The sequence below is a fragment of the Streptomyces sp. NPDC043996 genome, from assembly GCF_056435225.1.
Map to the genome: position 1 here is coordinate 1 of NZ_JBWKEY010000023.1, position 57,419 is coordinate 57,419.

The 57,419-nt window shown below is 67.9% G+C and carries 54 protein-coding genes, 1 tRNA gene and 3 pseudogenes (1 of these 58 running past the window's edge); 44 read left to right on the top strand and 14 right to left on the bottom strand.

The window, feature by feature from the left end; genetic code table 11:
• Positions 1-96: 96 nt before the first annotated feature.
• A pseudogene (locus AC07A4_RS39595) lies at positions 97-550 on the top strand (DUF5655 domain-containing protein); the annotation flags it as partial.
• Positions 551-777: 227 nt separating this feature from the next.
• Positions 778-1,610 (top strand): IS5 family transposase gene (locus tag AC07A4_RS39600; RefSeq protein ID WP_478608982.1). Its coding sequence is split into 2 segments (ribosomal slippage): positions 778-1,095 and positions 1,098-1,610, totalling 831 coding nucleotides; the frame shifts between segments, so codons are not numbered across the junction.
• Here AC07A4_RS39600 and AC07A4_RS39605 read toward each other — a convergent pair.
• From AC07A4_RS39605 to AC07A4_RS39615, 3 genes are all read right to left on the bottom strand, one after another.
• Complete coding sequence (locus AC07A4_RS39605; protein WP_478608985.1) at positions 1,591-1,998, bottom strand: hypothetical protein; 408 nt, start codon at positions 1,996-1,998, stop codon at positions 1,591-1,593. The genes AC07A4_RS39600 and AC07A4_RS39605 overlap by 20 nt on opposite strands.
• Before the next feature lie 167 nt (positions 1,999-2,165).
• Positions 2,166-3,695, bottom strand: coding sequence for an amino acid permease (locus AC07A4_RS39610; RefSeq protein WP_478608987.1), 1,530 nt, complete (start codon positions 3,693-3,695; stop codon positions 2,166-2,168).
• A gap of 41 nt (positions 3,696-3,736) precedes the next feature.
• Positions 3,737-4,657, bottom strand: a complete 921-nt coding sequence (locus AC07A4_RS39615) for a hypothetical protein (RefSeq protein WP_478608989.1) — start codon at positions 4,655-4,657, stop codon at positions 3,737-3,739.
• A gap of 937 nt (positions 4,658-5,594) precedes the next feature.
• On the opposite strand from AC07A4_RS39615, the gene AC07A4_RS39620 reads away from it, so the two are divergent.
• From AC07A4_RS39620 to AC07A4_RS39665, 10 genes are all read left to right on the top strand, one after another.
• On the top strand, positions 5,595-5,969 hold the full coding sequence (locus AC07A4_RS39620) for a hypothetical protein (RefSeq protein WP_478608992.1): 375 nt from the start codon (positions 5,595-5,597) through the stop codon (positions 5,967-5,969).
• A gap of 374 nt (positions 5,970-6,343) precedes the next feature.
• Positions 6,344-7,021 carry a hypothetical protein gene (locus tag AC07A4_RS39625; RefSeq protein WP_478608995.1) on the top strand — a complete coding sequence of 226 codons (678 nt, stop codon included), beginning with the start codon at positions 6,344-6,346 and terminating at the stop codon, positions 7,019-7,021.
• Between the two features lie 154 nt (positions 7,022-7,175).
• A complete protein-coding gene (locus AC07A4_RS39630) occupies positions 7,176-7,763 on the top strand; it encodes a hypothetical protein (protein WP_478608998.1) in 588 nt (195 codons plus the stop codon).
• Entirely contained in the window at positions 7,760-8,599 is an 840-nt protein-coding gene (locus AC07A4_RS39635; protein ID WP_478609000.1) for a MinD/ParA family ATP-binding protein, read from the top strand. Before AC07A4_RS39630 ends, AC07A4_RS39635 begins: the two co-directional genes overlap by 4 nt.
• A 110-nt stretch (positions 8,600-8,709) precedes the next feature.
• Positions 8,710-10,071, top strand: a complete 1,362-nt coding sequence (locus AC07A4_RS39640) for a CpaF family protein (protein ID WP_478609002.1) — start codon at positions 8,710-8,712, stop codon at positions 10,069-10,071.
• A 212-nt stretch (positions 10,072-10,283) separates the two neighbouring features.
• Entirely contained in the window at positions 10,284-10,982 is a 699-nt protein-coding gene (locus AC07A4_RS39645; protein WP_478609003.1) for a type II secretion system F family protein, read from the top strand.
• Complete coding sequence (locus AC07A4_RS39650; RefSeq protein ID WP_478609006.1) at positions 10,979-11,872, top strand: type II secretion system F family protein; 894 nt, start codon at positions 10,979-10,981, stop codon at positions 11,870-11,872. Before AC07A4_RS39645 ends, AC07A4_RS39650 begins: the two co-directional genes overlap by 4 nt.
• Before the next feature lie 30 nt (positions 11,873-11,902).
• Positions 11,903-12,097 (top strand): hypothetical protein, encoded by a 195-nt coding sequence (locus AC07A4_RS39655; RefSeq protein ID WP_478609147.1) that lies wholly within the window; start codon positions 11,903-11,905, stop codon positions 12,095-12,097.
• 44 nt (positions 12,098-12,141) lie between these two features.
• Complete coding sequence (locus AC07A4_RS39660; RefSeq protein WP_478609139.1) at positions 12,142-12,498, top strand: pilus assembly protein; 357 nt, start codon at positions 12,142-12,144, stop codon at positions 12,496-12,498.
• Positions 12,495-12,968, top strand: coding sequence for a TadE/TadG family type IV pilus assembly protein (locus AC07A4_RS39665; protein WP_478609008.1), 474 nt, complete (start codon positions 12,495-12,497; stop codon positions 12,966-12,968). Before AC07A4_RS39660 ends, AC07A4_RS39665 begins: the two co-directional genes overlap by 4 nt.
• Positions 12,969-12,988: 20 nt before the next feature.
• Here AC07A4_RS39665 and AC07A4_RS39670 read toward each other — a convergent pair whose 3' ends face one another.
• Positions 12,989-13,324, bottom strand: a complete 336-nt coding sequence (locus AC07A4_RS39670; protein ID WP_478609010.1) for a hypothetical protein — start codon at positions 13,322-13,324, stop codon at positions 12,989-12,991.
• 194 nt (positions 13,325-13,518) lie between these two features.
• Between AC07A4_RS39670 and AC07A4_RS39675 the strand changes: the two genes are divergently transcribed.
• The 23 genes from AC07A4_RS39675 (at position 13,519) to AC07A4_RS39785 (ending at position 38,544) form a co-directional block, all read left to right on the top strand.
• The gene (locus AC07A4_RS39675) at positions 13,519-13,959 is read left to right on the top strand and encodes a pilus assembly protein TadG-related protein (RefSeq protein WP_478609013.1); all 441 of its coding nucleotides are present in this window, start codon (positions 13,519-13,521) and stop codon (positions 13,957-13,959) included.
• Between the two features lie 72 nt (positions 13,960-14,031).
• Entirely contained in the window at positions 14,032-16,614 is a 2,583-nt protein-coding gene (locus tag AC07A4_RS39680) for a BTAD domain-containing putative transcriptional regulator (protein WP_478609016.1), read from the top strand.
• An 894-nt stretch (positions 16,615-17,508) separates the two neighbouring features.
• Positions 17,509-18,354 carry a helix-turn-helix domain-containing protein gene (locus AC07A4_RS39685; protein WP_478609018.1) on the top strand — a complete coding sequence of 282 codons (846 nt, stop codon included), beginning with the start codon at positions 17,509-17,511 and terminating at the stop codon, positions 18,352-18,354.
• The gene (locus tag AC07A4_RS39690) at positions 18,351-19,148 is read left to right on the top strand and encodes an SAM-dependent methyltransferase (RefSeq protein WP_478609020.1); all 798 of its coding nucleotides are present in this window, start codon (positions 18,351-18,353) and stop codon (positions 19,146-19,148) included. The genes AC07A4_RS39685 and AC07A4_RS39690 overlap by 4 nt, the downstream gene beginning before the upstream one ends.
• A 107-nt stretch (positions 19,149-19,255) precedes the next feature.
• The gene (locus tag AC07A4_RS39695; protein ID WP_478609023.1) at positions 19,256-20,593 is read left to right on the top strand and encodes a helix-turn-helix domain-containing protein; all 1,338 of its coding nucleotides are present in this window, start codon (positions 19,256-19,258) and stop codon (positions 20,591-20,593) included.
• Positions 20,594-20,857: 264 nt separating this feature from the next.
• Positions 20,858-21,985: a helix-turn-helix domain-containing protein gene (locus AC07A4_RS39700; protein WP_478609025.1), complete on the top strand. Its 1,128-nt coding sequence runs from the start codon at positions 20,858-20,860 to the stop codon at positions 21,983-21,985.
• A gap of 85 nt (positions 21,986-22,070) precedes the next feature.
• On the top strand, positions 22,071-23,300 hold the full coding sequence (locus AC07A4_RS39705) for a helix-turn-helix domain-containing protein (protein WP_478609026.1): 1,230 nt from the start codon (positions 22,071-22,073) through the stop codon (positions 23,298-23,300).
• 144 nt (positions 23,301-23,444) lie between these two features.
• Positions 23,445-23,882, top strand: a complete 438-nt coding sequence (locus tag AC07A4_RS39710; RefSeq protein WP_478609029.1) for an ATP-binding protein — start codon at positions 23,445-23,447, stop codon at positions 23,880-23,882.
• Positions 23,883-23,965: 83 nt separating this feature from the next.
• The gene (locus AC07A4_RS39715) at positions 23,966-25,030 is read left to right on the top strand and encodes a radical SAM protein (protein WP_478609031.1); all 1,065 of its coding nucleotides are present in this window, start codon (positions 23,966-23,968) and stop codon (positions 25,028-25,030) included.
• A complete protein-coding gene (locus AC07A4_RS39720; protein ID WP_478609033.1) occupies positions 25,030-26,211 on the top strand; it encodes an enolase C-terminal domain-like protein in 1,182 nt (393 codons plus the stop codon). The genes AC07A4_RS39715 and AC07A4_RS39720 overlap by 1 nt, the downstream gene beginning before the upstream one ends.
• Positions 26,208-26,933, top strand: coding sequence for an HAD family hydrolase (locus tag AC07A4_RS39725; RefSeq protein WP_478609035.1), 726 nt, complete (start codon positions 26,208-26,210; stop codon positions 26,931-26,933). Before AC07A4_RS39720 ends, AC07A4_RS39725 begins: the two co-directional genes overlap by 4 nt.
• An 83-nt stretch (positions 26,934-27,016) precedes the next feature.
• Positions 27,017-28,081, top strand: a complete 1,065-nt coding sequence (locus tag AC07A4_RS39730) for a nucleotidyl cyclase domain-containing protein (protein ID WP_478609037.1) — start codon at positions 27,017-27,019, stop codon at positions 28,079-28,081.
• Between the two features lie 96 nt (positions 28,082-28,177).
• Positions 28,178-30,229 carry a phosphoketolase family protein gene (locus tag AC07A4_RS39735; protein WP_478609039.1) on the top strand — a complete coding sequence of 684 codons (2,052 nt, stop codon included), beginning with the start codon at positions 28,178-28,180 and terminating at the stop codon, positions 30,227-30,229.
• A 623-nt stretch (positions 30,230-30,852) separates the two neighbouring features.
• Entirely contained in the window at positions 30,853-31,653 is an 801-nt protein-coding gene (locus AC07A4_RS39740; RefSeq protein WP_478609041.1) for a class I SAM-dependent methyltransferase, read from the top strand.
• Positions 31,654-32,196: 543 nt separating this feature from the next.
• A complete protein-coding gene (locus AC07A4_RS39745; protein ID WP_478609043.1) occupies positions 32,197-32,949 on the top strand; it encodes a hypothetical protein in 753 nt (250 codons plus the stop codon).
• A gap of 375 nt (positions 32,950-33,324) precedes the next feature.
• On the top strand, positions 33,325-33,729 hold the full coding sequence (locus tag AC07A4_RS39750; RefSeq protein ID WP_478609045.1) for a hypothetical protein: 405 nt from the start codon (positions 33,325-33,327) through the stop codon (positions 33,727-33,729).
• Positions 33,730-33,889: 160 nt separating this feature from the next.
• Positions 33,890-34,225, top strand: a complete 336-nt coding sequence (locus tag AC07A4_RS39755; RefSeq protein WP_478609046.1) for a DUF8033 domain-containing protein — start codon at positions 33,890-33,892, stop codon at positions 34,223-34,225.
• Positions 34,226-34,227: 2 nt separating this feature from the next.
• Positions 34,228-34,605 (top strand): hypothetical protein, encoded by a 378-nt coding sequence (locus AC07A4_RS39760; RefSeq protein WP_478609048.1) that lies wholly within the window; start codon positions 34,228-34,230, stop codon positions 34,603-34,605.
• 126 nt (positions 34,606-34,731) lie between these two features.
• The gene (locus tag AC07A4_RS39765; RefSeq protein ID WP_478609050.1) at positions 34,732-35,007 is read left to right on the top strand and encodes a hypothetical protein; all 276 of its coding nucleotides are present in this window, start codon (positions 34,732-34,734) and stop codon (positions 35,005-35,007) included.
• A 343-nt stretch (positions 35,008-35,350) separates the two neighbouring features.
• A complete protein-coding gene (locus AC07A4_RS39770; protein ID WP_478609052.1) occupies positions 35,351-35,983 on the top strand; it encodes a DUF7178 family protein in 633 nt (210 codons plus the stop codon).
• Between the two features lie 325 nt (positions 35,984-36,308).
• Positions 36,309-36,383: transfer RNA gene (locus AC07A4_RS39775), tRNA-Ile, on the top strand.
• Between the two features lie 110 nt (positions 36,384-36,493).
• On the top strand, positions 36,494-37,678 hold the full coding sequence (locus tag AC07A4_RS39780) for a DUF932 domain-containing protein (protein ID WP_478609054.1): 1,185 nt from the start codon (positions 36,494-36,496) through the stop codon (positions 37,676-37,678).
• 140 nt (positions 37,679-37,818) lie between these two features.
• Entirely contained in the window at positions 37,819-38,544 is a 726-nt protein-coding gene (locus AC07A4_RS39785; protein ID WP_478609055.1) for a hypothetical protein, read from the top strand.
• 387 nt (positions 38,545-38,931) lie between these two features.
• Here AC07A4_RS39785 and AC07A4_RS39790 read toward each other — a convergent pair whose 3' ends face one another.
• Positions 38,932-39,105, bottom strand: a complete 174-nt coding sequence (locus AC07A4_RS39790; RefSeq protein ID WP_478609057.1) for a hypothetical protein — start codon at positions 39,103-39,105, stop codon at positions 38,932-38,934.
• Between the two features lie 159 nt (positions 39,106-39,264).
• Between AC07A4_RS39790 and AC07A4_RS39795 the strand changes: the two genes are divergently transcribed.
• The 3 genes from AC07A4_RS39795 (at position 39,265) to AC07A4_RS39805 (ending at position 41,798) form a co-directional block, all read left to right on the top strand.
• Positions 39,265-40,788, top strand: coding sequence for a helix-turn-helix domain-containing protein (locus tag AC07A4_RS39795; RefSeq protein ID WP_478609058.1), 1,524 nt, complete (start codon positions 39,265-39,267; stop codon positions 40,786-40,788).
• Positions 40,789-41,031: 243 nt separating this feature from the next.
• A complete protein-coding gene (locus tag AC07A4_RS39800) occupies positions 41,032-41,280 on the top strand; it encodes a hypothetical protein (protein WP_478609060.1) in 249 nt (82 codons plus the stop codon).
• The gene (locus tag AC07A4_RS39805; protein WP_478609062.1) at positions 41,277-41,798 is read left to right on the top strand and encodes a hypothetical protein; all 522 of its coding nucleotides are present in this window, start codon (positions 41,277-41,279) and stop codon (positions 41,796-41,798) included. Before AC07A4_RS39800 ends, AC07A4_RS39805 begins: the two co-directional genes overlap by 4 nt.
• Positions 41,799-41,805: 7 nt before the next feature.
• Here the strand turns inward: AC07A4_RS39805 and AC07A4_RS39810 are convergent, their stop codons facing one another.
• From AC07A4_RS39810 to AC07A4_RS39845, 8 genes are read right to left on the bottom strand one after another with little or no spacing between them, the layout of a single operon-like run.
• Positions 41,806-42,723 (bottom strand): C40 family peptidase, encoded by a 918-nt coding sequence (locus tag AC07A4_RS39810; protein WP_478609064.1) that lies wholly within the window; start codon positions 42,721-42,723, stop codon positions 41,806-41,808.
• 7 nt (positions 42,724-42,730) lie between these two features.
• On the bottom strand, positions 42,731-43,777 hold the full coding sequence (locus AC07A4_RS39815) for a replication-relaxation family protein (RefSeq protein ID WP_478609066.1): 1,047 nt from the start codon (positions 43,775-43,777) through the stop codon (positions 42,731-42,733).
• A 40-nt stretch (positions 43,778-43,817) separates the two neighbouring features.
• Positions 43,818-46,289, bottom strand: coding sequence for a DUF8128 domain-containing protein (locus AC07A4_RS39820; protein WP_478609069.1), 2,472 nt, complete (start codon positions 46,287-46,289; stop codon positions 43,818-43,820).
• A 10-nt stretch (positions 46,290-46,299) separates the two neighbouring features.
• The gene (locus AC07A4_RS39825; protein ID WP_478609072.1) at positions 46,300-48,225 is read right to left on the bottom strand and encodes a VirB4 family type IV secretion system protein; all 1,926 of its coding nucleotides are present in this window, start codon (positions 48,223-48,225) and stop codon (positions 46,300-46,302) included.
• Complete coding sequence (locus tag AC07A4_RS39830) at positions 48,212-49,342, bottom strand: PrgI family mobile element protein (protein WP_478609074.1); 1,131 nt, start codon at positions 49,340-49,342, stop codon at positions 48,212-48,214. Before AC07A4_RS39830 ends, AC07A4_RS39825 begins: the two co-directional genes overlap by 14 nt.
• Complete coding sequence (locus tag AC07A4_RS39835; protein WP_478609077.1) at positions 49,339-51,165, bottom strand: TrbL/VirB6 family protein; 1,827 nt, start codon at positions 51,163-51,165, stop codon at positions 49,339-49,341. The genes AC07A4_RS39830 and AC07A4_RS39835 overlap by 4 nt, the downstream gene beginning before the upstream one ends.
• Entirely contained in the window at positions 51,096-51,470 is a 375-nt protein-coding gene (locus AC07A4_RS39840; protein ID WP_478609078.1) for a pilin, read from the bottom strand. Before AC07A4_RS39840 ends, AC07A4_RS39835 begins: the two co-directional genes overlap by 70 nt.
• 38 nt (positions 51,471-51,508) lie before the next feature.
• Positions 51,509-52,438 carry a hypothetical protein gene (locus AC07A4_RS39845; protein ID WP_478609081.1) on the bottom strand — a complete coding sequence of 310 codons (930 nt, stop codon included), beginning with the start codon at positions 52,436-52,438 and terminating at the stop codon, positions 51,509-51,511.
• Positions 52,439-53,199: 761 nt separating this feature from the next.
• Here AC07A4_RS39845 and AC07A4_RS39850 point away from each other — a divergent pair.
• The 3 genes and pseudogenes from AC07A4_RS39850 (at position 53,200) to AC07A4_RS39860 (ending at position 55,944) form a co-directional block, all read left to right on the top strand.
• Positions 53,200-53,463 carry a hypothetical protein gene (locus AC07A4_RS39850; protein ID WP_478609083.1) on the top strand — a complete coding sequence of 88 codons (264 nt, stop codon included), beginning with the start codon at positions 53,200-53,202 and terminating at the stop codon, positions 53,461-53,463.
• Between the two features lie 685 nt (positions 53,464-54,148).
• Complete coding sequence (locus tag AC07A4_RS39855) at positions 54,149-54,826, top strand: DUF2637 domain-containing protein (RefSeq protein ID WP_478609086.1); 678 nt, start codon at positions 54,149-54,151, stop codon at positions 54,824-54,826.
• Positions 54,827-55,137: 311 nt separating this feature from the next.
• Positions 55,138-55,944: pseudogene (locus AC07A4_RS39860) on the top strand (transposase family protein).
• Between the two features lie 20 nt (positions 55,945-55,964).
• On the opposite strand, the pseudogene AC07A4_RS39865 reads toward AC07A4_RS39860, so the two are convergent.
• Positions 55,965-56,300, bottom strand: a pseudogene (locus tag AC07A4_RS39865) (transposase family protein); the annotation flags it as partial.
• On the opposite strand from AC07A4_RS39865, the gene AC07A4_RS39870 reads away from it, so the two are divergent.
• The 3 genes from AC07A4_RS39870 to AC07A4_RS39880 all read left to right on the top strand — a co-directional run.
• On the top strand, positions 56,290-56,571 hold the full coding sequence (locus tag AC07A4_RS39870) for a hypothetical protein (RefSeq protein WP_478609088.1): 282 nt from the start codon (positions 56,290-56,292) through the stop codon (positions 56,569-56,571). The pseudogene AC07A4_RS39865 and the gene AC07A4_RS39870 sit on opposite strands and share 11 nt — an antisense overlap.
• Positions 56,568-56,984 (top strand): transglutaminase-like domain-containing protein, encoded by a 417-nt coding sequence (locus AC07A4_RS39875; RefSeq protein ID WP_478609090.1) that lies wholly within the window; start codon positions 56,568-56,570, stop codon positions 56,982-56,984. The genes AC07A4_RS39870 and AC07A4_RS39875 overlap by 4 nt, the downstream gene beginning before the upstream one ends.
• 263 nt (positions 56,985-57,247) lie before the next feature.
• Positions 57,248-57,419, top strand: the 5' end (the start) of a protein-coding gene (locus AC07A4_RS39880; protein ID WP_478609093.1) for an ATP-binding cassette domain-containing protein. Its footprint extends 1,676 nt past the window's final position; 172 of the gene's 1,848 nt are visible here — the first part of the coding sequence; the start codon lies at positions 57,248-57,250; the stop codon falls past the right edge of the window.

A 57,419-nucleotide genomic window follows, 5' to 3' on the forward strand; every position in this document is an offset into this window, starting at 1 on the left:
CAACAACCGACTCATCCGCACTGCACCATGCACCTACAAGATCCCGCTCACCGAACTCTTGACATCGTCATCGGGGCCTTAACTTCGTGGGATTGCTCGATCGACCTGGTCCGCTACCGGTACTTCGGCAGCGACCACTTCGGCCTTGAGACCGTGGCCTCCGTCACGGGGCACTCGGCCGAGGCCAGGCGGGCGCGGCGCGGCCGGGAGAGTCCCGGTCCCGGCGCAGGCTGGTTCGATGGCTGACCTGGCTGACGCGGTCGACGAGGTACTGGTCGGCCTCGGGGACGGCGTCACCCGGGTGCAGCGCAAGCAGTACCTCGCCTACCGGCGACTGCGGAACTTCGCCACCGTGTGCGTGCCGCAGCAGACCAAGATCCTCGTCTACCTCAAGGCCGACCCGAACGACGTCGACCTTGTTCCCGGGTTCACCCGGGACGTGAAAGGGCTCGGCCACCACGGCACCGGCGACCTGGAGCTGCAGCTGCGCACGGAGCCGGACCTGGAGCGCGCCCAGGACCTCCTCCGCCTGAGCTACGCCGCGGCATAAGGACCTCCCGCCCGAGCGCTGGCCCGAGCGTGGTGTGAAGTTGTGGGTCGTCGTCGTGGTGCTGCCTTTCGACGTGACGGGCTGGGATGTGGTGGTGGACCACTAATGGTGCGGAGGATCCCCGGTTTCGCTAACCGGGGATCTCCTGCTATGAGCTCGTAACAGGATCTTGAGCGGGTGCGCTGGTCGAGCGTGTCCGATGTGACGATCTGGCTGTTGATGGCTGCATGAGTACTCGGCCGTGGATCGTGGATGACGAACCGTGGGAGCTGATCGAGCCGATACTGCCGCCTTGGCCTGAGCGGTCGCCGGGGCCGAAGCCGGTGAACGACCGGGTGTGTCTGCAGGGCATGCTGTATGTCCTGGTCAACGACATAGCCTGGCAACTCCTGCCGCTGGAGCTGGGGTTTGGCTCGGGACAGACCTGCTGGCGCCGACTGGACCGGTGGCAGCAGGCCGGGGCCCTCGACCGGCTGCACCGTATCCTGCTCGCGAAGCTGCACTCGGTCGGCGAACTCGACTGGTCGCGCGCGTGCGTGGACGGCTCCCACATCCGTGCGAAAAAGGGGGACCCGCGACCGGTCCGTCACCGGTCGACCGGCGGAAGACGGGCAGCAAACACCATCTGATCTGCGACGGCAACGGCACCCCGCTCCGTGTCATCACCACCGCCGCGAACGTCAACGACATCACTCAGACCCTCGCCCTGGTGGACGGCATCCCGCCGGTGGCCGGACGCCCTGGTCGTCCCCGCAGGCGCCCCGATGCCATGCTCGGCGACAAGGCGCACGACTCACGGGGCGTGCGCCACGAACTGCGCCGACGTCGGATCCTGCCGGTGATCTCCCGCAAGGGTTGCCCAAACATCAAGGGCCTCGGCAAGCTTCGATACGTCGTCGAGCAGACCTTCGCCCTGCTCCACCAGTTCAAACGCCTCGCCGTCCGGTGGGAGCGACGCGTCGAACTACACGATGCCTTCCTCTCGGTGGCCTGCAGCCTCATCTGCTGGAGGCGCTTCAAGAAGGCCAATTCACGACCCGCTACGAACTCTCCTGCATAGCCATACGGCGATGCGTGACGGCCAGTCGTACGGTGTAGGCCAGGCAGAGGACGGCCAGGATGGGGAGGACGAGCAGCGTGGGGTTCACCCAGGCCGGGACCAGGTCGTAACCCGCGTGGCACTTTTCGCGCAACGGGTACCACTGCCCGAATTCACGGAAGTGCGCACTGCGGTACGCCGAGTCGAAGGCCTGGCCTGCACTGTGGCATTCCTCTTCCGTGTCCAGCCCACCGGCCAAGGCGCCGATGAGGTAGGTGACCCCAGTCCCCAGCAGAAGGAACACGGCGGTCACGGCGAACCAGACGGGACTGCGCCGCCATCTTCCGGCGAAAAACGGGTAACACCAGAGCCCAATCAGGACAGGCGCGAGGATCAATATGATGCTCATGCAGTAACCCTGCCAGCTCTTCCTGCCCTACGTGGCCCCTGCCGCCCGCTTGGCGGCCAGCCCGCGGAGACACCGGGGCCGCCAGTGGGCAGTGGGGGGGCGGGCGGCTTGCTGGTCGCGGTTAGCACTGGTTCAGCCAGGTGGCGCGGCGCATCCAGATACGGACGCTAGGAGCGGGTCGCTTCCTGTCCGACGACATGTATACGGTGCCGGGCAATATTGCGGGGGTGGGTGGGGTTGAGGAACCACTTGCGGGCCGAGGCCAGCCACCAGGTGCCGCAGAAGGCGATGACGGCACCGACGGCGATGGGCGCGTAGTTGAAGGTCTCGGCGGTGATGGGTGAGCTCTGCGGCAGCATGAACAGCACGGTGATCGCAAGCACCCAGATGACGGCGATGGTGCCGACGATGGTGGACCAGGAGCCGAGGTGCCAGGGGCCGCGTTCGAACCGGTAGCCCTGGCGTAGTCGCAGGAAGGTGGGAATAACGTAGGCGATGTACAGGCCGATGGTCGCGATCGAGGTGACGGCCGCGTAGGCGGTGCTGTTCCACAGGTAGGGCAGGCCGAGGATGAAGGCGCTGCTGGTGGCGAGCCAGACGGCGTGGGTGGGGGTGCGGGTGCCGGGGTGGAGCTTGTGCCAGATGCGGGAGTAGGGCAGGGCGCCGTCGCGGGAGAAGGCGTAGATCATGCGGGAGTTGGCGGTCACCGAGGCCATGCCGCAGAAGAGCTGGGCGATGATGATGACCACGAGGAGCCACTTGCCCGTCGCCGCGCCGAGGGCGTCCAGGAGGATCTGCGCCGGGGGCACCCCCGTGCTGGATCCGAGGGCGCCGCCGTAGGACTGGATGGCGTAAGTGAAGCCGAAGAGGAGGACGAATCCGGCCGCGAGGGAGACGAGGATCGAGCGGACGATGCCCTTGGGCCCGGCGGTGGCCGCGTCGATGGTCTCCTCGGTCATGTGGGCGGAGGCGTCGTAGCCGGTGAAGGTGTATTGCGCCATCAGCAGCCCGATCAACACCACATAGGCGGTGGAGGCGAAGCCGGTGTTGTTGACCAGCTCGCCGAAGACGAAGCGGGTGGACTGATGGTGGTCAGGGACGAGCACCAGGGCGGCGCAGATGACGAGGACTCCGAGGATGTGCCACCAGATGGAGATCTCGTTGAGGAAGGCGACGATCCGCACGCCGAAGGTGTTCAGCACCCCGTGCAGCACCAGGATGATCCCGAAGAGCGTGATGGTGTGGCCGGGCGTGGCGGTGTAGCCGAACTGGAGGTCGAGGAGGGCGTTGAGGAAGGTGGCGGCGCCGAAGTCGATGCCTGCGGTGACCGCGACCTGGCCGAGGGTGTTGAACCAGCCGGTGAACCACGCCCAGGCCGCCGCCGACCGTCTGGGGGCCATGCGGTGCGCCCAGAAGTACAGGCCCGCGCTGGTGGGGTACGAGGAGCAGACCTCGGCCATCGACAGGCCGACGAACAGCGTCATCACCCCGACGAACAGCCAGCCCCACATCATCACGGCCGGGCCACCGGTGTTCATGCCGTAGCCGTAGAGCGTCATGCAGCCCGACAGGATGGAGATGATCGTGAAGCTGACGCCGAAGTTGGCCCGTCCCGACATGGAGCGGGACAGGGTCTGCCGGTAGCCGAGCTGCTTGAGGCGTTCCTCGTCCGAGACGCGGGAGACATCGAGAGGCACAGGCCTTTCCGTCCTTTCTGCCAGAGGGAGACGCTGGGCTGTCAGGGGATGCGGCGCCGGGACGGGCTGTAGGCCCAGGCGCGGTGCCGCAGGAACAACCGACGGGCATCACCGCAGTACGCCCACGGGACACGCGTGGCGTAGGGGCCGATCGCGTCGAAGACCTCGGACGCCTCCGCGTGGCGATTGGCGAACGACAGGGCGTGCGCGAGGTAGTTGGCGTCGTCGGCGAAGCAGGCGTGCGGGTGCGGCGCGCGGTAGTGCCACCAGCGCTCCATCGCTTGGTCGATCTGTGGGCAGTCGACCCAGGGATGGATCATCAGCCCGTAGGAGTCCTGGTTCTGCTGCTGTCGGCAGTGGTGGATTTCGGCAAGCACCACCAGAGGAAGGACCGCGATCGGCACGCCCCTGGGGGCCATAGCGACCTGTTCCTCGGCCCACCACATCGCCTCGCCTGGCTTGCCGTGGTGGCGGGGGAAAAGATAGGTGACGACCTCGTGGTGCGCCTCGCGGTTCCACGGATCGCGCTGCTTGATCTCTTCCCACACCTGGCAGAGCGTGCTGCGGTCGGGGCTGTGGGTGCGCAGCAATGCGAGCATGACGACCAGGGGTGCCACGTCCTGCGGCCAGATATCCAGCGCCATCAGACACGCGGCCCAGGCCTCCTCCATCTGGGTCCGACCGTCGTGGCCTGCGATCATCGCGCGTAGGGCCAGCACGTTGGCGAGCAGGGCCAGGGCGTGGGGGGAGTGGGGCTCCGCCTCGGCCCAGGTATCGGCGAACCGCAGCCGTGCTCCCGCCTCGGCGAGCACTTGGAGACGGAAGATCCTCCGGTCCCAGTCAGGCCCGGTGGCGGTGAGCATGTCGCGCGGCCCCTCCCACCGGCCCATCGCAGCGTCCTCAAGGACGTGCCGCAGTGCTGTGTCGTCTCTCGCCGGGTGCGAATCAAGCATGGTGGACATGAGGCGGCTTCTTGCGGGTGAGTGGGGTCCCTGCTCCGGGATGCCTGGCTTCGCCGCAGGGGAGTCGGGCCCAACTTCGGCCAGGCCCCCGGAGCAGGGAGCTTGAGGTGTGGACACAGTGCGCTGCCCCTGGGCGCGGTGGCGGACATTGCTATCGCGATGCCTGCCACCGCAATCGGGGGCGGTTGTGAACCTTGCCCGGCGCACATGCAAGCACCGGCGCAACCATCAGTAGTCCCCCTCTTCCTCATGGTCGCAAGATGCGTGCTCGAACCAACTTCAAAGTGAGTACGAGGTTCTGGGGCGGGAATTCACCCGGGTGGTGAGCGCAAGTGTGCCGATTTCCTCTTAATTCCCAGGTCACACCCATGATCCAGTGGCTTGGTCGGGGTGAGTGGCTGCGTCGGGCCGACGCTGCTTCCTCTACTTCTCTGGGTGTTCGGGCGCGTGGTGACGCCCGCTGCGGCTGTCGCTCAGGCGTCGGCTGCGCCTGTCGCAAGGAGGTGGGTGGAGTCAGCGGCATGACGGGAGTGTGGAGGGCGCATCAGTAAAGGATTCTCCAAATCCCCGTACTCACTCTGAAGATGGTTCGCACGCGCATCTTGCAAAAGGTGCGGGAGTAGGAGGTAGGGATGGATGCGCTGGCGCGCACGAGTGTGCCAGCGCCAGTCTCCGGCGGTCGTGAGGTGATGTGGCCGTGGCGCTCTATGCGAGTCGACGATTGACCAGATGGCAGCCAGCGGCGTGGGCGGGGTCCTGTGCCGCGGGGCTGCTGATCGTGGCGGCGTGCAGCGATTCCGGGACCCGTGATCCAGCGGGGGAGAGCTCCGCCGGCGCGGGGCGTGAGAGCGCGTCACGTTCGGACCGGTCCGAAGCCTCGCGTTCGACGTCGGCGCCGGATGCGCTGCGAGCGCGGGCGACTGCGGCGTACCTCGGCATGTGGAAGGACATGGTGCAGGCTGGGAGAACGTCGGACTGGAAGGCACCGGAGCTAGCGAGGCACGCCACCGGTGACGCCCTGAGCGCGATCTCCCGGAGTCTGTACGCCGACCACTACAACGGTCTGATCACCAAGGGACGCCCGGAGAACCGCCCTGAGGTCACCATGCTGGAACCGCTTGCGGCCCCCACCACGGCGGTGATCAAAGACTGTGGTGACTCGACGCGCTGGCTGAAGTACCGCAAGCGCAGCGGGGAGTTGGTCAACGACAAGCCAGGCGGGCGTCGCTCGATCACTGCTGAGGTGCAGCGGCAGGCCGACGGCGCCTGGAAGGTCATCCGCTTCGCCGTGAAGGGAATCGGATCATGCTGAGGCGGCGTACGACGCTCGTCTCCCTGCTGGCTGCCGCAGTCGTGGGGATCAGCACGGTACCGGCCGTGGCCGATGACGGCTGGTACTTCCTGGACTGCGGGCAGGCCCCGGCCCCTGGGTGCCACCTGGGTGCCGGGAAAGGGGGTGGTGGCGGCGCAGGTGACCGAGAGGCGACTCCGCGACATGGCGGGCCTGCGCTGCCACCCCGGCACGGTGACAGCGGTGGCAGCGAAGAAGGCAGGAGAGATAGCCAGCGGCGGAATCCGAATCTCCCGAAGTGCACTTATAGGCGCAGCGATTACGAGCCGCCCGCCCCGGTGGTTCGTGCGGGGTTTCGTGAGCGGCCGGTGCTAACGGGGCATCCGGACGTTGTGTTGGCCGTATTCGCCGGACGGCCGACCCCCAACGGCCAGTCGCAGGTGGCTGATCCGAAGCCGGGGCAACCGGGTTCCTGGTACGTCTACAAGTGCTCCGGCAACGGCGTACGGGACGCGTTCTACCGGCCGCCGATCTGGATGCCCGATGCACCACAGAGCGAAGGTGGCGAGGAAGCGCCCGCTCCCGCTCCGTCACCGGGGCAGCTCGCGCAGCAAGCGCGCGAGCAACTCCGGCTGACTTCGGCGGAGATCTCGGCCAGCCCGCCGGACGAGCAACTGGTGCATCTACCGACGTGGCTGTGGCTGGACCGGGGGAGCTGGCGGGCGGTGTCGGCCACCGCTGCGGTGCCGGGCGTGTCGGTGACGGCGGTGGCGCGACCGACGAAGGCCGTGTGGAAGCTCGGCGACGGCAGCACGGCGACGTGCAAGGGGCCGGGGACTCCCTACGCGGCAGCGACGGACCCGAAGCGGCCGTCCCCTGACTGCGGGCACACCTATCGCTCCTCCTCGGCCGGGCAACCGGGCGGCGCGTATCCGGTCTCCGCGACCGTCCACTGGTCGGTGTCCTGGTCCGGAGGTGGAGAGAGCGGCACCTTCCCGGGGCTGACGACGACCTCGGAGGCCGATTTCCGGGTGGCGGAGAGCCAGGCACTGAACACCGAGGACCGACGGTAGGCGGGGGAGGCTGCTACTGATGAGCACGCGGGTACGGACCAGGGGCGGGAGCGGCACCGAGGAAAGTGCGGCGGTCCGCTGGAAGAAGGGGGGCGAGAGGCCTCGGGCGCCGTCGCGGGTCGCCGGTGCACCTCGACGGCGTCGAGTGCCGTACTTGCTGGTCGGAGTGTTGTTGGTTCTCGGCTGCACGACAGGGGGAGTGTTTGTCACCTTGGAGTTGGGGGACCGGATGACGGTGCTGGAGCTGGCCCGCCCGGTGGCCGTGGGGCAGGAGTTGCACGCTCGCGATCTGCGCGAGGTCAGCCTGTCGAAGGACAGCGGCGCCGACACCGTATCGGCCGATTCCCGCAAGGCCGTTGAAGGGCGCTCGGCGGCGTACACCTTGCCTGCGGGGACGCTGTTGACCGAGAGCTTGTTGGGCAGCCCGGAGGTTCCTCGACCAGGGCAGGGCGTCGCCGCGGTAGGCCTGAAGTCTGGGCAGTTCCCCTCGGGGCTCCAGCCGGGGCACCGCGTCATCGTCGTAGGGACGCCGGAGCGAGAGGGTCACGCCAGCGAGGCACCCGCCGGAGAGGACGCGAACACCTCGTCCTGGCGGGCTGTGGTCGTCGATGTGCGCCGGGCCAGCGATGAGGAACTGACCGTTATCACCCTTCAGCTAGGGGAAGCGGACGCCGGCGAGCTGGCCGCTGCCCCCGAGGGTGCCCTGCGTGTCGTGGTGGTGCATGGGGGTGGCCGACGATGACGTTGGTCGTGGTGTGCAGCCTGAAGGGCTCACCCGGGGTAACGACCACAGCCCTAGGGCTCGGGGGTGCCTGGCCGTCCGGGCAGCGAACAGTGGTCGTGGAGTGCGACCCGGCAGGCGGAGATCTGATAGCTCGCTACCGGCTCGCGCTCTCTCCGGGCCTCGTGAGCCTGACGGCCGCCGCCCGGCGGGCTTCGCAGCCCAGCCTCGTGTGGCAGCACGCGCAGAAGCTCCCGGGCGGACTGCCCGTAGTGGGCGGGCCGCCGGGCGCGGAGCAGGCGCGCGCGGCGGTGGAGCAGCTCGGCCGCGACGGGGCGACCGTGTTGCGGAAGGCGGCAGACCGGGCCGGGGCCGTGGTCATTGCGGACTGCGGCCGCGTAGGCGCGGACGCGCCGACGGTCCCGGTGCTCCACCAAGCCGACGTCGTACTACTGCTCGCCCGCGCCCGGGACGACGCCCTCGCGCACGTGGCGACGGCGGTGGAGGCCGTGGAGCACTGGCCACGGAGACCGTGCTTCGTACTCGTGGGCGACGGCTACAGGTCGGACGAGGTGGCCCGTGAGCTAGGCATCGAGGTGATGGCTCGGCTCCCCGAAGATCCCCGGGGTGCGGCGGCGTTCCGGGGAGTCGGCGGGCGGCGTTCGGCTCCCGAGCGGTCGGTGCTGGGGAAGGCATTCGCGGTGCTGGCAGTGCAGGTCGCTGATGACGCGACCGAGCTCTCCAAGGGGGCGGTCTCATCCGGTGAACTCGCCGCTCCTGCACTTCACTTCAGCATTTCGGCAAGCGGAGGTGGGCCTGATAGTCCCGGCCCGACTGGGAACGGAGATGTGGGATGACCAGGCCGACGGACCGGGGCTCGTTGCCTGCCGGGGCCGCTCCTTCGCATCAGGACCGCAACGGAGTACTCGGACGTAGTTTGGGGGCGGGCGTCCGTGGCCCATCCGATGTGCCGGGCCTGACGGTGGGGCCGTACGAGAGCGCCGAGGGCGAGCGGTTGCGGCAGCACCTACGCCGTGAGCTGTCGGCGCGGCTGGCCGAGCGCTTCCGTGTCGATGAGGCAGCCGGGCGTCCCCAAGGGGCCGAGGCTGGGCGACGCGCTGAGGCGGAGACGATCCTTGCCGATGCCGCCGAGGAGCACGCACGCAACCAGCTCGCGGGTGGCGAGCGCGTCGTAGCATCCGATGTGGAACAGCAGGCTATCACTGCCGTCCTTAACGAGGTCTTCGGCCTCGCCGGTCTGGAACCGCTGCTCCGCAACCCAGACGTCGAGAACATCAACATCAACGGTGATCGGGTCTTCGTACGCTATTCGGACGGCCGCCGTGAGCAAATGCCGTCCGTCGTGGGCTCGGACGCAGAACTGGTCCAGCTCATCAGAGACCTCGCTGCCCGCTCGGGCGTGGAGGAACGCCGTTTCGACCGCGGAAGCCCAGGCGTCAGCTTCCACCTTCCCGGTGGTGAGAGGGTGTTCGCGGTCATGGCGGTCACTGCCAGGCCATCGGTGTCCATCCGGAGGCACCGGTACAAGACCGTATCCCTCGCCGAACTGCGCCGCGTTGGCACCGTCGACCGCGAGCTGGAAGCCTTCCTTGGCGCGATGGTCCGAGCCCGGAAGAACGTCCTGGTCACCGGCGGCACCACGATCGGCAAGACCACCTTGCTGCGCGCCCTCGCTGCGGAAATTCCGCCCTGGGAACGCCTGATCACCATCGAGGACGTCTTCGAGCTCAGTCTGGATGCCGATGGAGAGGCGCACCCAGACATCATCGCGATGCAGGCCCGCGAGGCCAATATTGAGGGTCAGGGAGCCATCAGCCAGGCTGAGTTGGTGCGGTGGGCGCTGCGTATGTCTCCCGACCGGGTCATCGTCGGCGAAGTCCGGGGTCCCGAAGTGATCCCGATGTGCAACGCCATGAGCCAGGGCAACGACGGGTCCATGGCCACCCTGCACGCCTCCACCAGTCGCGGGGCGTTCACTCGGCTCGCCGCGTACGCCGTCCAAGGGCCCGAACACCTCCCCTTGGAGGCCACCAACCTCCTCGTCGCTTCCGCCCTGGACTTCGTCGTTCACCTGCAGCGGCCGCCGGGCGAGTCCGGCCAGCGCGTGGTGTCCTCCGTACGCGAGGTGATCGACGCCGACGGGCCGCAGATCGTCTCCAACGAGGTGTACCGGCCCGGGGCGGAGCTGCGCGCGGTGCCTGGTGTGCCGCTGCGCGCCGAGACCCTGGATGACCTGGTGGCTGCGGGTTTCGATCCGGGGCGCCAGGGACGTACTGACCCGCGGCAGGCCGATCAGGGGTGGCCGTGATGAACGCCTACGTACAGCTGTCAGCCCTGTGTGGCCTGGGCGTCGGTGCCGGTGTGGTGCTTGTGATACGCGGATGGCGCGGGCGCTCAGAGCCTCTTGTCCCGTCGTCGCCCGACCGGGACCGATGGACAGCTCGGCGGCGAGCGCACGCGAGGCACTGGCTGACGGCTTCGCTTGCTTCGGGCCTGCTCGCCGGGGCGTTTACCGGATGGGTGGTCGGGGGTTTGCTCGCCGCCCTGGCGGTCTGGAGTCTGCCGGGGTTGCTCGGCATCGGGACGGCGGACCGGCAGCGGCTCGCCCGGATAGAGGGGATCGCCGGGTGGAGCGAGATGCTCCGGGACACTCTCGCCGCGGCCGCGGGTCTTGAGCAGGCGGTCATGTCCACCGCGCGCGCCGCGCCCCAGGCCGTACGCCCCCAGGTGATGGAACTGTCCGTCCGCCTTGAACGCGGCGAGCGCCTCGCCCCCGCCCTGCGGCAACTGGCCGACGAACTGGACGACCCGACCGCGGACCTTGTCCTGGTCGCGCTGATCCTGTCGGCTCAGCACCCGGCCCGGCAGCTCGCCCCGCTCCTGGGCGAGCTCGCCGCTATGGCGCGAGCCCAAACCGCCATGCACCAGCGCGTGGACGCCGCCCGGGCTCGTACGCGGACGACGGTGCGTGTCGTCGTCACCACCACACTGTCCTTCGCAGGCGGCCTCGTCCTACTCAACCCTGAGTTCTTAGACCCGTACGACTCCCTCGTCGGCCAGCTCGTTCTGCTGGTCATTGGCGTGCTGTTTGCCCTTGCCTTCCAGTGGCTACGCAGACTCGTCCGCATCGAGGGCCCCGAGCGCTTCCTGCGTTCCGCCGACACCTTGACGAGCACACATAGGGCTTCCAAGGCGACAGGGCAGGAGGTGCCCTCGTGATCGTTCCCGTGTTGTTGGGCGCCGGCACCGGTCTAGGACTGTGGGCCCTCGTGGTCTGGCTCGTTCCGCCGCACCCTCCGCTGGCTGAGCTGCTTGCCCGGCTGCACGCGGAACCGAAACCGCGCCCCCTCCTTGACGCTCACGACGGGGGATGGGCCGTTCGTATGGGAGCTCCGTTCACCGCGCTGCTGTGCATGCTCGGACTTCCACAACGCGGCATCGAGAAGGACCTGGTCATCACCGAACGATCGGCCGACCACCACCTCGCGGAGAAGGCCGCCCTCACCATCACCGGCCTGTTCCTGCCGTTGATGATCGAGCTGGCGCTGGCCATCGGCGGCCAGCCACTGCCATGGCACCTTCCAACGGGAGCCGCTCTTGGCCTCGCCGTAGGCGGCTTCTTGCTCCCCGATCTGTCCGTACGAGCGGAGGCCCACCGCCGTCGCGCCGCCTTCCGGCATGCCCTCAGCTCCTACCTGAACTTGATCCACATCCTGCTCGCCGGAGGCGCGGGCGTCGACGCCGCCCTGCACGACGCCGCCGACGCCGGTCAGGGGTGGGCGTTCCGGCAGCTGAGGCGCGCGCTTAACACCGCACGCCTGACGCGCAGCACCCCCTGGAGCACCTTGCGTCAGCTCGGGGAGGACCTGGCGATCAGCGAGCTGACGGAGCTCGCCGCCACGCTCTCCCTCGCTGGTACAGAGGGTTCGAAGATCCGCGCATCGCTGGCAGCAAAGGCCGTTGCCATGCGCGGCCAGGATGGCGCGGTGGCCGAAGGACGGGCCAACGCGGCCACCGAGCGGATGGCCCTGCCAGGGATGCTCATGGCCTTCGGCTTCGTCCTCTTCGTCTTCTATCCGGCACTCACCCAGATCACCGACTCGCTATGACGCCGCGACGACACCGAAAGGAGACCAGCCGTGCTCCTGCACCCTTCCTCGTGGACCCGGCGGCACCAGCTCGGCAAGGCCTTGCGAGCCTGGGCCCGGGACGACCGCGGGATGACCACCGAACACGTCATCTGGATCGCCTTCGCCGCCACCCTCGCCTTGGCGGTGACGGGGTTGTTCGGCCCGGACATCCTGGCCGCGGCGCGCAGCGTCCGCTTCCGCTGAGAGGGCTTCCGCGACGACTGTACGACGAGGGCGGCACCGTCACCCTGGAGATGGTGTTCGTCATGCCGCTGGTCCTCACAGTCGTCCTCCTCCTCGCCCAGACCGCCCTGTACCTCCACGCCGACCACATCGCCCACGCCACCGCCTCCCACGCCCTGGCGGCCACCCGCGTCCACAACGGCAGCGTGGCCGCCGGACACAGAGAGGCGGACCGCGTCCTGGACCAACTGGGCCGCGGCTCGCTGCAGGGCACCCGAGTCCTGGTGGACCGTGGTGCCGACCGCGCTGAGGTACGAGTCAGGGGGACCGCCAGCAGCGTCCTGCCCTTCCTGCACCTGCCGGTGCGGGCACGCGCTGTCGGCCCGATCGAGGCCTTCACTCCCGGGGTGACTCCGCCGTGAAGCGCGCATGGTCCGATGCCGGTTCGGCAACGGTCGAACTCGTGCTCATCATCCCGTTATTAGTACTGATGCTATGGTTTCTGGTCTTCTGCGGCCGCATGACTGATTCTCGGTTGCGTGTCGAGGACGCCGCCCACCAGGCGGCCCGCGCCGCGAGCCTGCAGCGGACGGCTGGCGCTGCCAACGCGCACGCCCGCATTACCGCGTCCTTGGTGCTGCGCGAGGCAGGTATCACCTGTCGGTCCCTCACCGTCGACACGAGCGGCAGCGTGCAGCCCGGCGGCACCATCACCGTCACGGTCACCTGCCGCGTCGACCTTCACGACCTGGCGCTCCTGCACGTGCCGGGCACTCAGACGCTCGCGGCGGACTTCGCGGCGCCGGTCGACACCTTCCGCAGCAGAACTCTTGGGTTCGCGAATTCTGCAGTGCTGTGGAGTACGAACCGAGGTATGAGGGCCGAGCAGTGAGCGCGCGTGGGCACTTGGGTTCATGCCCCGCGCGTCGAGCGCGCTCGCGCTCTTGCCTGGCAGGTTGCTCGTGCGGTGCGCCAGACGTTCTCGAACTCTCCGGCGGTGAGGTTCTGCGGATCGTGGGCGTCCCATTCGTGGACGGGCACCTCCGCCGTGGCGCTGAACGTTGCCTCGTACGCTGCGAGGGCTCCGGCCTGCTGGGCGACTTGCCATTCGGTCAACGAGGCAGCGGCGACGGGCTGCTGGAGCGGTCCTTGGAGTTCAACCTGGCGGGTGACCCAACCGTCGGCGTCGGCCTCGAAGTAGAACCAGGTGTCTTCCTCGGCCCAGTAGCTGCGAAACCAACGCGTCATGACGTCATTGTCCGTGATGGCGGTGAGTCATGCCGGCGGGGTGGCGTCACTGAATCCGGGGTGGTCGACAACGTCCATGTAGCGAAGGCTGGCGTTGATGGACAGGCCGAACATGTCGTGCAGGCGCTTGGCTTTTCCGCGACCGAACCTGCGGCCTTTCCAGCAGCGGCGACGGATCAAGAAGGGGAGGCCGCGTGACGTACCTGGGTCCCCAACGCGCTCGTATGGGGCGCGACGACGGGCAAGTCACCGTCTTCGTCGTCCTCATCACGGCGGCCGTGGTGATGTTCACCGGCCTCGTCGTTGACGGCGGTCTCGCTCTGGCCGCCAAGGTCCGCGCCATCGGCGAGGCACAGGAAGCGGCCCGCTCGGGCGCCCAGGCCATCGACCTCGCTGCCTACCGGAACGACGGCTCCGTGCGTCTGCTCCCGGGCGAAGCCCACCGCCGTGCCCACGATTACTTGGCTGCCACTGGCGACACCGGGGTGGTAAAGACCACGCCGACCACGGTCACCGTGACGGTCACCGCACGCCAGCGTACGCGGTTCCTCGGTCTGCTTGGCGTGGACACCCTTACGGTCACCGCGACCGGGACCGCCCATCCCGTCCGTGACTTCGAGGGCCCAGACCGGTAGGCCGGTGCTGCCATGTCCGTACGCTGCGTTCCCCACTGGCGGATGCATCCTGCGGCGCCGTTGATACGCGGCATGCTGGCGGGAGTCCTCCTGGTGCTGCTACTCGGCGGCATTCCCTGGGGGCTGTGGCGGTACGTCGGCTGGCCGCTGCCGGACCACCTGCCCACCGGCGAGGAGATCACGACCGTGCTCACCTCTCCGATGAGCACGGCATTCCTGCTGAACACGCTGGCGTGCTTCCTGTGGATGACGTGGTCGTGCTTCGTCGTCGACGTCCTCCGCACGGCGGGCGAAGCCGCGCGAGGGTTCGCGTGGTCGCCACACCGCCCCGCCCAGGGACCCGTACACGGCATGGTCGCGGTCCTGGTTGGAGCCGTCGTCCTGGCCCTGTTGCCCTACCGGGACCCACAGCTGACCGCCACCTCGTACCGGCGCCCAGCGGTCATCAGCATGCCCGTCGGTGACGTGCGCTCGCCCTCACCGGCCGAGGAGACCGTCGTCGGTGGCGCGCGCTCGCTGGACGGCGAGCCGGAGACTGTTGTCGTCCGCCCTCCGCGCGATGGCGTGTACGACAGCCTCTGGCGCATCGCCGAGCGCCGTCTGGGCAACGGTGACCGATGGCCCGAGATCTACGCCCTCAACCGAGGCCGCCCCCAACCAGACGGCCGCTCCCTCATCCACCCTCACCTCATCCAGCCCGGCTGGGTCCTCCGCTTACCAGCCGCGCGACCGGACCCGGGAGATGAGGACCACGGGTCTGGTGAGGTACCGGCACCTTCGATGAAGCCCTCCCCATCCGCTGGCCCCGGTACGACGGATGCCCCGCCTCCACCCGCGTCTTCCACAACGACGCCCTCTGCCGACGGAGGCATTGACTTACCTGACGGCGTCTTCATCGGGGCTGGGGTAACTGCTATGGCGGCTGCCACGCTCTTCGTCGTGCGCCGTCGTCGACGGATTCGCTACGTGCCGGGCAGCGGCACACGAGACGACCTCCACATCGCCCCCGTGGTCCGAGCGCTGCGTCAAGCGCACGGTCAGACCTCACAGACCACCCAGCCGGACCACGATTCGCCCGAGGCCTCGGAGACTTCGAGCCCTACCTCCACGTCAGCACGGACGAACAGCGAGCAGCAGGCGCCCGCTCCATCATCGAACGTCCCGTCTAAGGCTCGCGCCCACGGGATCAGAGACGGGCGAGCCCTCGCCTGGGACCTGGCCCGGAGCCGCGGGCTCGGCCTCATCGGGCCGGGAGCGCTGGAGGCAGCGCGCGCCATGCTGATCAGCCTGCTGTCCGGGCAGCAGAGCGGAGAAGGACCGGGCGTCGAGCTCATCGTGCCGGCGCCCGATGCCCGAGACCTTCTGGGAAGGGACGATCTCGGCGGGCTGTCCCTGCCTGGTCTGTGTGTTGTCGTCGACCCAGACGAGGCCCTGCGGGTGCTGGAAGCCGAGCTCCTCTCTCGAACACGATCACTCACCGACGACACCACGGACGCCGCAGCCGAAAAGACTCCGGAGCTCGTGCTCATCGCTGTCGCCGCACGTCTGGAAGAACGACGCCTCCAGTCGATCCTCGACAGTGGCTCGACTCTCGGCATGGCCGGGGTACTGATCGGCCAGTGGCGTGCGGGCGGAATCCTTCGAGTGAGGCAGGACGGCACCGTCTCGGCCACCAGCCCCTCCCACGCGGAGAGCTTCTCAGGAGCTCGGCTGTTCACGCTACCGCCCGAGCCGGCCGAGGCCCTCCTCGAACTGCTCAGTGAAGCGGCGTCCGACGACCCAAAACCCCAGGAGGAGACCCAAGGAGCCGAGACATCGCGATACCAGCTGTCTGCCCCAGAGAGGGGAGGAGGTGAGGAAGTATCGCACTCGAGACGATCGCGCCAGGATCTCAAAAGGCCCATGAGGATCCGTGTATTGGGCCGCCTGCGGTGTTCTTACTACCTTCCACGGAGTTCCGAAACCGATGTATCCGATGCATTTTCTCCGAAGCAACGTGAGGTTCTGGCCTACCTGGCCCTACATCGGGATGGTGTGCGTCGCGAAACGTTGATCGAGGCCATCTGGCCGGGGGCGCCACGCGCTCGCCCATCCAACAGCTTCCACGCGACCTTGAGTTTGCTCCGCCGCACCGTGCGCACGAGCACGAACAGTGGCCTCAGCGATATTACTTGGCATGACAGCATGCGGTACGGGTTGGATGAGAATCAGGTCAGCGTCGACCTGTGGGAGTTCCGAGAGGCGATGAGTGCTGCACGTAGCAGCGGAGAGCGTGAGGGTGAACGTCTCGCAGCGCTGCACCGTGCGGTGGATCTCTACGGCGGAGACCTCGCAGACGACATCACAGAGGAATGGACTGAAGCGCCGCGTGAAGAAATGCGCCGCGAATATCTGGACTCCGTCGGCGAGCTAGTTCACGCACTTTGTGACGTCGATCCTCGTCGGGCTCTTGGCTTGCTGGAGAGAGCCCGAGAGCGGGACCGGTACAACGAAGCCATCTATCGGGACATTGCACGCATGCAAGTACAGCTTGAGGAGCTCGGCGCAGTTCCGCGGACGCTTGACTTACTCAAGCGAGCGCTAGTCGAGTTGGATCAGATCCCAAGCCCTGAGACGCTGGCGTACTTCGCGAACCTGCTATCTCGAACGAATTAGCATCATTGCTGGCCCGAGGCTGATAGGCGATAGGCGCAAAGACGAAGGCGGCTCTATCGCTCCGGCGTCCTGCATCGTTGCTGAGCACGGACTACGAGCGCCGATTGTGCCTCCGCCCACTCGGCGGCAGGCACCATGGCAGTCAACAGCTCTCGGGCTGGCGGCGCCAGCCAGTACGTCGTGATGAAGGGGAAGCGGCGTTCCCGTTCACGCTCGATGAGCTCCCTCTGGGTGAGGTGATGCAGAGTTCGGCACAGGGTCCCCTCGCGAAGGTAACGGTGGTTACGCCCCGGCCAGTTGTTGGTAGGGGTCCGCGCGCGCATCGTGTTCAACAGGTCTGTGTATTGGAGCGGTCCGCCATTGAGAGCCACTAAGACGTCCCAGTACCACTCACCGTTCAATAGGCGTAGAAAGTCATGGATGCGTTGCAGGTACCGTTCATCGGTCGGTGACAGCCCTGATTGAGTTGGGCGTCGGAACGCTGGCAGGCGAGAGGTGAGACGGCGGGGCCATCCCCAGAGCTCAGAGGGGTCGCTCGCTAAATAATCATCCCATTCAGACATGGAGTTCTCTGATCAGGGATTGCGGTAGATCCCAACCGGAGCCTGCGGGCACCGGCGAGGTCGTGGGCAAGCTTAGGAGCGGGCGCTGGAGTCGGCGTGGCTGGAATGAGGCGAGACAGCGGGGTGCTGCTTCGTGGGCGGCATAGGCAACTTTAGATTTCAACTTACGGGCTTTCGGGGGCAACTGATCTCTCCTCTCCTTGATCCTTTCTCGGATTTGTCTCGCCGCAGAGGGGATAAGGACATACAACGGGTTGTGCGCAGTGATAGCAAGGTGCAAGGTGTGCACTACCCACAGTCTGCGGCAAGTGACGGTAGGAGGTGGGTGTTTGTGGCTCGTGAAAGGTCAGGTCGGACCGTCGCGCATCTCGTCTTGGCTGCGCGGCTCCAAATGCTGCGCAAGGCCGTGGGGCTGTCACCGAAGCAGGCAGCGGACGCGCTTGGCGCCCATCCGTCTACCGTCCGCCGTATCGAGCAGGCCCAGACGTCCCTGGACGCAGGGCAGGTCTCCACGCTGTTGACGGCGTACGGGATCAGCCCTGTGGAAGTCGAGGAGTTCCTCGGGAAGTTGGCGACGGCCAACCGGCCAGGGTGGTGGCACCCCTGGCGCGCCGTCATGGACCCGTGGCAGCTCGACCTGATGAGTGTCGAGTCGGCGGCCCGCATCATCCGTACCTGGCACCCGTCGCTCATTCCCGCCCTGCTGCGCGCTCCGGCTTACGCCCGCGCTGTGGACGATGCCCTTCGGCCAGACCTGTCTCCTGCCGACCGGGATCGGCGGACCGAGTTACTGATGGAACGCCAAGAGCGGTTGCGCGACCAGCGGACACGTATCTGGGCTCTGATGTCGGCTGCGGCTTTGCGCGCCCGCGTCGGTGACTCGGAGGTCATGACCGAGCAGGCCAAGGCGCTGAGAGCCGCAGTGGAACGAGCCGACGTCACCTTGCAAATCCACCCTCAGGACGGGCCTCCGCATGCCTTGACCGAGATACCGCCGCTGACCCTGTACAGAGTCGACGTGCCGGAGATTCCCGATCACGTGGTCCGCGAGGGCGGGCTGCCCGGCACGGCTGACGTCTGGGACGCGAGCGACATCGTGACGGCTTACCTCATGCTGCTGGATCTCTCCTGCGCCGCAGCCTCCCACCCGCACGAATCGAAGGAGGAACTGGAATGAGCGAGCCGACGAAGCTACCCCCGGAGATAGACACTTCCGTCGCTCACAGCGCACGTGTCTACAACTACTGGCTGGGTGGCAAGGACTACTTCCCCGCCGACAAACGCGCCGGTGATGCCTATTGCGAGAAATTCCCACTGATCAGGCCGATGGCCCAGGAGTCACGAGACTTCCTGCGGCGGGCTGTCAGCTATCTGGCACGGGAAGTCGGCATCCGCCAGTTCCTCGACCTCGGCGCCGGACTGCCCGCGGACAACAACACCCACGAGATAGCCCAGCGCGTCGCCCCCAACAGCCGTGTGGTGTACGTCGACCACGACCCGCTCGTGCTGCTGCACGTCCACGCGATGCGCACCACCACTCCGGAAGGCGTTACTGACTACGTACTGGCGGACATGCGCGACACGGACACAGTCCTCCAAGGAGCGGCCAAGACCCTGGACATGAACCAGCCCATCGCCATGGTGAGCAACGACGTCCTCGGCCACATCGTGGACTGGGGCGAAGCCCGGTCGCTGGTGCGCCACCTGGTGGAGCGACTTCCCTCGGGGAGCTACCTGGTGATGAGCCATTCCACCGTCGCGGACGAGAATCACAGGGAAGTACAGGAGGCGTACAACAAATCCGGTGCGATTCCCTACATTCTGCGTGAGCCGTCGGTGACGGTCGCACTCTTCGAAGGCCTTGAGCTGGTCGAGCCCGGCTACACGTCCCTTCCGCGCTGGCGACCCGACGCGAACACTGGCCGTCTCGCCGACCGGGCGGGCTGGGGTGGCGTCGCGCGCGTTCCGTGACCACAAGCGGCGCGGGTCCCGTGGGGCCCGCGCCCGTTCCCTCCGAAGACGACACGCCTTATGAGGTGGTGCGACGGCTCGCACACGCGGCGGCTCGCTCCGGAGCTGTGCTGATCACAGAGGCGGCTACCCTGGCCGATGGCTGGGCCGCCCTGGTGGACCCGGTAGTCGGCCCGGTCTACATCCACCCTCATGCCGCGGGACCCGAGGCGGTGCGTGCCGCTGCGCGCCCTCGGACCCACCCTCACCTGACCAGACGCCACGTAGCGGATGCTGTGCTCGTCCTGGCGTCCGGCAAGGCGACGACCGTGGCCCGCGCCACCCTGATCGCGCAGACCACCGTCGACCTGCTGAGCGCGCAGGCCTGGCGGGCGGACGAGATTCGAGCCGCCGAGCAGCGCCTGCACAACGCCGTGCTGCACCTCCTGTTGCGTGGCCATCATGGCGCGGCCGCCGAGGTGTTGGGCGGTTGCACCGCCACGCATGCCACGGTGTATCGGCTCGCCGGGCCCACCTCGCGTACCGCCTGTCGAACGTTATGGCGAGTGGCGCAGCCCGGTGCGCCACTCGGTGACACTCGCATGCTGGTCTGCCTGATCGGAACGGAATTGGCGGCGGTCGCCTTCCACCCTGCCCACGGCGACCTCGGTCCGACGCGCTCGCTCATCGCCCGCGTTGCCGAACGGCATCAGATGACCGGAGGAGCATCGGACCCCGCGCCCCTGGACATGTTCGCCGCAGCGTGGGCCGAAGCCGGTACAGCGCGTCACGGAGCCGCTCTGGGATGCCTCACATCCGCCACCGGCCTGGGCATGCGCGGCCTGCTCCACGTCGTGCCCGCGGACCGGCTCGTCGCATGGTCCGCGGCCATCCTCCAGCCCTTGGACCGAGCGCAGCGCCGGACACTGGAAGCCTGGCTGCGTACTGGATCAGCGCAAGCCGCCGCAGCGGTCCTCGCCGTGTCCGAAGGCACGGTCCGCACACGGCTGCGCGGCATCAGCACCCGGCTCGCGGCCGAGTTGGACCACCCCACCATCCAGGCGCATCTGCTGCTGGCTTTGAGAGCCCCAGCCGCTCCCGTACCGGTCGTATCCCCGGCTCGTCTCCCCAACTCGCCGCTGCCCGCCGACCTGCTCAGCTCTGAACAGGCCGAGCGTTGGGCGGCTGCTCTGCTAGCGCCGCTGGACACGCGGCTCCGCATCACGATTCGCAGCTGGCTCGAGCACCGCGCCCGTACCGCTCCTGCCGCTGTCGCCCTGGGGCTCCACCGGACCACCCTCACCACCTGGCTGGGGGAGTGCGGCCAAGCGCTGGGCCTGGACCTGGCGTCCGTAGTCGTCAGAGCGGAGCTGCACCTGGCCGTCGAAACGATCGCGACTCCCAACGATGTGCCGAGTGCATTGCCACGTCGCGGAGGCAGAACGTATAGAGGACCACAGCAGTAGATGACCGGTGTCTTCCTTAGCCCGTGCCGCCGGGCGGGCGCCTGTTCTTGCGGTTCGGGACGTCGCGGTCCGTCCCAGCTCTACGGCGTTCTTGGCCCTGACCGGATGCCTCGCCCGTGGCTCGCGCGGCCTTCACCGGTGTGACTAATGTGTCGCGCGAAGGGCATACGTGCTTATCACGAGGATGCCGCAGAGCGAGGTGAGTGAGCCTGTGTCCTGGCAGAGCACACGGTCCGGGCGAGCAGGTAAGCGGGCAACCTGGTGATGCACGAGTTGGACGGTACGGTCGTCGGTGGCCCGATCGGGGCTCGCCTGGAGGCCTGGCGCCGTCGCCGGGAGTTGACCCGGAACGATCTTGCCTCTCGCGCTGGCCTAGAGGTCGATGACGTTGCCGGGCTGGAGACCGGCCGGGAGTGGATGGACCGTCGAGGTCGGCTGGCGGCACTCGCTGCTGCCTTGCGGCTGGATGTCGCGGACCTGACCGGGCAGCCCTACCCGCCGCGCGGCGAGGAGCACGCGGAGATGCGGGCGGTCGCCTTCCACCTGCGGCGCCGCTTGGTCGACCTACAGCCGGGCACGGCTCCGGACCTGCTGCTGGAGCAGATGGCCGAACGGATCCAGTCCGCCACGCAAGCCGAGGCGGCAGGCGATGAGCACAGCCTCGCGCTCGCGCTGCCGGAGCTGGTCGAGGCAGCGGACCGAGCCGTCGCCTTCACCCCGGCCGCCGGGCGAGAGGAGGCGGTAGCCCTGCGGGTCCAGGTGCATGTCCTGGGGGCCGGGTTGCTGCGGCGCCTGGGCTACAAGGACCTGGCCTGGACGCTGCTGCACCGGGCCCGCCCCGGTACCCGTCAGCCGTTGCCGGTGCTGCTCGAGGAGGTGCGACTCCTGATCGACCTCGGTTTGCCGGAGTACGCACTGGCTCGCGCCGAACGTGCCGAGGATGCCGGAGCCGAGCTGGACTTGCCGGTGCTCGCCGCCGTCGCACACGCCATGGAGGGACGCCGGCACCCCGCCGAACAGCTCCTTGTCGTGGCTTCCGAACGGGCTGCCGACGCCCGGCAGTTTGCCATGGTTGTCGCGGCCCGCGCTGCCGTCGCCGTCGAGCACGGCGACGTCGAGGAAGCCGCCGAACATGCCCGTACAGTGGATCTAGCCGCACTCAGCGGCGCACATCGATCCCGCTTGCTGACGGTCGCCGCCGCGGCCGAGGCCCGCCGGGGCCGCGGCGATCAGGCCGCTTCCCACCTGGTTGAGGCCGACGCGGCGGCGCCACTGCGGCTGCGGCTGGATCCCTTCGCCAGGGAACTGCTCGCCGTGCTTGCTCGCCGCACTACTGAGGACGTACAGGCGACGGCGGTGGCGAACCTGGCCGAGCAAGTCGGGCTACGGTGATGCCCGCAGGGCTTGGCGGAAAGGACTCGGAGGCGGGATGCTCGCCCTACGCTTCGGCTGAATCGCCGTAAGTAGAGGTGGAGTTATGGACGAAGAGCGGGCTAGGAAAATCGGCGAGCGTCTGCGTTCGGCCCGCCGCCAGCGCGGAATGAGCCTGCGTACCCTTGCCGGCCTGGCAGGGGTATCGGTCGGCCAGCTCTCGATGCTGGAGAACGGCCGACGGCTGCTGGACCGCTCCAGCCACATCACGGCTTTCGTCGAGGCCCTGCAGATCGCCCCGTCGGAACTGACCGGTCAGCCCTTCGCCCCCGTTGACCCGCACGCCACCGCAGCCCATGAGGCGATCCCGGCCCTGCGGCTGGCGCTCATGGGCATCACCATGGCCACCCCGCCGGACCAGCGCCCACCCGCGGCGACGACGGCGATGCTGAGCGAGCGGGTAGAGAACGCCAACCGGCTCTATCACGCGGCCGAATACGGCACCCTCGCCGCCGGGCTGCCCGCCCTGCTGGCCGACCTGCACGCCGCCGCCGAAGCCGCCGAGGGTGCTGCCCGCCACGAGCGACTCAAGCTGCTGGCGGACGCCTATCACCCGGCGTGCACCTTGCTGCTGAAGAACCTTGGCTACACCGACCTGGCGTTTATCGCCGTCACCCGGGCCTCTGAAGCGATCGTGGAACTGGAAGACCCGGTCTACTCCGCCCTTTCCGGCTTCTTCCACACCCACGTGCTGATGTCGGCCGGGAGCCCCGCCCAGGCCTTGGCCCAGGCCACCGCCGCAGCCAACACCCTGGAGGCGAACCTTTCGAGCCCGGACGCCCACGCCCTGCTCGGGGAACTCCACCTGATCTCCGCCACCTCGCTGACCCAGGAACGGCAGCGCCCCGGAAACACCCGGGCCGACGAGGTCCGCGAGCACCTGTCCGAGGCCGCCGACCTCGCAGGTCGCACTGGCGAGACGCGGGCCTGGCATCTGAACTTCGGCCCCACCAACGTCGGTATTCACCAGGTGAGTCTGAACACCGACCTGGGCTTGCACGGCGAGGCCGTCGACGCAGGAGCCGAGGTGCATCCGGAGGCGCCGGGGCGGCAGGCGGCTTTCCATGCGGATCGGGGCCGGTCCCTGGCTCATCTGCGGGGCCGGGAGGCCGAGGCGGTCGCCGCCCTGCTGACCGCCGAGCAGATCGCCCCTCAGCGCATCCACGCGAACGCGCCGGTTCGGAACACCGTTGAGTTCCTCGCGGACCGGCAGCTGCCTGCCCGCATCGCCCGGGATCTGCGAGGGCTAGCCCACCGTATGGGCCTGCCGCTCTGATCGGCCCATCTCCTCGTCTCTGGAAAGCCATTCCGAGTTGGCTCCGGAGTGTGAGTTCACCGCAGTGAACACCCCTACATGCAGCGACTCTTACCGTCGGTGACGGTCCAGGCGTCTGCCGCCGGGGAAGAGGGTGAGCTGAGCATGTCCAGCGCTGCGATGCGCCACTGCTTCCGGGTGAACTCCATAGCCGAGAACGTCCCGTTGGCTCGCCATGAGACCGCCAAGGTTCTCGCCAGCTGGGGCATGTGCGAGGAGGTCGTGGACACCGCTTGCCTCATCATCAGCGAGCTGGTGACGAACGTGGTGCGGCACGCGGCCGTGCTCTCACCCACCGCCACGGTCACCCTCGCCGTCCGGGACGGAAACGAGGACGAGGCCGTGCTGGTGCTGGCCGTCGCGGATGCCCATCCGCTCAAGCCGCAGCCGTTACCGACTGCCCATGACTGCGGAGGTCGCGGCTTGTTGCTGGTCTCCGTCCTGGTGAGGGAGGTCCACGGCAGTGCCGAGATCGTTCCCGATGCCGCCACGGGCGGCAAACGGATCGTCATCCGTCTCCCTCTGGCCCGCTCGCAGGCCTGACCCTCCGCACGGCATTGCACCCCCGCACGAGAAGCGGCCAAGACGCCGTGCGGCAACTTCCGCCATGAGAAAGGGACACGCCGATGCTCGAATCGGTCCGCCACCTGTCACAGGTGGCCCGAGAGTGGAACATCAACCCCGAGGACGTGCTGCTGATCGCGTTGAACGCGTCCGGTGCCCGTTCTCCCCTGACCAAGCCCCGCATGCGCTTCCGGCTACGGCTGGACTCCCGTCCGGACACTCCGCTGTTCCTGATCCTCTCCCTCGGACGTCAGGACTCGCCGTTCGAGCTGGACGAGCAGGAACTGCGGCTGAACGGTGAGAAGGTCGGAGAGATCGACGGCATCGAGGACGACGACGCGGTGCTTGGCTACTGGCGCAACGGCACCAGGATGCTGACTCTCAACTCCAACTCCCGTAGCCAGTGCACCGGCTGCGTGTTCTGCCCCAACACCCTCGAGGACGCCTCCGACCCGAAGATCAAGGCCTTGGATCTGTCCGGGTACCTCGGTGCGCTCGCGGAGAACTCCGGCCTGTCCGACCTTTCTTCGGTGGAGACCGTGACGGTCTGTACCGGCTGCTTCCTCCATGAGAGCTTCGCGCTCCACCACCTCGGCGAGGTCCGTTCGGCGATGGGCGCGAACGGTTGTACCGGCACTCTGCACTTCCTGTCATCGGTGCTGACCAGCGAGGACGGAATGGGGGTCGCGGCCGGTCTGGGGCCGTTCCACCTGACGCTGACCGCTGAGTGCTTCACGGAACGACGTGAGATCCTCAAGGAATCCAAGGCCAAGCTCACTCCCGCAGAGATGACCGCTGCCCTCCAGCGGGCCAAACAGCGGGGGATCACCACCGACTTCACCTACATCGTCGGCCTGGACCCGATCGAGGACGCCGTCGAGCACTTCAAGACGTTCGTACCGGTCACCACCGCCTTCCCCCGTTTCCAGACCTACCAGGCCCACAACGCGTTCATGGACGTCTACCGCACCCGCGGGTCGGAGACGATCGAGTGGCACCTGGCCATGCGCCGCAGCATGGAGGAACTCTTCGCACCCACCGGGCTGCGACCGCAGTGGTGGCAGAACTACAGGTCGCCCTGGTGTTTCACCTTCGCCGGGGAGGAACTCGCGGGGGCGAAGATCTGATGACGACTCCCATTCCTCCGCAGAAGGCCACTGCGGCGACTGTGATCCGCGCGGTCCGCGCCTGGCAACTGCCCGCGCAGCCCGCTGGGCTCCCGTACGGCCTGCCCGAGCCAGTCGCCGCCGCGGCGGGTGAGCCGCCAGCGGGACCGGCCTGGGCCGAGCACCGTACCCGGTTCGTCGTCGAGCTCGTCGGCGACGGTGTCTCCGGTTGGCAGGCCCCCGTCGGTGAGACGGTCACGCAGATCATCGCCGACGACCTGGCCGCCGGTCTGATCGGACACGACGCTGCCGCGCCGCGCCGTCTGAACTACCGCAAGAGGACCGGGCGGAACCGCAGCGGGGCGCATGCCCGGCAGGCCGCCTCCGCGGTTGAACTGGCCTGCTGGGATCTGGCTTCCCGCGCCGCCGGGGTGAGCGTGACCACACTGCTCGGCGGCACCGTTCGGCAGACGGTTCCCGCCTACGCCTCCGCGCTCGGCCTGGATCCATCCCACCCAGCGGCCCCAGCGGCGGCGTCCTGGATAGCCAAGGCGGGTTTCTGGGGGCAGAAGTGGCCCCTGACCAAGCCGCTGATTCTCGCCGGTCCGAGGGCGGTCGCACAGGCGCTCACCCCGTTACGGGAGGCGGCGGGGGAGGGCCCGTTCATGGTGGACGGGCTGGGGCACTGCCGCCTGGACGACGCGATGCGGCTGCTGCCCGTCCTGGCGGACTTGGAGGTTGCCTTCGCCGAGGAACTACTGCCACCCGGCACGTTCGGCTGGCACCGGCTACGGGCGGCCGGGGCGGGGGTTCCGCTGGCAGCGGGCGAGCACGCCGTCGATGAGGCCGAGCAGGGCCGGCTGCTGACCAGCAACGGGGTCGACGTCTGGCAGGTCGATCCAGGCTGGTCGGGCGGACTGGCCCGCTCGCTCCACACCACGGAGGTCGCCGCCGATCTGGGAATCGCGACGTTCCCGCACGGCGACCGGTTGCCCGCCGCCTTGGCCATGGCAGGTACCTGCTGCCGGGACAAGGTCCCGGCCGTCGAGTGGCACCTGACCCTGGAGCCGTTACGGCAGCAGGTCTTCTCCGACCCCGTTCAGGTCGATGACGGGCTGCTGCCGGTCCGTCATGGCCCGGGGCTCGCCGAGGTCCCCAGGCTGCCCGAGGCGACAGCGGTGCTGGAGGTGACGGCCTCATGAACGCCAAGCCCCGGTTACGCCGAGCTCTGTGGGCAGAAGTACGCGGCGTCTGCTTCGACTTGGGCGGCACGTTAGTGCGCACGGAGCACGAACCGACTACCGGTCAGGTCGCCCAAGTCCTGGGCATCTCATTGACCGAGGCGCGCACGGTGATGGAACGCGGAGCCAAGCGCTGCCCGATCACTCCCGGAATTCTCGCCCACGACCTGGCGGCCACCTTTGGCCGACGCGCTCTGGTCGGGCCGCTCACATCCGTACTGGAGAGGGCTAGAGAGCGAGCTGCTCGGCCCGAGCTGTTCCCCGATGCTACCCATGCGCTGATCGCGCTGCGGCGGCGAGGCTTCGTGCTGTTCGCCCTGACCAACAGCCTCGGTTCCTCCATTCCGGATGAGACGCCGACGGTCTTCCGGGACCTGCTGGACCGGGTGATCTATTCGGCCGAGACCGGGGCGGTCAAACCCGAACGCGAGGCCTTCGCCGCCGTCGAAGACGTCGCCGGTCTCTCCCCGAACCAGTTACTGCACGTCGGGGATTCAATGAGGGCGGACGTCACCGGAGCCACCGAAGCGGGCTGGCACACCGCCTGGCTGGACCGCCGAGTGTCCGGTCGTCCGCAGCTGGGCCCGGGCCGCACCGTACGTCTCCACACGCTCACCACCCTGCCCTTGCTGTTGCCCGCCGGGCCCGCACTGGCCCCGTCGATGAACTCGGAGGCCCACTGATGGAGCCCACCGGAGAGCCCTGTCAGAAGGCGCCCACCGACGATCCGCTTGCCAGCTCAGTACCGTTGTTCGACCCCGCGCAGATGCCACTGCGTGAGTGGTGCATCGGCAGCCGCGAGGATGCGCTGACCGGTCTGATCGCCTTCCCTGACTTCCACAGCCACATTCCCCGCGCCCTGGCCGCCACCCTGACTGGCGGAGGCCTGATCGGGTTGGCGATCGGGGACGTCGACGGACTCAAGCGCCACGTCGAACAGACGAACGCAACTGACCCGCGCTGTTACGGGCACCTGGCCGGGAACAAGGTGATGGCCCGGCTCGGGGCCGTCACTCGCTCCTGGTTCCACCAACAGCCTTGGGACGCGGGGTGCGCGGCCACCTTCGGCGGGGACGAGGTCATCATCGCCGCCGCTGTGGAAGACGCGCACGTTTTCCACCGGGCTGTCGGCGAGCTACGGGACCAGCTCGCCGAGGAGCTGCCGGTCCGCGTCTCCTTCGCGTTGACCTTCGCCACCGCCGAACACCTGCCTCCACAGCTCGGCCCGGGAGGCTGGAAGCACGCCTTCACCGACCGGCTGCTGGCAGTGGTCGACCGCTGCCTGTTCATGTACAAAGCCGCCCGCGACGCCAGCAGCGGGGAGGGCGGCATCATCGCTGTCACCCAGCTCCCGCCCGCCAGCGGCCCCGTCATGGACAGACGCACCCTGCTCCCGCTGCCGACCGGCGCCGAGACGCTGCACGTACTCGTACGCCTGGCCCGCCCTGGCGCCCACAACATGCTGCTGTTGCCCTGTGCCGGACCGGCGGGCTTGCGCGGTGAGCGGCTGCGGGTGACCTTCCCCAACGGCACGGACCACACCGCCGTCGCCGTCTCCATGCACGGCCAGGCCGCCATCCCTCACACAGCCGTAGAGATGGAGGGGCCGGGCATCCCGCTCACCTTGCGTCCAGTGCGAGAGAAGGCCGCCCGCCGCGTTCCCGGCGACCTGGCTGCCGCCCTGGAGCGGGCCGGGCTGGACTGGTCGGTGCTGCCTGCCCACGAGCAGGCCCAGATGCTCCACCTGATCACCGAGTCCGCCACCGACGAGATCCGCACCGCCCGCATCACCGCGGTTCTCGACGCGCTGGCGACCCGCACCTGGAGCTGATCCATGACCCTACGCATCGAGTCCAGGGCCGCGTCGGGACCGCCATCTTCTAGCTATCCCGACTGGACGTACGTGGCCGAGAGGGTCGCCGAGGCAGTGCCGGACCGGGCCATCGACGCCTACTGGCGGGCTCTGAACTACCTGTCCGCCGCCCAGCTCTACCTGACGGACAACCCTCGCCTCGCCCGCCCCCTGCGGACGGCGGACGTCAAGGCGACCCCGCGTGGGCACTGGGGGGTCTGCCCTCCGGTCAACTTCATGCTGGCTCACCTCAGCCCGATGATCGCCCGCCGGCCCGCCGGGGCCGATCTTCTGGTGCTGCACGGCGCCGGACATGCGGGCCCGTCCGCGCTCGCCCATGCTTACCTCAACGGCACCCTGCACCTGACCGGGAAGGCGCCGGGCTGTTCGATGCCTGGGTTGCGGGCCCTGATCACCGGCTTCCCTCACTCGGAGCGGTTCGGCGGGGAGGTCACCCCGCTCATTCCCGGCGTTCGCTACACCGGCGGACAGCTCGGACCCGCGCTCGCGGTCGCGCAGGGCATGGTGCTGGACGCGCCGCACCGCCTGGTTGTCCCGTTGATCGGGGACGGTGAGCTGGAGACCGGGACGACCGCGGCTGCCTGGCTCGCCCGCCGGGCCCTCACGGGTGGACAGCACGGGGTGGTCCTCCCGGTGGTGATGGCCAACGGGTTGAAGATGGGCGGCCCTTCGTTGCTGGCTGGCATGGGCGAGGAGGACGTTCGCGACTACTTCATAGGCCTTGGCTATGAACCGCTGATCCACGACGGCGCCGACCTGCCGGGCTTCCGCCGATTGCTGACCGACGCGTTTAGCGGGCTCCGTCCGCTTGGAGACGCCGGGCGCCAGCCGGTGCTCGTGCTGACCATGCCCAAGGGGCACACCGGACCGCAACAGGTGGAGGGGCGGCAGATCGCGGGAACTCCTGCTGTCCACAAGACCCCGCTCAGGGATCCTCGTCAGGACGACGCGGAGTTCGCGGCGCTGGCGGCCTGGCTCGCCTCCTATCAGCCCCCCGAACTGTTCACCACTCAGGGGCGGCCTACCGACCTGGTCCGCCAGGCCCTGCCTGGCCCGTCGATCAGATCGAAGACGGACCGTCCTTTGGCCCCGTTGGCTTCCCGGGGGCCCCAGCCTTGGCCGGATACGTCCGCGGTCATCCGGGACCGTGCGACGAACGGGGCCTTCCGTCTCTTCAGCCCGGACGAGATCGCTTCCAACCGGCTGGAGCTGTCGACGGACGGCTCGCTGCCGCCCTGGGCAGTCGAGATTCTGAACGAGGAGATCTGCCACGGCTGGTTGCAGGGCTACACCGAGACCGGCCGGGACGCGCTGCTGGCCACCTACGAGGCCTTCGCCGCGGTCAACACGAGCCTGCTCGTCCAGCACCTCAAGCACCGACGCCTGCGCTACGCCTCCGGCGAGAACGACCTCCCCTCGGTCAACTACCTGATCACCTCGCTGGGGTGGCGAAACACCTACACCCACCAGAACCCCGGCCTCGTCTCCTCGATGCTGGAAACAGAGGACGGCTTCGTGCACGTCTACACCCCGGCAGACGCGACGCGGGCCGCCGCTGTCCTCGCGGTGATGCTCACCGGGCACGACCAGGTCAACTTCCTCGTCACCGACAAGCACCCCGGCCCCTCGTTTCCGCCAGGACCGTTCCGTGACGAGCTCACCGACGGCGCGGCCATCTGGCCCCACCTGACCAGCCGCGGTCGCCCGGATCTCGTCATCGCCTCGGCCGGGGACATCCCGGCGCGCGAGTTGTCGGCCGCCACCGCGTTACTGCGCACGTCGCATCCCGAGACGAAGATCCGCTATCTGCACGTCAACGACCTCGCGGTCCTCGGTTCGCCCACGCACCGTCCCTTCGCGCTCTCCGAGAGGGCCTTCATCCGCCTGTTCACCACCGATGCCCCAGTTCTGATGGCGGTCCCTACGCACCCCGGCGCCGTCCGTGCCCTGCTGGCGGCCCGCGGCGAGGCCAGGCGGTTCCACATCGTCGGCTACCGGGAGCCCAGCCGCCCCACCACTCCTGAGGGGTTGCTGGAACAGTGCGGGCTCTCGGCCGCGACCCTCTCCGCGCGGGCTGCGCTCATGATCAGGGAGCACACCGGATGACACCTCTCGATTCGGCCTCCCCGTCCGATGTCCCCACCCGATGCGGAGGCATTGGATGCTTTCGAGCGCAGCGGTTTCGTCGCCCTTCGCGATGTACTGAAGCCGGCTTGGCATGAATGCGCGGCCGGTGCGGCGATGCGGTCGCTGGGGGCGACTGCATCGCCGGACGGGACCGCAGCGCCGACGGCAAGGACGGCTTCCGGAGCATCGCCGCCATGGACGACGTTTTCCTGCCGCTGGTCGCGCATCTGAGCGTGCTGCCCACCCTCGTCACACTTCTGAGCCCGAACGTGCCTCTGATATCAGTGAATGGATACGCTGCCGTTCGAGAACCGCACCTGGCACGCGGGCGGGCTGCACCTTCAGCCATCCCCGGCCCGAGGTGATGATCCAGTACGGCTACTGCTGGCTCACTCCCGCGCCACAACTGCTGGAGGGCTGGGGCCCGACCGACACCGAACGACAACTACTCGACCAACCCGACCGCAACTCGGAAGGCTCCATCGCGTACGAAGGCGTCGGAGTCGAGCCCCTGTGGATCTGGTGGAAGCATCTATAACCGGCATCAGCTCGTTCCTCGTGACGACACCGCACTCGCCCAAGGGACACGAAAAGCTCAAGAGATGACCTCCTACACGCCTAACGAGTTGTTCGCCTCCACGGCCCCCTACTACGCCCGCTTCCGGCCTGGCTACGACCCTGCCCTCTACGACATGCTGGCCGAGCGCTTCGCTCTGAACGGCAGCGAGCACGTCCTGGACCTGGGCACCGGAACAGGCGTACTGGCCCTTCCCCTCGCCAAGCTCGTCGGCCACGTCACCGCTGTCGACCCCGAGCCCGGCATGCTCGCAGAAGGCCGCAAGCTCGCCGCCGAACAGCGCATCGACAACATCGACTGGCGGCGCGGCGACTCCACCACCCTGTCCGCCATGGGCCTGGAGCCGGTACTGCTGACAGTGATGGGCGCCGCCTTCCACTGGATGGACCGCGACCAGACCTTGCACGACCTCGACCAGATCATCGAGCCGAACGGGGCTGTAGTCCTCGCCTCTGGTGGCGCCCCAGGCGACATCGAGTCTGCTCCCTGGCTCCAGATCATCGCCGACATCCGCGTCCGCTACCTCGGAGCTGAGCGCCGGGCCGGGGCGGGCACCTACTCCCACCCGAAGGAACGCCACCACGATGTGCTGGCGCGCTCACCGTTCTCCAGGGTGGATACCGCTCGCTGGGACCGCACGGTCACCCGCACTCTGGACGAGGTCATCGGCCTCCAGTTCTCCTACAGCTACTCCAGTCCCGCCCAACTCGGCGGCAAGAGGGACGCCTTCGAGCGCGACCTCCGGCAGGTCCTCGCCGAATTCAGCCCTGCCGACACCTTTGACGAAGTCGTACGCACGGAAGTCATCATCGCGACCCGACCCTGACGACCTACGTGCCGCTGTCGTTCTTTACACATGCGCACCAGTGGACATTCCTCTCGACTTACCATCACGGTTTCCTTTCGGGCTTCCCATTAGAGAGGAAGCCCCGCTCAACCTCTGAGTCGCTGGCCTGAGGCCTGGGGAACCTTCCCACGCAGCCTGCAACTGGACCACCGGAGGGTGGTGTTGCAGTCGCGGTTGTGGGCATGGCGGCCTTTTGAATGCTGGCGGCAGTTTTCCAGAGTTTTGTACGGACTTCGTACGCCCACCCTTTTCTTGATGAGCTTCTTTTCTTTGTCGGCCCTTTGTGTTGTTGGCGGATTTGCGGGGTCGAGGTGATTTGATTGCGCGCATTTTAATTGACGGCGCCAGGATGGGAAACCTTAAAAAGGGGGAGGAAAGTCCACCGCATCCCCTTGTCTTGATGGTGAATTGCGGGAGAATTGAATTACGAGGCGCAGCGCAAAGGGCGCGTGTCACGGACGATCGGAGACGATCGTGACGAATCCAATTTCTCGTCGGGCGGGTGACGTCACGGCGGAAGACATGAAGCGCGTGATGGCCGAGGACTTCACTGATCTCCAACGGATTGCGCGTGGATACTGTCGAACTGTCGATTCCACACGTTCACGTAAGCGGATGGACGGGAGTGCGAGTGTCCTCCGGAATGGCATCGCACCGTACGGCACGGACGACGTGAGTGACGATGTCACGCAGGACGCGGTTCTGATATTCGCGAAGCGTCTGGGTAAAATCATCGCCACGTGCGAGATCTCGGCGGTCTGGGTGGAAACCCGTGAACCTTCGGCGTGGCAATATGTTCGCCGGGACGGCGAGACGATCGTCGTCACTCGCTCGACGATCCGCTATTGGGCGGTGCGGGATGCCGCCGCGCGGAACGGATATCGGCTCGACGTCAAGCCTGAAGACCTTGACGCCACCCCGGGCAAACAGGTCATGCCGGGGCTGCCCCACGCGGACAAGCTGTCCACGCTCGCCGTGGCGCCGTATCTGGCAGGCAATGGTGAATCGATCTTCCGCGCTGCGTGGGGTGATGGCCGGGACTACCCAACCCTGGGTCGCATCCTTCGTCACGCGAGCAACGCAGACGATCTCGGGCGTGCCGGTGTGATGGGCAAAACGGCGCAGGAACTGTACGGGGGTCCGCTCAACTCATCGTCCAAGGTGCAGCGCACGCGGGATGCGGGAGTCCGGGAATGGCGCGCGTTATCCACTGCCCTCGATGCTGCGCGGGATGAGTTAATCTACCGCAGCACGAAATCACGGACGCGCGATTAGAGAAAAGGGTCGATTGGGGTGCGGCCTTCTCAGTCCGCACCCCGATCTAATGCGTACCATGCTTGTCAGTGTGCTTCCCACGGAAACCCCTTCAAGGTCGGTAATGGGGGAACTCGGGTGGCCGTATCTAAGTGAGAGCGCGGGTGAACGTCGCTCGAGATCGAATGACGCTTACCCGTTCTTTCGGACGCGCGGAGATCTTCACCTGAATTCCTGCTAGATCGGTAAGCGGACGTCTTTGGGTGACGTATTTATGTGAAAGCGCGTTGCGGCTTTCTTGAGCTCACTGCCTGAACCTCGCTTCAGTACGCGTCCAGTACGCGCATTGACTGGGGGTGCTCATGCCGGAGCGCCCATGATCTCTGGGAGGGATTCATGGAAACCGCAAGCGCGATCCAGCTAGTCGCTGAGCTGATCTACAAGCCGGGCTGGGAGCTTACCGCTCGGGATCACTCGCACCGCTTTGAGGGCACCATCGTTGTCCGCGTGGATTACCTGGCTCGCAACAGCAACCGGGATCAGGCGGATGCGGGTTACCTGAGGGAGATCACTACCTATGCGGAGTTCCCGTTGGTGGTCAAGGAATACACAGACGAGGATCTGTACGCGGCCCTCCTCCAGGTGATCATGAAGATCGAGGAGCATGAGGCACGGGAATTCCTACGTGTGCGTCCGACCGGATGGGCGCCGTTCCACCCGCACCGGGTCACCGGGATGCGGCGTTGGGCCGCCCGTACCGGAAAGGGTCTGCTGGCAGATCTTCAGTTCGGCATCGCGTGAAGCACAGCAGGATTGGCGCCCTATCAGCTTGACGGGGTGGCCGCGTACGAGGGTCCCAAGCGTCGCCTATGGGGATGACGCCCCGTAGCGCATGAGCCCTGAACAAGGGGCGGACGCTTGGCGGCCCTCACGGTCCCTGTCTTTGGAGAGGAAAGGACCCGTGAGAAAGCTTGCCACGCGCTCATGGGCAGCGCGAGAGGCCTTATCCCGTCGTGAACCGTTCGACACCTACGGCGCGTTCTGCGCGGTCGACGGTTACTACCTTCCGCGCGGCACTCGGCTCCCGCCCAAGTGGCGGGAGCGATACCTAGCCGACGGCGACGAGATCACGTACACCGTCCTGAGCTACCGGACGCCGATCGCGTGGGTGTTGCGGTCCGGAGAGACGGTCGTCCCGGACGTCAGGTACTCGCCGACCACTTCGGGGCATCAGGCATTGCTGTACGCGCTTGCCTGCCCCGCCGACGACCGCCGCGATTATGTCGAGGTGGCGTGACCGTGAGCTACAGGATCGAGATCAGCCGGACTGTCGTGAGCTACCGCACCCCGGAGCCCGACGGCGGGGATTGGCTGGACGGAGACACTCGCATCATCGAGTCGCCGGTCACCGCCTACGAGACGTACGCCGAGGACGACGCCGACCTGTGGGACAGCGACGTGATCGCCTGGGCCGTCGACACGATTGACGGAACCGGTGCGTTCGAACCTTCCGCGTACCCGATCGGGAACGCCGTTCCCGAACATGACTGGCTCAGCGGTCGGTACGAGGACCCGTACGAAGGTGACAGCAAGGTCATTGAGACGTCTGTGAGGCTCACCGGTGACTGGTCCCCGCGTCAGCGGGCGGAGGTCTTCCACGCAGTGAGCTGTCCGTGACGTTCGAGACTCCCGCACTCCCTCTCTTCCCCCCCCACCACCGGGAGGGAGTGCGGGGCTATACCAGGGGCGCCCCAATTGGGGCGCCCCGCTGATTTCTGCAGTCCGAGAAGAGAGGACGAGGCTGTGAGCACTCAGGAGAACGGCAAGGCTGAGGAATTGGTCAAGACGATGGTCGTGCTGACCGTAACTGAGGTGGTGACCCGTCGCTTCCCGGTCGCAGGTGAGGTCCCTACGTTCATCGCCGCGAATGGCCCGAAAGCCGTGGCGGCGTACATCGCCATGACCGATGGCCTACAGCTCGACGAACTGCCAGTTGAGGAAAGCACGTACGTCTTCATGAGCGTGAGCGAGGGCGATGCGAACGGCATGGTGTTCCCGTCGCAAGCTCAGGAATCCTGATTTGGCATGTCGCGTCTGCTCAAACCAAGCGCTGTGACGGTCGGGGCGCTTTCCGGGCTCGCTGAGGCCGGTGCCGAGGAATCGGCACTGGCCGCGCCGCTAATCTCTTTGGCTCCGCTGCGATGTCCGGGAGTCAAAGAAGAGGTTGTCATGCGCCGCCGCATCCTTCGCTGAAGTCCTCAGCGCAAAGTCCCCTAGTGGATCGGTAATTGGGGGCCACGTCAAGTCGTATCTGAGTAAGAGGGCAGAAGCGCTTGTGGATCCAGGAGGAAGGGTGGCCAGTGTGCTTCCAGCAGAAGAACAACGGGACTTCCTGCTGTCAAACGCAACAGGGAGGTACGGCATGATTTCCGTCGATGCGTCAGAGGAGATGCGCGAGAGGTACATCGGCAACATCCTGGCCGTGTGGTGGTCCGCTACTGACGAACAGATGTTGCGCGGGCGCGGGTGGTATCACACTGCCCACGAGATGGCCTCGCTGATCGCCGACGGCGATGTGTGTGCCGGTGCGGGCGTGATCGCCGCGCTGTCCGCGAACACGTCTTGGTCGGAGACCCTTCGGCTGGCCCGCCGGGCGTTCGAGTCCGGTGTACCGACTGGCCATTTGCCGGATGCCCTGGCCAAGGCTGCGAAGATCATGTCGGGTGTGAGCCCTACGGATGTGCTGCCCAGGGAGCGGAAGACGGCGCAGTTCTTCCGATGCATCCTCGATCCGAGCACCCCTGATGCAGTAGTGATCGATCGGCACGCCCACGACATCGCAGTGGGCGAGACCTACGGGAAGCGCGACCGGGGGCTGGGAAGCGTCCACCGCTACGCGCTACTGGCAGGTTGTTACCGAGACGCGGCCGCGAGGCTTGGTGAACTGCCCAGCACGGTGCAGGCCGTCACTTGGGTTGTTCACACCGACCGGGTCCGGGGCGCAGAGAATCCGGGCCCTCGCGGAATGGTTACCAGTTTGCAGTCCGCAGCTTGATGGTGTGCACGTGTCTCGTGCACGTATCTGCGGCGGAACCGCACGGCTCTCGGAGACCGGTAATTGAGAACACCCGGGCACTGTATTTCTGTGTCCTCGCGCGGGGAGAGCGCTCGCCGCATTCACGCACCCCGAGGTCTACGGGGGCCACCAGGACGCGTCACTGTGACGGCCGGTTTGCTGATCGTGCCGCAGCCCACGAGGGGCACGTTCCGCGACTGGTGGCGACGTTCCTGCTCGACGATCCGCCAGCGAGCGGGATGAGGCCCAAGGCTGCTTCCCAGGCCGTGCTCCGCTCAGCCAGAGGAGCACGGTCCGCTCCTTCGGTTGCGTAGCTCAGTTGGTAGAGCGCCGGTCTTATAAGCCGTCGAGGTCGCGGGTTCGAGCCCCGCCGCAACCACAGGCCAATCAAATAGCCCGTGACGCAGGAGCCGATCGGCTTCGCCCGTCGGATGACGTTGAACCGGCTCTTGCCGTTCCATTCGCTTGCTATCAGATGAGGGAACCTACATGTCCGTTGACGTCAACACAGCATTCGCCGCTGAACGCTCAGCTCAGTTAGAGGCCGCGCGCGACTGGGAGAAGGAACTTCAGAACCGTCTCGCCGCAGGAACGGTGACGCGCCTGCCCGACGGGCGCTACCGGGTCCTGACCGGATGGGATGCTGGAGAGATCCTCAGCGCCAGTGGGGCCCCGCAGCACGGTCTCGACCTCTCCCTCGGAACGGCTGCCCTGTACTCCTCCGTCCCGGCGTGGCACCACCTTGGCAACGTCATCCCCGGCGGTACCAGCGACATCGACAAGGTCCTGGAGCTCGGAGGCATCGATTACCACGTCGAGACCGTCCCGGCCACATACCCCTGGAACGGTGAAACCCGCCGGCACAAGGGAATGTTCCATACGGTCCGCACCGACACCGGCGCATCTCTGGGCGTGGTCGGGAATGGGTATGCCGTCGTGCAGAACCGGCGTGCCTTCGAGTTCTTGCAGGAACTGGTCAACGACTCGACCGCGATCTGGGAGTCGGCTGGGGCCCTGCGCGGTGGGAAACGGGTCTTCGTCGCCATGCGCCTGCCACAGCAGGTGACCGTCGACGCCGAAGGCATCGGCGATGAGATCGTGCCGTTCATCGTAGTGATCAACAGCCACGACGGGCGCTCGCCTTACGAGGTCGTGGTCACCCCGTGGCGCCCAGTCTGCGGCAACACTGAACGCCTTGCTGTGCGGGACGCCTTCACTCGCTGGACCGTGCGGCACACCCGCGGCGCGACAGGGCGGATCCACGAGGCACGCCGTGCCCTCGGGCTCTCGATCAAGTATTACGACCAGTGGGCTGACGAGGAGACCGCCCTGGCTCGTACTGACCTTGCCATCGACGAGTTCAACCAGGTGATTGACGCCCTGTGGCCGCTCGACGAGACGGCCACCACACGGACACGACGCTCCCATGACACCCGCCGCGACCAGATCCACAGCCTGTTCGCAGACGAAGCCGAGCGCGCCGGTCGAACCGCCTACGCAGGTGAGCGGGCCGTCACCGAGTACGTGGACCACTTCGCGCCGGTCCGTCCCAGCGCCGCCTCGGGTCTGAAGGGCAACGAGTCAGCTGCCCGAGGGCTGCGACTGCTCGAAGGAATCGACGACGAGCTGAAGTCCAAGGCGCACCGGTGGCTCATGCTCCTGCGCCAGCCCTGATGGTTTGAGCGAGAAGGGACGCCGGGCCGGGCTCAGGCTGTCGCCTGTTGCGGTCGGCTGCCCTAATAGGGCCTGTCCGATGAGTCGGGGACAGGACGCCCATCCCGCTGCCATCAGCCATGGGGCGCTTTAATGCTCACATGGTGAAATGGGCAGAGATGTACGACTGCTACGGGGATGCTGATCGTGTCCCCGCGCTTCTGGAACTGGTGGAGCTTGAGGACAACGCCGAAACATGGGAGGAGCTGGGATACCGGCTGGTCCTCGAACATGACCTCGTCTTCCCCGCCAGCTTTGCCGCCCTGCCGCGCCTGATGCGTCTTGCCTCCAGGAGCGCACCGGCGCGTGGGCTGGCGGGAACGATCCTGCGACACGCGGCAGGACACCACGGCTGCGACGGTCTGCTGGCGGACTGCGCCGACGAGATCGCGGACTTCCGCAAGCTGCTCGACCGGCACCTGCAATCGCGGCCGGTCGACTACCTCGCGGCCTTCCTCGATTCGCTCGCGGCCATGGAGGAGTACCACTGGAGTGCCGTCCTGGGAGACTTCACGGACGACTTCTACCACCTAGCCTGCCCCAGCTGTGCCGTGGAAGTGACGATCGCCATCGGGGACCACGGGCGCTATTCAGCGATCCGGGACTGGAACCTGGGTGACGTGAACCGTCGTGGCCTACGGCCGACGTCCCCCGAGGAACTCTCCGGCACCGGCCGTTGGATGCACGAGACTGCCGTCCGCGACGGGCACGAGGCACTCGCCGACGGCATCGCCTACCTCTTCGGCAAGGCCGAATGCCCACACTGTGCCAGTGTGTTCAACATCGCAGACGAGTACACATCCGCCAACCGCCCCGTCCTGCGGTAGGCCACGGCGAATCGGAAGTATGTGAGAAGAGCTGCGCGGCGTCCGGGAACCGCAGCCGGTCGCCGACCACACCGTTAGGATCGCCAAGGTGCAGCGGCCGACACCAGCACCTCGACTGTACGACCTGGAACTCGTACCTGGCCCCCGCGAGGTCTGGGCCGCCGGCGCCGTCGGGATCGCCCGTCTCTACCGCGACGCGAGCTTCGCGCGCGGTGCGGTTGCCTCGTACTCTACGGACGGCTGCTCCCGTTCTCGATGCCGAGCCTCCCTCCCCATACGGACAGGTAGCGGGCAGCCCGGCAGCCACGAGCCGCACAAGATGGCACATCTAGCGCACGTGGGTGTGCGGCACCGAGAGGTTGGGGCTGCTCCCATGCCAGCCCGCGTTCACCGAGCGATGATGCTGGCCGCGCAGGTGACCAGCAGAGCCATGCCCGTCACGGCGACGGTGAGGGGGACGGCCAGGCGCGGGTGCGTATGGGCGAGGTAGAACAAGGCTCCACCCAGCAAGATGGTGAGCAGCACAAACATCAGGACGAGCAGCGCGGTCATCGTGGTCATGAGGTCCCTCGGGCGGTCCGGATCGGCTGCATCGATCATCGATGGCGTGCACGTGTTGCGGCACGCGCATACTGTTGCGACTTCGCGCAACAGCGGGGGCGAACAGGCGGAGGGGAACAGATGGCGTGGGGGGAGCTGGTCCAGCAGGGACCACGCACCATGGTCTTCCAGAAGGACGTCGACCGGGCGCGGGTCGGGCCCGAGCGCTACGAGCTCGCCCTCGCGCTCCGCGATCTGGCTCAGCGCCTGGGCGTTTCCCTCAACCGATACGCGGTGCGCGTCTCCTGGGACCGCTCCACGCTCTCCCGGTTCTTCAGCGGCGCTCTGGTGCCGCCCGCAGAGTTCGTCGAGCGGCTCGTCGATGACGGCAACCGGGAGACGGGCGCCGAGCTGACCCCGGCCGCCCGGGAGCTGGTGCGCAAGCTGCACCGGACCGCCCTGCGCGCCGCGAATCCGGAGAGCGCCGCCCTCCAGGACCTGCGCGACGAGCTAGCGGCGGCCGACAAGGAGAGTCGTCACCTTCAACAGGAGGCCCAGCTCTTGCGCGATATGGTCCGCACCGCGCATGAGCGGCTCGACGAGCAGCAGCTCCAGCTCCGGCAGTTGGAGCGTGCTGGAGCGGCCGACCGGCTCATGCACCGTGCCGAACTGGACCAGTGGTCCTCGGACTACGAGTCCCTGCAGGCCGAGCGGGACGCGCTCCAAGAGACGCTCGCTCGGCTGACGGCGGAGCTGGCGGACGCCGAGCGTCGCGTACAGGAGGCCGAGGAGCGGTGTGCCGATATGGAGCGGCAGTTGGAGACCGCGGAAGCCCGTGCAGAGGAGCGGGAGGATGAGGAGGACGGCCCCAAGGCCGCAGGGCGTGAGGACGCTTTCGCGAACACGGTGACCACGAATGGCGATAGCGTCAGCTTCCACCTCGGCATCGTCACGGAGCTGGGTGCCCGTCTCGCGCGGACCCTCGGGGAGCAGATTGCGGTTCCACTGACCGAGGAGGAACTGCGGAAGTTGGCCCCGCGGCCCGGCGTCTTCCAGCTGATCCGCAGAGTCACGGGCCGACCGGAGGAGCGCGTGTACGTGGGCAAGGACGATCGCTCACTGCCGGCGCGGCTGGATGTTGCCCGGCGGAGGATCCTCGGCCGGAAGCACATATCCCTGGGCGAGATGCACTTCACGTATGTGTATGTCGAGGACGGCAAGTCCTCGATCGCTCCGGAAGCGCTTGTCCTTAAGTACCTGCGGGATGAGCGTGGTGTCGTACCGCCCTGGAACCGTAGTGGATTCGGCAACAATGACGCGGGCCGCCGTAGGGACCGTAGGCGGCTGCTGCCGCACCATTTCGATGCAGTTCACCCGATCGACCTGGACTGGGCCCTCCGCTACGACGGGCACCGGCGGGCGTGGTCCCCGAAGGACTTTGCTGACTACCTCAAGGCGGGACTTCCCTACAGCTTCCGGCACGCGTTGGGAACTGCGTATTCCGAAGTGGTCCCACTGGAGGTCCCAGAAGGTCCGTTGACCGCTGACGTGGCCTTCCGGTTCCTCGCACGGAACCTCGGGGCTTCCTGGCAGATCACCGCACTCAAGGGAGGCGTAGTCCTATACAGGGAGGAAACCGACTACCCTGACGCCGTCCGCTACTACCGTGGGGAGGACGTGCTGGACGCTCAAGTTGTCCGATAGGTTAGTGATGTAACGGGGCCCAGGTCGTCCGATGTGGTGTGGTTCAGGTCAAGCGCGGCATGTCATCGGCCCCGCCGCCAGGTGAGCCCATCGCACGATCCACCAGACAGGCTCTAACCTCCGCCTCGAGCAGTTGTCTTCCTACAGGGAGACCAGGGCGGTCCTGATGCTGGGCCAGTTGACCCGATCGCAGAGGCCGTGGACTCCCGATGCGGGAAGCTGCCCCTCTTGGAGGTGGAAGTTGTGGAGATAGACCTGAGCAAGGCGCGCGAGACCGTGCGGGAACTCGCAGAGCGGCTGGAGGCACTCGACGGGGCGGAGCCGGACGCGGCGCCCACGCGTGCGGGACAGCGCGAGCGCACTGAGGTGCGCCGCGGCTTGCAGTACATGGCCCACCTCGGGAACCGGGCTTCGGTGGAGATCATGGACGTCTTCTGCGCCTATCGGGAGTGGGACAAGCCAGGCCCTCGGGACGAGCCGAAGGAGACGTGAGCTGCCCGGTGCGCCCCGATACCGAGACCGTGCTGCGCCGTGTGGCGGACCGTTTGGAGTGTGCCATCCGTGAGCGGGACTGCCCGGCGATCGTCGCGCTGCAAGGTGATCGGACCCTGGTGATGTCCGACTATGACTATCTGCGTGACGAGGAGGCGGCCACGGCGTTCGAAGACCGGGCGGCCGCGAAGGCGCAGGAGATCCACGCGCGCCGCTTCGCCTTCGTCGTGCCGCAGGTGTGGCTCATCGGCCGCGGTGGTGTGTACGGCCGCGCGGTCGCCAACCTGCCGCTGCGGAAGGGCGAGCAGGAGGTCATCGCCTGGATGACCTACGACGCGGACGACGGGGTCGACTATGGCTACCTGCCGTACAGCCGTCGCCCGAGCGGCGAGCCCGTCTTTGGTGACCACGCGGTGATCACCGTCCCGGTGCAGCCGTACGAGGCGTACCCGGGCCGGATCCTGCTGCGCGCCCTGACTCACGGGCTGGACGGGCCACCGTCCAGCCAGGGGTTTTAGTAGTCATTTAGTCGGGCCTTGTGGCTCCGAGGTAGTTGTCGCCCTCGTAGCGGTGGGGCGAGATCTGGATGGGCGCGCCCCTGCGGGGAGCGTGGATCATCCGGCCGTCGCCGATGTACAGGCCGACGTGCTTGACGTTGTCCGGGCTGCCGTAGAAGACCAGGTCTCCGGGCACGAGCGGTTGTTCCTTGGGTACGCGAGGGCTTGCCGCGAATTGGCGTGCGGCGGTGCGTGGCAAGGTGATGCCTGCGGCTGCGTACGCGGCCTTCGTGAGTCCTGAGCAGTCGAAGCCGGGGTCTCCGGCGGTGGGGCCGTCTCCGCCCCAGGTGTAGGGGAGGTCGAGCTGTCCCCGGGCGTAGTTGATGGCCTCTGAGGCCGCAGTACCGGGTGGCTTGGTGCTGCGATAGGTCCGTGCCTGGGCGAGGACCTTCGACACGTACCAGTTCGCGTGGTTGTACGCGAACACCGCCTTGCGCAGGTCGCGTCCGTCCCGGGCGCCGGAGTCGCAGAGGTAGGCGGCGGCCGAGTGGATCGCATCGTGCGGGTTGTACGGAGAAGGCGGCTCTGCGCCGCCAGGGGGCGGTGGGTGTCGGGCGATGACGTGGTTGAAGGTGGGGGTGAGGAACTGCATCGGTCCTCGGGCCCCGGCGTAGTTGGCGGCGCTGTGGACGCCGGGCAGCGTACTGCGGCCGTGGTCGGTCTCGATCTTGCCGATGGCGGCGAGTACGGACCAGTCGAGGCCTGGGCATGTTGTCGCGGCTCGGCGGTAGAGGGCGAGGTAGTTGGTCGGTATGTCGGAGAGCGCGGCGGTGCTGGGGCGGCTCGTGCCTGTGGTGAGGGTGGAGAGCAGGCTGCTGGCTCCGGTGGCGGCCGCCGCGAGCAGGAGGAGCAGAGCCGCGGCGGCCGCGCAGGCGGCCTTGAGCATGGCGGAGTCATCCTCCTCGTGGGGTGCGACGGGAGTGCGGTGCCTGGGGTGACGGAGCGGTGGGCCGTTGGGTCGTTGCCTGGGCGACGGAGGTGGCGCTCGCTGCGGGCTCCGTGAGTGGAGGGAGGTGCGGCCACGCCATGGTCAACTCGACTAGTTGGAGTCGACGTTCGAAATGACGGGGCGTGTTGAGAGGGAGCCAGCGTGCCTGTGAGGGGTCGTATCGCCGTTCCGCGTCCGTCGTGAAGTTCGCGGAGGTCGTGGCGACGGGTACGCACAGAGGATCGCTGAGCGCGGCACGTGCCTGGGCGAGGGCTCCGCGCACCCGGGCCTCCCGGTGGGCGTTGGGGGTCCACACGAGGACGGGTGTTGTGATCTCCGTAGTAGCCGCCAGCTTGGCGTAGTCGTCCAGCTTGCGGGCGACGCGGTCCGGTGAGCGTTCGGTGGCGCAGTCGTACTCCAGGAACCATTCGAACTCTGCACCCGGCTCGCGCCAGCGGCCGTACGCGTCGGGGCGCACGAGGTCGCCGAAGTGCCGCTGGCACCGTGTCTCGGACCACCAGGCCGTGAGCCGACCTTGGGTACCGGTTTGGCGTGAGTGGGCGGCGAGCGCGGTGAAGAAGCCGTTGGTGCCGACGGTGTGGGCCAGTTGCAGGGAGTAGGCGATGCCCATCGCCCGCTCATGCCGGTAGTCCAGGTCGCGTATTTCCAGGCCGTGTTCGCGTGCGACGACGATGGCCCCGGCGACGTCGAGGACGTAGTGCATGGGGGCGGAACCGTACGTGATGAAGGGCTGGAAGCGGTCCAGTACGCGCCATTTGAAGAGTTGCAGCAGGCGCAGGTTCGCCGCGCGCGTCGACGGCCAGGCGAGTTCGGCGATCTGGCTCGTGGTGAGGACCCTGTGCTCGTACAGCATCCGGGCGATCCAGCGGTCGCGTGGGGTGAGGTGGTGGGCGAGGCGGGCGAGGTAGTCGCCTGTGGTGACGGTGCGGCCGCTCAGGCGCTTGGGGCGGTGGCCGCGCAGGGCGCGCTGTGGGGTCGGGTTGGTGATCACGGTGCGTACCTCCCGTTGAGGTCGTGTACGTGGGCAGGGGTCATGTGATCCGGCGTGGGTCTGCGTCGGGCCGGTCTGGTTTGTGGAGGGAGGCCCTCGCGGTCGCAGGGCGCGCGTTACGGCGCGCGGCGGCACGGATCTGGCGGGCACGGCCGGGTACCGGGGGCGGAAGCTTTTCGGTGACGACGGTGAAGGCGGGGGCTTCGGCGCCATGCAGGACCGGGCGGATGGCGGCGTGGAAGGCCCCGAGGCTGGACAGATCGTGCTCGCTCAGGCGGGGCTCGGTGTGGCGTGCGAGGCGATGAGCGTCCTCGGGAGATGCATTGAAGTAGATCTTGGTGCGGGCGTTGGTGCTGATGCCCTCTTCGAGCTCCTTGGGGAGTTGGCGCAGGTACTGGTGGGCCAGCGTCATCGACAGCCGGTAGCCGCGGGCCTCGGCGAGCATGTCCTCCAAGGGATAGGGGAGGTTGAGGAAGTGGTGCGCCTCGTCCACGTAGAGCGAGGCGTCGCAGCGACGGCCCTGAGGGATACGAGACCGGTGGGTAGTGGCCTGCCAGGTGCGGGCGACGACCACCGAGCCGACCAGGTGGGCGGTCTCGGCGCCCAGGTGGTCCCGGGCGATGCGCACCAGGCAGATGCCGCCGTCGTCCAGGACCTGGTCCATGTCGACGCTCGACGCCCCGCCTGCCAGCGCCTCGCGCACGAAGGGACGCAGCAGGAGGCCGCGGAGCTTGTTCATCAGCGGCGCCGTCACGTGGGCGCGGGCGGCCACGGACAGGTCGTCGTACCAGGACCAGAAGCCGCGTAGGACGGGGTCGGTGATCTGGCGCACCGCTCGCTGCCGGAAGGCCGGTGTGGACAGCAGCGTGGGCAGATCGGTCAGGGTGGGCGTGCCGGACAGGGTGCGTAAGGTGAGGAGCCCGGCGCGGAGGATGTCATCGGTACGTGGCCCCCAGGAGGAGGCGTAGACCCGGGAGAAGATCGAGACCAGGTTGTCCACGGTCCGCGTGGCGTCCTCGCCCTCCAGCGGGTTGAGGACCGGCGGGCGGTGCCTGCTGTTGGCGTCGAAGAGCACGACCTTCTCGCTCAGGTGCTCCGGCAGCCGCATCAGCACGTCCGTGACCAAGTCACCTTTCGGGTCGATGACCACCTGTCCGCGCCCGGCCTCGGCGTCGGCGAGCACCATGCGGGCCAGCAGCTCGGACTTGCCCGAGCCCGTGGCCCCGAGAACGTGCAGGTGCTGACGGGCGTCGACGACCCGTAGACCGACGGGGCGTATGCCTCCGGCCGTGGTGAGGCCGATGGGCTTGGCAGATGGCCCGGTGGTGGCGACTCCGGGCGGTGGTGGCACCGCGCGGGCACCGGCGCGCTGGAGTCCCGGGACGGTGTCGTCCCAGGGGAGATGGGCGAGCGCGGCCAGCTCCGGCACAGACAGGAGATAGCCCCTGTCGAGGCGCCGTTCGGCGAGGTGGGGCAGAGCGTTACGGGGTCGGGTCCGGTGGAAATAGTTGTGCTCGGTGTACGTGGCGTAGGCGCTCGCGACGGCATGGGCGTGGCCGCGCAGCCGGTCGCGGACGCGGCGGTGGTCCTCGGCGCTGGCGGAGTCGGGCACGGGGGCGACGACGGCGTAGCGCACACGGCATTCGTACGAGGCGCCGCGCTGCTTGGCCACGATCGCCCGGTTCTCGGCAGACGCTGCGAGTGCTGTCTGCCGGTCCATGGGTGTGGCCTGGCCGCGGGCTCGCAGGTCGGGCAGCACCGCGTTGAGCAGGCGGATGACGGAACAAGCCGGTCTTCCTGTCCCCAGGCGCCGTGCTGCCCGGCGTGCCTTCTGCACCCGGCGTCCGGTGACAGGGCGGACCAGGATCTGCACCACGGCCTGCTCGTCGTGGCCCAGGCCGATCGGCGAGCCGAGCAAGGCGCGCAAGGGATCGGCTGGAAAGTCGCAGCGCACGGGCAGCGCCTCGTGGCGGGCGAGCCGCAGTTCGCCCCAAGCCGCCTCGCCCTGCGGGTGGAGCCGGACAGCGTCGGCTGGACGGGTACGCGTGAGAGCCCCGGGCCACGCGGCCTCGACCGCACGCTCCACCATCTCGGGAGGGATCACCCCTGGCACCCACAGGTGCAGGCACACCGTCTGCTGGTGCAGGACGTACTCCCAGCACAGGTGTGGCTGCCCGGCGATCAGCCTGCGCCAAGTCGGTCGGAGGAGCCCGACGAGGTGGGACCACAAGGCGGCCGCGCCCGCCGGATCGGCTGACGGCGGCGGCAGGAGCTCGATCACGCGCGCCCCGTCGGCCAGCCTTCGTCGCTGCCAGCGGCGCCACCACCAGCGGGCCGCGACCAGCGCGATCAGCATGGCGACGGCCGATGGGACAGCGATCGGGCCCCACACATCGAACGTCGCCGACAGGTGAGTGTGGAGGGCATGCAGGGCTTTGCCGGGATCACGCAGGTACTCCTGCAACGGGGCGCTCTCCACGGTGGATAGCGGCACGGCAAAGGCTGGATCCATGGCTCTACCTCTACGAGTCGAGGGTGACCTGGCCATCGGCGGTCACTTCAAGGTCGGGCGGGGCCGCCGCCGTGTCGGTCGCCGGGTCGAAGTCGAGGTACGAGGACTCAGGGGCGTCCGCGGCCTCAGCCACGGAGTACGCGGCGAGTTCGGCTGGGTCCGAGGTCACCAGGTAGTGCTCCGTGGGCGAGGCGACGCTCTGGAACGCGACTCGTTGCGGGCCCGCGCACAGCAGTCCCTGGCCTTGGTCGGCGGTCAGGAGGAACTGCCGCTCGCCGTCGGAGAGGTCGAAGGCGTGGGTGATCTCGTCGATGGCCTGGGGGGCCTGGCGCAGCAGGATCTGGGTCGCGGCGTTGGCCACCACGGCCTTGCCCAGGTCCGTGGCGAGGACATCGGCGGTGTCCTGGGTGGCCACGGTCAGTCCGGCCCAGTGCTTCCGGCTGGCCTTGGCCATCCGGAACAGGAACTCGGCACCGGACCGCTCACGCATCAGCAGCCACGCCTCGTCCACCGCCACCAGCCGCGGTCTGCGCAGTGCCGGGTTGGAGACGTGCCGCCATACCGCGTCCAGGGTGAGCAGGGTGCCGATGGGTTTGAGTTCGTCGGCCAGGTCCCGGAGGGAGAAGACCACGAGGTGGCCTTCGGGGCGGCTGGTCGTCGGCCCGGCGAACAGGCCGGAGAAGGCACCGTGAACGAAGGGGTGCAGCCGCACTGCTAGTTGGGCCGCGCCCGCGTCCGTGGCGCGTTCGAGAATGCTGACCAAGTCGCGCAGCAAGGGTGCCGGACGTATCCACGTCCGTGGGTCCGCCGTGATCCCGGCGTGCTGGTACGTGGCCATGATCGCGCGGTCCAGGACCGCCCGTTCCGTGGGCCCGAGCTGTCCACTGAGTAGCACGCCCAGGACCGTGTGCAGGAACAGTGAGCGCCGGACGAGCGCGTCCTTGGGCGCGGTGCGGCGGCCGTCGGCGCGCGTGTGGACGGGCAAGTCGAAGGGGTTGAGACGCTCGTTCTCAGAGCCGAGGTGGACGTAGGTCCCGCCGACGGCCCCGGCGAGGCGGGCGTATTCGTCCTCGGGGTCGATGACGTGGACTTCGACGCCGCGGTACAGCGATCGCAGCAGCTCCAGCTTGACCAGGTAGGACTTGCCCGCGCCGGAGCGGCCGAGGATGACCGCGTTGTGGTTGTCCAGGGCGAAGCGGTCCCAGTGCACGAGCCCCTGCGACCCGACGTTGTACCCGTACAACACCCCCGACGGTGCGGCCGCGGAGACGGGGTCGGACGAGGGCAGGTCGGGGCTGGTGAACGGGAAGGCGGCTGCCAGCGCGCTCGTGTCGAACGTGCGGCGCAGCTTCAGCAGATCCAGCCCCATCGGCAGGCAGGTGACCCAGCCCTGGAGGCTGCGGTAGCTGGCGGGCTTGGCGTCCAGCAGGAGGCTGGCCGCCAGTGAGCGGACGGCGGCCACCTCGTCCGCCAGGTCCTCTTGCCCGCAGGCGTGGACGGTGAGGTAGAGGCCGAGCCGGTAGAGCTTGCCCTCCCCGCGGGCAACGCGGGCAGACAGGTCGTATGCGTCCTCGGTAGCCGCTTCGACCTGGGGGTCGAGCAGTCGCCCCTTGTCCTGGGAGTAGCGACGGCCGGACTCCAAGCGGGCCAGTTGCCGCTTGAGCCGGTTGGCCGCGGTCACCGGGTCGATCGGCTCGATGTGCAGGGAGACGTCCAACCGCCCCGGGTAGGCGAGCAGGGGCTGGAGCCAGCCGGGGTGGACCTCGCGGGGGTAGCCGGTCACGGCGAAGGAAGCGACCCATTCGGCGTCGACTTCGAGGTGCCGAGGAGCCACCATCAGCGCGCCGGGCGCGAAGGCGCTGCCGTTCGACCGCGCGACGCCGAGGCGGCACTCGGAGTCGGCGGGCGCGGCAGGACGGCGGTCACGGCGCTTCATACCGCTCGACTCCCTGCCTACGGGAGAGCGGGGCGGCGGTGTCGTCTCCACCCCAGGGGCCGTCCATACGGGTGGCGCTGGCGATGACATCGTCGGCCCCGGCCCGGGCGGACGACGGTGGCACGAGACAGTCCGGGTTGCAGGCCGCGGCGAGTACGGCGGTGGTCTGCCCAGGGTCCAGTGCGGTCACGATGATGCCGATGGGACCGAGCAGTTCGGCGGCCTCGCTGAGACGACGCAGCAGACGGTCCTCCACCGCACGGCGAGCTCCGGGGCCCACTGCGGAAGAGCCCCGGTTGGACCTCCGTAAAGCGATCGCCCCGAACGGTGCGGGCCCGCCCTGCCTTTGGGAACGAGCCACAGAACGATGTGGTTCTCTGAGGACTAGCAGCACCTGACGGCGCAAGAGATCGGTATCTCGCCCCAACTGCTCTACATAGTCAGCATGTTCGCGCGAGGCTGCCTCCAGAGCGGGGTGGGGGAGGCTGGCGGCGTACGCACGCAGCTCACGGATCTGCGCGGTCAGGTCGAGGCGTTCGGCCCGGATGAGGATCTGCACGGGCGCGGTGAGGGAGTGCAGGTAGCGGCCGAAGGCGCCGACGAGGGCTTCCTGCTCGCCAGGAGTACGCAGCGCGAAGTTGATGGTGCTGCACACGGCCACGGCCGCGACGCCGTCCGAGCCGAGGTCGACCACGCCTGCCTCGGAGATGCCTCGGGCCGGGAGATGAAGCGCTGCGGGCGGAGCATCCGCACCACGCCCCATGCGTTTGCCCGTCTCGTCGGTGGCGTGTTCGGCGAGCCAAGCTGGCAGTGCATGGACGCCTTCAGGAGCAGAGAGCAGCCGACGGGGCCCCAGCCCTTGACGCACGGCCGCCAGCGCAAGCCGGTCCAGGGACAGACCGTCCCGGGTACCGAAGGTGAGCAGCAGCGCCGTGCCGCATGGGGGCAGGGCCAGCAGGAAGAAGACCAGCAGTGGCAGTAGATCCCTGGTGAGGGACCAGAAGCCGTAGAGCACGGTGCCGGTGGCGACAAGGATGAGGAGCTGGTGCGCGTTGAGGTTCGCAAGGACGGTGTCCTCGCGTTCGACATCGGCGGGGATGCGCACCGGTTGCGTCATCGGTGGTCACCTCGTGGGCGGGCTGGGCCGCTGGGCGAGGGAGGAAGGAACGTAGTGGGTACGGGAGGACGAGTAGCACGGAGGGGGCGGGTGGCCGGTGGCTGAGGCCGCGGGCCTTGGAACAGAGGCACAGTCGGAGCCTGCGCAGAGCGAGGCAGCGGTCGTGTCGCAGCTGCCGACGGGGGAGCCGGGGACCGGAAAGTTGGAAGGGTGGGTGCGGGAGACCCGGGCGCAGGCGAGGGCTGGGTCGACGGGACAGGCTGCCCGCCCGGCGCCAGGAAGACCGGCATGGGCGGAGGACCAGGCGCACGTCCGACGGCAGGCGCAGGTATGGCCTGGCCGGGCAAACCTCCGAGCTGGGCAGGCTGGTTGGGTGCAAGGAACAACGGTGGTCCCGGCGGCCGCAGCGGCCCCGCAGCCCCAGGCCCGCCTCGCCGGGGTACCCCCGCCCCGCCCTGCCGTGGACGTGCCACACGTACGGGACCTGCCGCTGCGGCCGCCCCTCGTTGCGGAGCAGCGGCGCCAGGCCCTCCCCGGCCACCTCGCCCCGCATGACCGGCGGTGGCACGGACAGGCCGGCCGCGCAGCAGCCCGAACGTCTTGTATGCCACCACGGCGCGGACCATCCGGCCCGTGAACGACCTGCCATGGCCGACCCGCGCCGCGGCCAGGATCCAGAACGGAATCTTGAACAGGATGTACATCAACGCCAGCGACACGAGCACGCTGGTCAGGTCATTCTGCTCGCGGCCGAACGGACTGAAGTTCCCCGGTGTCAGGAACACCCGTATCCCCACCACCAGTGCCATCGACTGGGCAACCTGAATCCCAAGGAGCCCAGCGAAGGTCCGCCACCACCAGCGAGCGACGCCTTCGATCTGCGGCAACGCGTGGCACATCAACGCCAGCGGGGCACCAGCGATCAACAGAACCGTCAGTGCGACCCGCACGAGGTACGACACCAGCAGGGCCACCAGAACGACGGCGACCACGCCCAGCAGCAGGATGATGAAGATGCTGCTGTCGGACGTGAAACTGCTGAGGACGAAGTCACGCAGTGCCACGCCCGCATCGTCCTCATCAAGACCGGGGCCCAGTACGCCCATGGACAGGGCGTTGGCCAACTCCACGGCCTTGGCGGCCAGGGGGAGTGACAGCCCGGCGGCAAAGAATCCCAGTGGAATCCGAGGCCCCAACTCGCGTACTGAGTAATGAGTCTGAATTGTCTGGTGCGCCATCAACACGACCCCGGACACCATGACCAGCAGCCCGTACGAGGCGATCGTGATCTTCCAGGAGTCCGCCCACAGCTCACCGATCCGGGGAACTGAGTCGGGCGTGGGGGTGGTGAGCAGCGTGTCGCCAAGGAGCTTCAGCAAAGGGCTGAGGGCGGCGCTCACGATTCCCTTGAAGAAGGCGTTGATCGCCGCGGTGACGCCTTTGGCGACCCAGTCGACGACGCCCGTGGGCGCTTGATCCGCCACCGCCGCCGTAACCTCCTCCGGAGCGGAAGTGGACATGAGCGGGGCGGCGTTGGGATGCGGGATGGAGCCGTCGGGCGCGCACGGCGATGGCTCGGCGACCGGCCCCACCACGGGCGCCGCAGAGCTGACGGCACTGGTACGCGCGGATGAAGAATCGTCCCCCTGCGCGAGCGCAGCCAGCAGTACCACGAGCAGGACGCATCCGACCGCAGCACCCCGTCGCCAGCGACGGGGCGGACGATCGGTTGCAACGCGGGCAATCATCGGCCTCACGCCTCGACGATCCCTTTGAGGATCTCCACGACAAGGGGTGCGAGCGCGGCGATGCCGTAACCCCATCCCGCGCTCTTGAACGCGGTCTTCGCCCTCTGCACTTCGCCCGGATCGCCACCGGCCATCAGGTACAGGACGCCTCCGATGGTCAGGAAGACGGTGGCCAGGCCCGCGAGCACGCCCATGATCCAGTTGCGGATGTTGTCGAGCACCTCGTTTACGGACTTGGCCAGAGCCAGGACGGCCCCACCATCGGCTGCGTACACCGAGGAGGCGCCGAGCACGGACACCACGGCGGACAACGTGAGGAGCAGCACCCAGCGGGATATGCGGCGCCGCTTCCGCAGTGTGCTGTGAGGCTTCTTGTACATCTGAGGCATCTCCAGACGCACGGGGCAAGCATGGAGGTCTATGGGGGAGCCCCTGCACCCGAAGAGACCGGCTGAGGCTGCGCCTTTGGACAACCGGCCGGTGGAGCCGCCGGGTGTGAAGATCGCGGCATCTGACGGCTCTTCCGAGACTCAACCGCCGATCCAGGGAGATTCGCCGTCGCCCTTCTCACTGCGGGACCTTCCGGGTCGGCGGTCCGGATCTCGTCCCGCAGAAACGCGACCAGTCGCTGTTCCGCTCGACGCCGGGTCTTGTAGACGGCTGCGAGAGTCAGGTCGTGCCTGATGGCCCAGTCGCAGACGGACTCCTCGTCCAGCCGCGTACTGCCGATCAGGTCTGCCTCGGTCCGGTTCAGGACTCCTGCACGGACCGCATTCGCCAGCACTAGATCCGGGTGGCCCCAAGGTGCCTTCGGCACGGTGGACTCGAACCCGTCCGGACCCACCGGAGTTGGCGCGTCGAGCGACTCTGCCAGCGCGGCGAATCCGCACCGGTACGCGGCCCATCTAAGCCTGACGACGATGCGCGGCCGGTCCAGATCGATCGTTCCCAGGGCGTCCAGGAACCCCGCCAGCACTTCAGCGTGCACGTCGTACGGATCTCCCGTGTACCTCGTCGTCAACTGCTTGGCAACGCCAGCGAGGGCGGGCAGGGCCATCCCGGCGCAGGCCAAGGTCCAGGTGGCTCCAACGGTGCGTGCGCGCTCCACCAGCCTGGCCCAGACGACGTCTCTCGTACGCGGTGAGCACCGACCGTGAAGCAGGTGGTCGAGGAGTTCGTCCAGGGGAACGCGGCGTTGAGGCAGGCCGTCGAGCTCTCGGCAGTCGAGGGACAGTGGTTCAGGCCCGGCCACCAGCAGCTCGAAGCTGCGCCGGGCGATGTCCAACGGCATCGGTCCCTTGCCTGCGGTTGTATCGGCATGGCTGTCGCGGCGTCTGATGTGAGGCATGGCGGCGCCTCCTTCGAGGGCTGGGACTCGTGACGACATCCCAGGAGGCACGACCGGCGCCAAGAAACGACCAGCACACGCCTAAAGATCTACGTCGACGTTCTGTAGCGGCACTTGAGGACGTGGTCGCCACATCGGCCTCGTGTGACCAATGCGCGTGGCCTCGGGCCTTAGGTGCGGCTTAGTAATGGCGTAAGGCCGCCTGACCAGCTCTTTAGTAGTGCGCTAAGAGCGGGTGCGACCACCGTGGGCGTGGTGACGCATTAGTGTCCGACGGTGCGGTCTTGCCAATCCGCGTCGAAAATCTGGTCGTTTTCCGGCCTCTTGGAGCGACAGAGCACCTCACCCCCCCCAGAGGACGAGAGGCACCGGAGATGCCACATCCCCATCCCGTGCGAGACGAAGAGGACACCGGCTGGCTGCAGGACGCCGTCCTCGACGTCATCACGCACTACTGCCAACCTCACGAGAGCGTGCTTGTGCTCACAGCGTGCGTTGACGCGTCCCACCGTGACGCACGCTGGGTCCGAGCAGCGGCGGCAGAGTCCGCCTCGCGACTGGTCCGGACGATCGCTGTCCGTGTGCTGCTTCCGGTGGACCAACCCGGGCTGCCGGGCACGAGAGAGGAGACTCCCGCCGAGTCCGAACCCGGACCGGGGTCCTCTACGATTGGCTCACAAGGGGTGTCATCTTGGACTCCTTGGGGTGGGACGGAGTCCGAAGGGACCTCTCCCGAGTCATTCGACGTTGTGATCGCCTGTGTGGACGCACGGTCGCCCGCTTGGGTCGAACAGGCCGCCTGGAGCGCTCTCCTGCGGCCTGCCGGGCTCCTGGCCTTCGTCACCTACGGTGATGGTGTCAGCAGCTACGTGGCGACATGCCACCACTACGTGGCCCCGGCTGCTCGCCGCGCTGATCTGGTGCACCTGGACGAGGTCCTGCTGCGCGCTGCACCGGTTGGAGCACAGGCCACTCTCCTGCTCTTCGTCCGCCCGCTGCCCCCGGTGGGGCGCCGGGAGCTCTGATGCCGAAGCCATCTCCGCCCGATCGCTGGCTGCCGGCGCAGGAAGCGGCCGACCGCCTCCGGGTCTCGCGTAAGACGCTCTACAACTGGGCGAGCACTTGGGAGGTGGAGCAGCGCGGACCCGAGCCGCTCCGCTTGGGCGGCCGGGCGCTGCGCTACTGGGAGTCGGACGTCGACTGCTGCATCACGGCACGGCAGCACGAGACCTGGGAGACGCCTCGTTCCGAAACACCCCAACTGGCTATGAGGAGGTACCGCCATGTCAAGGGAGGAGCCGTACGACCGCTGGCACAAATCGCGACCGCGACCAGCTGAGCCAGAGTGCCCCGAGCACCCCGGTCTGGTGCCGAGTGCTGAACACGGTTGCGCGAGCCGGTGGCAAGCGCGCTGGCGGGACGAGGACGGCGGCCAGCGGACCAAGAACTTTCCCGCGAACCAGGGGAGGGAGAAGGGCGAGGCAAGGCCTGGAGCCTCACTCCCCGCAGCGTGCCCGTCCGTTGCTTCGTCCCCTTCTATCAGGAGCCGTTGCCACATGACCCATGCGCACGCGATACGCACGGGGATAGAACGCACCACAAGTATCCGCAACACAAGGGGCACCCCAAGGGAAGCCGGCCATGTTCCTGAAGTGCCGCGTACCGGGGCGTAGGAGGCTGCTCCCTGGTGGAGCGGGGGAGGGCCGAGGCATGAGGCTGCCGGTCCCGCGCCGTGCAGCTGAACCGGATGTGTGGGTGCGTCGGACTGGGGGCCTGGCCGTGGCCGCTGTCGCAGCGTATGCCTCGTACGTGCACCAACGAGAGTTCGCCCGGCAGGGGGGCGCAGACCCGTTGAGTGCTGCCCTGTGGCCGCTGTCGGTCGATGGCCTGCTGCTCCTGGCGACAGCGGGCTTGCTGAAACGGCCTCACATGGGGGAGCGCCGTGCCCGCTGGGTCGTCTGGCTGGCCTTCTTGCTGGGCATCGCCGTGTCCCTCGCGTCGAACATCGCAGTTGCGCCCGCTTTGGCATGGAAGCCAGTGCTCGTAGCCGGATGGCCGCCCGTGGCGCTGCTTCTTGCGGTTGAGCTTCTGGCGCCCCGACGCAACAGTGACCTGGCCTGCGGCAAAGCCGAAGAGCGAAGGGAACGGGGAGCCCTCGACGGTGGCGGCCAGGATGCGGACGATCCATTGATGACGCGAGCTCGGCAAGTGGATGCTCAACACTGGGAGTCGTATCAGAGGCCTGTGTCGGCCGAGACTCTCCGTAAGGAGTTGAGAGTTGGAGCAAGCAGGTCGCGGCACCTGGTGGCCCTGCTCCGCGCGAGCGGTCGCAACGGGAACCAGCCGGGACGGCTACCGAACGCAACGAGGCAGCATGACGCGCGCTGACCATGCTCCCGCCTCCGCCATGGCGGGTGGGCCTGGATGAGCGGGCGGTCTGAACTGGGCGTTTCGAGGGGTCGACTTGTCGTCGACCACAACACCGCTGCGTTCGCTGTCACCTCCATCCGCCGTTGGTGGTAGGCATGTGGTCGGCACGGTTACCAGGCCGCCACGTATCTGCTGGTCGCTGAACTTCTTTCATCCCGGCTCTTGGAGGGTGAAAGTACTGGTCAGTGAACCTCTTTCATCTTGTGGCGCAGGGGTGAAATGGGCTGGTGAGCGAGGGTGGTGACACGGCAGGGCCCCTCGTCGTTGGCGTGGTGATCTCACTCATCACACCGGTGACCGAGGGGCCCTGTTGGTTCCGTATCCTTCCACGCTTGATGTCCCGTACGAGCTGGTTGAGCATGTCTCGTGGCTCATCTATGCCCGAAGGTGTGAAATCGGCTCTCCCTGGCGGAAGTTGGGGTGCTACAAGCAGGCCCTGCTCACGCTGGAACATCTCCGGAAGAACGAGACGTTCGCGCAGCTCGCGGCAGGATTCGGGGTATCGGAGGCGACCGCGTGGCGGTACGTGGACGAGACGGTTGAGGTCCTGGCGGCGTGGGCTCCGGGACTGCGCGAAGCCCTGGTGGGCCTGGGCGAGGGCGACTTCGTCATCGTCGACGGGACGCTGATCCCGATCGACCGGATCGGCGCGGATGAGCCGTACTACTCGCAGAAACACAGGAAGCACGGCATGAACGTGCAGGTCATTGCCCGACCGGACGGCACCCCGCTCTGGTTCTCCCGCGCGATGCCGGGCCGGACCCATGACCTGACCGCGGCCCGCGCTCACGGAATAGTCCAGGCCTGTCTGACGAGACAAATCCTTGTCCTGGCGGATCGCGCCTGCCAGGGCGCCGGCGCCACCGTCCGCACCCCGTACTACCACCACCGTGAACAGCCGCCGCACTACCAGCGGTTCAACCGTGTCCACGCCCGCCTCCGAGCCCCCGGGAGAACGCGCCTTCGCCCAGCTGAAGTCCTGGCGCATCCTTCGCCGGATCCGGTGCTCGACCAACCGCATTTGCCGGATCGTCGCCGCTCTCCACACCCTCCTCACCTGCAGCTATTCAGGATGAAAGGGGTTCAGTGACCTTCTTCAGCGTTGCCGCTCCAGGGTGAGGATGGCCTTGGCGATTGACGTCATGCGGTTGGGGCTGCATCGGGACCTGCGGAAGATCCGCCAGGACTTCAGCCTTGCGACCCCGCGTTCGACGGGTGCTCGGGCTGCGGCCAGTGCGCGGTTGAGGGTCTTTTCGGTGGGGGTGAGTTCCTGGAGTGGTTTGCGTTTGATGCCGGTGGTGAGCCACGGGCCGGCGCCTTGGTAGGCGGGATCGGCCAGGATGGGAACGCCCTGGCGCTCGCAGATCTGGATGATCCGGTGGGTGCGGGCGGCGGTCAGGTCGTGGGTGTGGCCCGGCAGGGTGGGCGAGAGCTGGGCCCGCATCGAGGGCGGCACCGCGGTACTGGACCTGAAGACTGGTCAGTGGCATGCGCTCACCGGCGATAGCGCCCGCGTCTGGAACGCCGTCGCCGTGCGCGGCGCCGTGGACGGACTGGCCGAGGAGATCGCCGTCTCCGCGGGCTATGACCTGGAGGCTACGGGCGACGCCATCGCGGCGTACCTCACCTCGCTGCTGGACATGGGACTGCTCAGCACCGCCGCAAGCACCTCCCGTTCTCGCGCCCGGTGGTGGCGTCGATGACTGACATGATCCACGCGCCCGCGCGTCCGGCCTGGCGGCGGCGCCTGCCCGCGCAACTCGGCCTGGCCGCCGCCCTCACCGTCCGGCTCATGCCCGAACGGCGCCGCATGCGGGCCCGTATCGCCCTCGTCCGAGCCACGGCCTTCCTTCCCGCCGCCGACGCCCGCGACGTGGTCGACCTGTACGAGGCCGTGGTCGCCTGCCAGCCCCGCTGGTGGCGCGGACAGATCGACTGCAAGGAACGCGTCCTGGCCAGCGCCCTGACCGGCCGCCACTGCCGACTCGTCCTGGGTGCCCGCGGCTTGCCCACCGCCTTTCACGCCTGGGTCACCACCGCCGATGGCACCACGGTCGGCACTCAGGAAGCCGGCGGCGGCGATCACCCGTGGACGCCCGTCTACACCAGTTCCTGACGCAGCCAGGGCGGGCGCCCCCGGCCTCGTCTCCCGCCCGCCCCAATTCACCCACACGAATGAACGTGCCATCGTCGAGTTGACGTCCTGGAGGTGTGAACTGCGCGAGTCTCAACGATTGGAGAATTTCGCGTTGAGCCAGACCGGGCCCGCGCCCCCCAATGAGGCGGGTGACCTCATCTCGCACTGAGCGCCGGGCCACGCCCGGCAACACGCCCCCCTCTGCCCCGGCCAGCACCACGGCAGCCGGGGCGCCGCCCGAGATGCGCCTGCAGGACGACCCCCACGCCCCCACGGCCCGCATCAGCACCCGCGCCATCGCCGCCCGCCTACCCGCCGCCCTCTACCGTGCCGGACAACTCAGCTGGAGCGCCGACCGGCACGCCGTCCTCACTCTCGCTGTCTGCACCCTGACCAACGCAGTCCTCACCGCCA

What these genes read in the sequence shown, in the direction of transcription:
- AC07A4_RS39605 (WP_478608985.1), bottom strand. Translation starts at nt 1,998, where the DNA reads ATGAGCATCATATTGATCCTCGCGCCTGTCCTGATTGGGCTCTGGTGT.
- AC07A4_RS39615 (WP_478608989.1), bottom strand. Translation starts at nt 4,657, where the DNA reads ATGTCCACCATGCTTGATTCGCACCCGGCGAGAGACGACACAGCACTG.
- AC07A4_RS39620 (WP_478608992.1), top strand. Translation starts at nt 5,595, where the DNA reads ATGTGGAAGGACATGGTGCAGGCTGGGAGAACGTCGGACTGGAAGGCA.
- AC07A4_RS39635 (WP_478609000.1), top strand. Translation starts at nt 7,760, where the DNA reads ATGACGTTGGTCGTGGTGTGCAGCCTGAAGGGCTCACCCGGGGTAACG.
- AC07A4_RS39670 (WP_478609010.1), bottom strand. Translation starts at nt 13,324, where the DNA reads ATGACGCGTTGGTTTCGCAGCTACTGGGCCGAGGAAGACACCTGGTTC.
- AC07A4_RS39680 (WP_478609016.1), top strand. Translation starts at nt 14,032, where the DNA reads ATGCTGGCGGGAGTCCTCCTGGTGCTGCTACTCGGCGGCATTCCCTGG.
- AC07A4_RS39690 (WP_478609020.1), top strand. Translation starts at nt 18,351, where the DNA reads ATGAGCGAGCCGACGAAGCTACCCCCGGAGATAGACACTTCCGTCGCT.
- AC07A4_RS39700 (WP_478609025.1), top strand. Translation starts at nt 20,858, where the DNA reads ATGCACGAGTTGGACGGTACGGTCGTCGGTGGCCCGATCGGGGCTCGC.
- AC07A4_RS39705 (WP_478609026.1), top strand. Translation starts at nt 22,071, where the DNA reads ATGGACGAAGAGCGGGCTAGGAAAATCGGCGAGCGTCTGCGTTCGGCC.
- AC07A4_RS39710 (WP_478609029.1), top strand. Translation starts at nt 23,445, where the DNA reads ATGTCCAGCGCTGCGATGCGCCACTGCTTCCGGGTGAACTCCATAGCC.
- AC07A4_RS39715 (WP_478609031.1), top strand. Translation starts at nt 23,966, where the DNA reads ATGCTCGAATCGGTCCGCCACCTGTCACAGGTGGCCCGAGAGTGGAAC.
- AC07A4_RS39720 (WP_478609033.1), top strand. Translation starts at nt 25,030, where the DNA reads ATGACGACTCCCATTCCTCCGCAGAAGGCCACTGCGGCGACTGTGATC.
- AC07A4_RS39725 (WP_478609035.1), top strand. Translation starts at nt 26,208, where the DNA reads ATGAACGCCAAGCCCCGGTTACGCCGAGCTCTGTGGGCAGAAGTACGC.
- AC07A4_RS39730 (WP_478609037.1), top strand. Translation starts at nt 27,017, where the DNA reads ATGCCACTGCGTGAGTGGTGCATCGGCAGCCGCGAGGATGCGCTGACC.
- AC07A4_RS39740 (WP_478609041.1), top strand. Translation starts at nt 30,853, where the DNA reads ATGACCTCCTACACGCCTAACGAGTTGTTCGCCTCCACGGCCCCCTAC.
- AC07A4_RS39745 (WP_478609043.1), top strand. Translation starts at nt 32,197, where the DNA reads ATGAAGCGCGTGATGGCCGAGGACTTCACTGATCTCCAACGGATTGCG.
- AC07A4_RS39750 (WP_478609045.1), top strand. Translation starts at nt 33,325, where the DNA reads ATGGAAACCGCAAGCGCGATCCAGCTAGTCGCTGAGCTGATCTACAAG.
- AC07A4_RS39770 (WP_478609052.1), top strand. Translation starts at nt 35,351, where the DNA reads ATGATTTCCGTCGATGCGTCAGAGGAGATGCGCGAGAGGTACATCGGC.
- AC07A4_RS39780 (WP_478609054.1), top strand. Translation starts at nt 36,494, where the DNA reads ATGTCCGTTGACGTCAACACAGCATTCGCCGCTGAACGCTCAGCTCAG.
- AC07A4_RS39785 (WP_478609055.1), top strand. Translation starts at nt 37,819, where the DNA reads ATGGTGAAATGGGCAGAGATGTACGACTGCTACGGGGATGCTGATCGT.
- AC07A4_RS39790 (WP_478609057.1), bottom strand. Translation starts at nt 39,105, where the DNA reads ATGACCACGATGACCGCGCTGCTCGTCCTGATGTTTGTGCTGCTCACC.
- AC07A4_RS39795 (WP_478609058.1), top strand. Translation starts at nt 39,265, where the DNA reads ATGGTCTTCCAGAAGGACGTCGACCGGGCGCGGGTCGGGCCCGAGCGC.
- AC07A4_RS39810 (WP_478609064.1), bottom strand. Translation starts at nt 42,723, where the DNA reads ATGCTCAAGGCCGCCTGCGCGGCCGCCGCGGCTCTGCTCCTCCTGCTC.
- AC07A4_RS39820 (WP_478609069.1), bottom strand. Translation starts at nt 46,289, where the DNA reads ATGGATCCAGCCTTTGCCGTGCCGCTATCCACCGTGGAGAGCGCCCCG.
- AC07A4_RS39825 (WP_478609072.1), bottom strand. Translation starts at nt 48,225, where the DNA reads ATGAAGCGCCGTGACCGCCGTCCTGCCGCGCCCGCCGACTCCGAGTGC.
- AC07A4_RS39830 (WP_478609074.1), bottom strand. Translation starts at nt 49,342, where the DNA reads ATGACGCAACCGGTGCGCATCCCCGCCGATGTCGAACGCGAGGACACC.
- AC07A4_RS39835 (WP_478609077.1), bottom strand. Translation starts at nt 51,165, where the DNA reads ATGGGGTTACGGCATCGCCGCGCTCGCACCCCTTGTCGTGGAGATCCT.
- AC07A4_RS39840 (WP_478609078.1), bottom strand. Translation starts at nt 51,470, where the DNA reads ATGTACAAGAAGCCTCACAGCACACTGCGGAAGCGGCGCCGCATATCC.
- AC07A4_RS39845 (WP_478609081.1), bottom strand. Translation starts at nt 52,438, where the DNA reads ATGCCTCACATCAGACGCCGCGACAGCCATGCCGATACAACCGCAGGC.
- AC07A4_RS39855 (WP_478609086.1), top strand. Translation starts at nt 54,149, where the DNA reads ATGAGGCTGCCGGTCCCGCGCCGTGCAGCTGAACCGGATGTGTGGGTG.
- AC07A4_RS39875 (WP_478609090.1), top strand. Translation starts at nt 56,568, where the DNA reads ATGACTGACATGATCCACGCGCCCGCGCGTCCGGCCTGGCGGCGGCGC.